The organism is Enterococcus ratti (assembly GCF_001886195.1).
Taxonomy (GTDB): Bacteria; Bacillota; Bacilli; order Lactobacillales; family Enterococcaceae; genus Enterococcus_B; species Enterococcus_B ratti.
In genome coordinates, this window is record NZ_JXLB01000011.1 from 1 (window position 1) to 57671 (window position 57671).

Here is a 57671-nt window from a genome sequence, read left to right on the forward strand (position 1 = left end):
CCAAAAGATAAGATTTTCAGTTGATTTAAAGGTTTTGTTGGTTAGGAATGAAAGAAAATAAGTAGTAATAATTATTAAAAGCGATAGTTAAAAAATAAGAAAATAGGCTGGTGTGAATAGAAATGGATACACAAATTAAAGTAGAGTCATTCAAAGAATTTATCAAAAAAAATAAAAAAGTATATTTTTTATCAGGCGTGATTGCGCTATTACTCCTTGTTTTACTCATAGGATACAATTGGAAAACCAGTCAAGCAAAACAAGAAGCAACAGGAGAAGAAATTACTTTTCTTTTAGAAAATAAAGAAGGGAATCCCTATCAAAATGCAGAGGATATCCGTAAAATTTTATTATTGGAATTAAATGAAGATAGTACTATACCAAAAACTATCAAAAAAGAATTAAGTGAAAATCTAACAGTTACAAGAGATGCAAGTAATTTTTTTATTGTAACGGTGGATCAATATACGAGCAAAGAAAATATATTTGTGAAAGATAAAGTACTTTCTTATTTGAAACAAGGAACCATACCGTTTTTTAAAGATAAAACAATCGTTGATCTTAGTGAAAATACGAAAGAAATTTTTAAACCCGTTCAAGCAAACAAACTTTCACCAAAAAAATTAATTATTTACTTTGTAGGTGGATTGATTCTTTTTGTTATTTTAGGCACAATTTTATCGGTTATTTTTAGACGAAAATACACGTTAATCTCCGATGATTTTTCTTTTTTGACAAATCAACGTGTTGTAAACATCAGCCATTTTTCAACACTTGATAAGCAAAAATGTATCGAAAATACGTTAATGAATATCATTACTCCGACAATTGTTGTTACACAATTGCACAACTTAACTTTTAAAAATAATAATGTCGTTGTTACTGATGACTTAGGTAATGCCTTTTTACCACCTTTTGAAGTCCATAAAATTCTAATGATTTGTGAAAAAGAAAAAACAACCAAAGATTGGTATCACTTACAAATGGAACTATCGAAAATTTATTCAGAAGATACAGACATTATATTAATTTAGTTAGGCTGTGAAACTATGGAGATTTATTTATTATTCTTTTTATTACTGCTTGTAAGTTCTTTTTTTGAGCTTCTCAAAAAGAAACCCTATTTTTTTTGGGGGGCAGTTATTTGCTTAATTTTATTTGCAGGTCTTAGGTATAAAACAGGGTATGATTTTGATTCCTATTCACGTATCTATGATTCTGTTACTTCACTAGGATCAATTTTTTCCAAAAATATTCCAGCAGAACCCGGCTTCTTGTTTTTGAATTATCTCTTTAAAAGTTTAGGGTTTGATTTTAGTACGTTTGTTCTCTTCTTTTCGATGATTAGTATGCTTTTATTGGCGAATTTTACGTTTTGCTTTTCAAAATTTCCAAGTTTTATTTTGCTGTATTATTATTCTCGCTTTTTCTTAGTAAGAGACATGGGACAAATAAGATCAGCATTTGTAGTAATCATTTGCTTGTATGCTTTACCTTATATCCAAAAACGAGAATTTTTTAAAGTATGTATGATTTCTATTTTTGCTAGTTTGTTCCATGTTGTAGGAATCTTTTTAATTCCTGCTTACTTGTTTAGTCTCCTAATTGGTGAGTTGAATTTAAAGAAAGTGATTGCAACCGTCTCACTTTCTGCCATAGTTGGCATAATCTTTTTTAACCCGCAATTATTTTTATGGATGATTCCTAGCCGATATGCTGGTTACTTCGCAGGAAATTATGTAAATGGTAAATGGATTTTTAATCCAGTATTTGTTATGCAGTTGATGATTTTAGTAGTTTCAGTTATTTTACTTCAAAATGAAAATGAAAAATATAAAAAGATGATGAATACAATTTTACAATGGTATTTGATATCGACTTGTTTGTTGATTTTATTTGGACCGTTAGCAACAGTAGGGGGAAGAATCAGTACAATCTTTGCTACAAGTGAAATTTTGGTGGTACCCTATTTATTTTCAAGACTATTTAAACATAAGGCGTTATCCGTTAGCTTATTTTATCTGTTTTGTTTTTGTATTTTCGTATTAATCTTTATTATTTCTGGAGCCTACAATTCGTATATTCCCTATTTGATACTATTTTGATATAAAGGATGGATGATATGACTAAGCGTGTGTTGCATTTTCAAGGGAGAATGGGTAGAGGCGGTGCTGAATCTTTCATGATGAATATGTATCGAAAGATTGACCGTGAAAAAATCCAATTTGATTTCTTAATTTATGATGATTATCAAGATGTTCAAGATTATCATGCTGAAATAGAAAAATTGGGAGGAAGGATTTTTGTCGTGACAAATCCTAAAAAAAACATCCTAAAATACTTGCATGAAGTGAATAAACTATTAAAAAAAGAACAATTTGATATCGCTCATAATGAGGTCTACTTTGGAGGCGGCATTAATTTATGGCTTGCTAAGAGAAATAACATACCCATCAGAATTGCGCACAGCCACGCTACGGAAGACGGCAAAGGAAATTCTGCTGTATTAGGGCTTCTTCGTAAATATTTACACCATTTGTTAATAAAAAATGCCACTGATTTGGTTGCTGTAAGTAAAGAAGCGGGTGAAAGTCTGTTTGGAGATCAAAAGTATGTGATTGTAAACAATGGAGTAGATTTTACGCAATATCAATTTTCTGAAGAAGAAAAAGCAGCTAAAAAAAGAGAATTAGGTCTCAGTGATAAAAACTTGATTATTGGTAACATTGGTCGAATGGAAGAGCAAAAAAACCAAATGTTCTTGTTAGATATATTCGAGGCGGTTCACCAAAAAAATCAACAGGCGAAACTTCTTTTAATTGGCAACGGCAGTTTAAAAAATCAACTATTAAATAAAATAGACCAATTAAAATTAGCAGATGCTGTTTTATATTTAGGAGAGCGTGAAGATATCCCTGCGCTTCTTTCAATCATGGATGTCTTTTTGCTGCCTTCTTTGTATGAAGGACTTCCGATGGTAGGCATTGAGGCGCAAGTCAGTGGGAAAAAAATGGTTTTTGCTGATACCATTTCTCGAGATATTAATTTGACGCCCAATACCCATTTTGTCAGTTTAAATGCTCCTGTAACAAAATGGGCAGAGATTCTATTAGAAAAACCATATACGAATGAACAAACAAGCAAATTAGCTGAATTTGATGTAAGTAATACAGTGAAACAAATGGAAAAAATATATTTGAGGTGATACGTGTGAAAACTGGTGTAATTTTTATAGGAGATATCATTTTCTGCCCGTTTATGAAATTATATACGGATATTTTAGAGGCGCATTCCGAGGATTATGATATTCTTTTTTGGAAAAGAACAAATGAGAAGGCTAATTATCCAGATAACTATCTTTTTTATGAACATACCTCAAAATTAAATAAAAATAAATTGTTAAAAATTCCTGACTTTTTTAGGTATCAACAATGGCTGAAAAAAACTGTTAAAGAGAAAAAATATGACAAATTAATTATATTAACGACAGTACCCGGGTTACTTTTAAGTAAAGAATTGATCACGAAATATCAAGGAAAATATATTTATGATATTCGCGATTATACGTATGAGAATTTTTCTTTTTATAAAAATTTAGAAAACAAAGTCATTGATAATTCTTATTTTACATGTATTTCTTCGCTTGGTTTCAAGAATTTTTTACCACAAAATGATTATATATTAGCTCACAATATGCAGATGGAAGAATTAGCGAATCAATCCAATTTTATCAAGAAAAAAGAAGCACCTTTAAATTTAGTCTGGATTGGAGCCGTACGCTATTACGACCAGCAAATTGATATTATCGATAACTTAAAAAATTCAAAGAAAATTAATCTTATCTACCATGGAATTGGAGAAGATTATGAGCGGTTAATGGACTATGTTAGCAAAAATCAAATTCACAATGTGAAATTTACGGGTAAATATGTCAATAAAGAAAAAAGTAAACTTTTAAAAGACGCGGATCTTTTATTAAATGCCTATAAATTAGCAAATCAACACAAAGTTAAGCACCTTATCTCTAATAAATATTATGATGGTTTGATATATGGGATTCCACAATTAGTAGAAAATGATTCGTACAAACAAGAAGAAGTAGAAAAAAGGAATTTAGGGGTAACTGTTGACCCGAAAGATCCTCAATTAGAAGAAAAACTACTAGATTATTATTTTGCAATTGATGAAGAACTGTTTAATAAAAACAAAAAAGCAGCGCTAAGTGAGATTGAAAAAGATCAGTTGTATTATATTAAAAAAATTAATGACTTCGTAGAAATGCCAATAGATTAGGAGAAGATAACATGAGAAAGAAATTCATTTTTTGCAGTGTTCCTGACTTTTCAGATAATGCACGAGCCATGTTTGAATTTATGATGGACTATCCAATTGAAGGGGAATATATTTGGCTTTTCAACGATCAGAAACATGCAGAAGATCATTTTTTTGATAAATATAAGGAAAAAAACGTGAAATTTCTTCAAAAAAATTCCTTTATAGGCATGTATCATTATCTTACTGCTACGATTTCTTTTTCAGACCATGGCATATTTAATAATATTCCTCGCATGATTTCTCCAAAAAAAATTGAATTATGGCATGGAATGCCTTTAAAACAAATTGGAAATTATAATGAGAAAAATACGATTTTTTTTGATAAAACGATCTCTACATCGCCTATTTTTGACAAAGTTTTATGTAAAGCATTTGGCGTAACTGACAAACAATTAATAGCTACCGGACTTCCTAGAAACGACAAGCTTTTTTTGAAAAGCTCCTACAATATCAGTCAATTATTCTTCATGAATGATTTTCCAGTTGTCGCATGGCTACCTACTTTTAGAAAACATATATCAGGAGATTATAATGACGGTGAATTTGAAAATAATAAACTAGCTTTTTTTGATTTTAATGAATTAAAAATAGTAGATAAACAACTCAAAAAAGCTAAAAAGAATCTTTTTGTGAAATTACATCCATTAGATATCTTGAACAAAGAAAAAAGTTTAGATGCCTCTTTTGAACAAATCCGTATTTTAACAACGGATCAATTTGAAAATCAACATTTTGATCTATACAAAATCTTATCCGAGGTAGAAAGTCTGATTACTGATTATTCTTCTGTATACTTTGACTTTTTATTAACTAAAAAGCCAATTGGGTTAGTACAAACGGATGTGCAAGAATATAAAAATACCCGAGGTGTAATCAGTGAAATTGAACAACAAATGATAGGAACAGAAATTAAATCAAAAGAAAATTTTATCCAGTTTATTACGGAAAAAAACAAGAGTCATTTGGATTATGATAACTTAATTGATGTTTTTCAAAAGCGTGATACACACGGCAATAACGCAAAAGCGATATGTACCTATCTTCAACTGATAAAAGAAGATAAGAAAAGTCAATAAAGAAGTTGAGTGAATAATGAAGAAAATTTTAAGTAACATATTTTACAACGCAACCTACCAAATATTTATTATTATTATTCCAATTTTAACGGTTCCTTATGTCTCAAGAATTTTAGGCGCACAGCAGTTAGGCATCAATTCATTTTTACTTTCCATCAATACCTTTTTAGGTGTAGTAATCTTAATGGGGTTGGGCCAATTGGGTGTAAGAATGATCTCTAAATCAGATGCACTAGAACTTAAAGAAAACTTTTTTAACTTATGGAAATTACAATTAATCTCAGGATTATTGGTGGTCTTATTATTTGCTGGTGGAACTTTTTTATTTGTAGAAGATAGAATTTATTACTGGCTACAACTGCCAATGCTGTTATCTTATATCCTAGATATTTCATGGTTTTTCATAGGAATTGGGGAGATTAAGACTGTTATTACAAGAAACACGGCAGTAAAAATTACTATGTTGATTTTAATTTTTGCTTTAGTAAAAGATCAAAATGATTTAGGCTTATATATGTTAATCAACAGTGTTGGTTCTTTACTTGCTAATCTTTTCTTTTGGCTTTCTCTTAGAAAGTATATTTTTAATTCCAAACAAAAAAAGGAAAATTTTTCTTTAAAATCTGTTAGCAGTTCTAAAAGTTTATTATTACAATCATTAACTTTATTAGTACCACAAATTGCCGTTCAAGTTTACACGAGTTTGGATAAAACCGTCGTTGGCTGGATCGCTGGTTCTACTCAGCTTTCTTACTACGATCAATCGCAAAAGATTGCGCGGATCGTTCTTTCGATTGTTACATCCATTAGTGTTGTGTTAATGCCTGCAATGGCAAGGATTGATGGCAGTGAAGAAGGAGAAAAAAAATTAAATCAAATTTTAAAAGTGTCTTATGATTATACGTTGATTATTTCCTTATTTTTTGCTGCTTTTTTATTTTCAATTTCTAGTATCTTTGTTCCATTTTTCTTTGGAAATCATTTTGTTTCAATGATTCCTAATATGAAGTATGTGAGTATTATCATCATTCCGATTGCTATCGGTGGAGTGTTTGCGAATCAATTTACTTTAGCAAAGGGAATGTATAAAGAATATTCCATTCCTTATGTAGTTGGTGCTGTTTTGAATGTTGTGTTAAATCTAAGTTTAGTTCCGGTATTTAAAGCAAACGGAGGAACTGCCAGTTTAATTATAACAGAAAGCATTGTTTGTTTTTTACGTATTTTCCTGATTAGAAAACAAGTAGATTTAAAAATTATTTTTAAAGGGCAAACAAAATTTATACTAGCAACGTTTATTACCTTAATTGTAGGCAATTTTTTAGTTATAACGAATGTCAATGCATTTTTAGATATTTGTTTGAACGGCATGATTTTGTTAAGTGTTTTTATAGGCTGTCTTGTTTTATTTAAGACAAGAATTTTAAATGATCTTTTACTAGTCAAAAATAAAGTTATGAAAGGAGAAAAAAAATGAAAAAAGTAATCACGTATGGTACGTTCGATTTACTACATTATGGACATATCAATTTATTAAGAAGAGCAAAAGAGCAAGGAGATTATTTGATTGTTGCTCTTTCTACGGATGAGTTTAATTGGAATGAGAAACAGAAAAAATGTTATTTTGAATTTGAAAAAAGAAAACAGCTTCTTGAAGCAATTCGCTATGTTGATTTAGTAATTCCGGAAGAATCGTGGGAACAAAAAGTAAGTGATATTAAAGAATATAAGGTGGATAAATTTGTTATAGGAGATGATTGGGCAGGAAAATTTGATTTTATTGAAGAAGAAACGACAGCTGAAGTAATCTATCTTCCAAGAACTCCAGAAGTTTCAACAACACAAATAAAAAATGATTTGGTCGGGAAAAAGTTTTAATATCATTCCCGTTTATCTATATTTTTCCATCGAATAAGTCAGGATTTTTTAGTTGAGAAGATACGTGAGTTTGCACGAGTGGTGTAATTGCTGTTCTCAATAATAAAAATTCTTGTCTTATTTTTTTATGCATAAAAAGCTTTATTTAATGGAAAAAGAAAAATAAATATTCATAGCTAGCAGAAAAAAACAAGGGATGGCAGTTATGTTCAATCAAAGAAACTCTCTTAAAAATAAGGGAGCTACTTAAGATGAAAAGAGAGTTTAGAAAAAGAAAGGATAAATTGAATTAGAATACTAAGTAAAGTATACTATTGAAAGGATGAACAAAAAACAGGAAGTTAAAAAATTTTTCTTTAATGAAATATGGATGAGAAAGAAAAAACAGGTAGGATTGTTAAAAAAGTAAGTAGCGAAGAGTATACTTAGAAGATAGAATGATGGGAGTGAAAACTATGGAAAAAATATTGATTACTGGAGGAGCGGGATTTATTGGTTCTACTTTAGCCAATTATTTAGGAAAAGAAAATAAAATTATTACAATTGATGATTTATCAATGGGAAAAGTAGAAAACCTAGATCAAAATAAAAACATTACTTTGATTAAAGGAAATGTGGCAGATCCAAAACTAATGGAAGAAATAATGCGTACCTATCAATTTGATTATATCTTTCATTTGGCTGCCGTAGCAAGTGTCGCTGATTCAGTCGCACGTCCCTTAGAAACACATCAAGTCAATTTTGAAAGTGTTTTGCTGTTATTAGAATTGGTTCGTCAGTATCAACCAGCTATTAAACGAATTGTTTTTAGCTCTTCGGCAGCTGTTTATGGAGATGAACCAACGTTACCTAAAAAAGAAGAATCAGTTATTCGTCCGCTGACGCCGTATGCAATTGATAAATTTGCTGCAGAACAATATGTTTTGGATTATTGTCATTTGTACCAAGTTCCGGGAAGTGCTGTACGCTTTTTTAATGTTTATGGTCCCAATCAAAATCCCAATTCACCGTATAGTGGCGTGATTTCAATTTTAGTAGATCGTTATAAAAAACATTTGGCTGGAGAAAAAACTTCATTTACCTTATATGGTGATGGAAGCCAATCAAGAGATTTTGTATTTGTAGATGATGTGATTCAAGCGTTGTTGCTTGTGGCAAAAAAAGAAAAAGCGTTAGGCAAACAATTTAACGTTGGTACTGGTAAGTCCACTACATTGCTTGCGTTGATTCATACTATTAATCAAATTTTAGGAACAGAGTTATCTTTAGACTATCAACCGGAACGTTCAGGGGATATTCATGATTCTTTAGCAGATATCTCTAAAATTCAGTCCATTGGGTATCAACCAAAGTTTGACGTGTTGAGTGGCATGAAAACTTATTTAGAAACAGAACTATAAAAAAGGTTGTGTCAGATGAATCGACTTTCAAAAGTTAGAGCTAAAATTCTAACTTTTGAAGATCGCTACAGAAACTATTTTGGCGCAACTTTTTTTCATGTTTAGAAATAGTTTTGTTTTTCACACTTTTATAAAAAAGAGAGTAAATTTTCAAGCACCTGTGCTTGTGTTTTGAATGACTTCTTTATAAGATTGCTGAGTCTTCGATTAAATTATAAATTTGGTTTCTTAAATCAGTGACAGTACGTTTTATTTTTTTATCGGCTTGGATATTACTTTCCATTACTACCGCATCTTTTAAATCTCTTTTGAAGGCAGCTGCACAATGGAAACGATTGATGTTTCCCTGTGCCAAAACATAATTGTTTCCACAGTAAACACCGCCGCGATAAGGATGATTTTGTGAACTTTCTTTCCATAATGAACAAAGTAGCTTTTTAGGAAGAAATTTTCCAGCTAATACTTTTGTAAAAAATGTGTTTAAATCATATACCGACATACTGATATTACCAGTACCTAGTTCATTTCGAATTGTTGTGGGGGATTCGGTTAATGTTTTGCAGTAGTTATTGTAAGCTGACATTTTATAAGAACAAGCGTGATCCACTGAATGCTTCACTTGAGCATAAAAATTAGTATGTTTTAATCCAAGTGGTCGAATGAGTTCATTTTTTAATAACGTTTCATAAGATTGATGTGTTAATTGAACCAAAATGCCAGCTAATAGGGTAAAATTGACTGGTTCGTAATGGTACGTATGATAATCTATTAATTTTAGATGCTTGATGGAAAATTGAATCACTTGTTCGTCTGTTAGCGGAATACTTGGCGTAGCTGTGCGTTTTAATCCAGATTTCATGTAAAGCAAGTCTTTAATAGAAATGAACTGACTGCTAGGGATTTGAGGATAAAATACAGCTAATTTGGTATCTAAAGAAAGACGGCCAAGTGCTATTTGTTTTAAGATCAAAAGAGCAGTCATTGCTTTTTGAATAGAACCGATTTGATAATAAAGGGAAGGATCATTTGGCTTTTTTATTTGTTCATTTGCGTAACCGTAGCCGCATTCAAGAATGGTACGGTTATTTTTTTTTACGTAAATAGAGCCGATATAATCATTTTTCTTTAAGAGTTGATGAATTTTTTCTGCTATTTTTTTTTCATCAGGTGAAAGCTTCAGATGTTTTTTTACTATTGTTTGAGAAGACTTGTTTTTGTCAGAAGTTTCAGGTTGATACTGCCATAAAATAATGCCTGTTGAAATAAGACTGATGCTTAGAAGAAGGAGGGAGAACGTAAAAAAAGAATGAGTTCTTTTTTTTGCATGTTTACCTTTTTTCATCATGGTTCCAAAAAATTCCTTTCAATTTAGTTACTATAGTTACTATTTTTTTCGCACTGTTTATTTTAATAGGACGGTACTTGTTTTTCTACTTACAATTTTGATAGAATAATTAAATAAAGGAATTCACGTTAGCTCAATTATCATGTATAATGAATAGAGTTACGAAGTCGATAGTAAGGAGGAGTTGTTTTGTCAGAAAACAAACAACGCCCAGAAGCGAAAAAAAGTAAGCAGCGTCATTCTTCAAAAAAAGATGAAGTAATGAATCAAAGAAAAAACTTACGCAAAAAAGAAGAAAAAATTGTTGGAAAAATCATATTAGTGATTGTCCTCATGTTAGTGATCGTTGGAGGAATTCTTGGTTTTACAGTTTATCGTTATGTTGATAGCGGATTGAAGCCACTTGATCCAACAAATAGCCAACTTGTTCAAATTGAAATACCAAGTGGATCCTCAAACAAGCAAATTGGCGAGATCTTAGAAAAAGACCAAGTGATCAAAAGCGGCATAGTCTTTAACTATTATACAAAATTCAAAAACTTGACTGGATTTCAAGCTGGTTATTATCAAATGGCGCCGAATATGACACTCGATGAGATTGGCAAGCAACTGCAAGCAGGCGGTACTTCAGAGCCAAAAAAAGTTGCAGATGGAAAAATTGTGATTCCTGAAGGATATGATATTGATCAAATTGCTTCAAGAGTAGCTAAAGTGACTGGCAAAGAAAAACAAGCATTTTTAGATTTAATGAAAAACAATTCATTTTTTAAAGAACTTCAAAAAAAATTTCCAGAATTATTGGAGAGTGCGAGTCAAGCAAAAAATGTAAAATATCCTTTAGAAGGTTACCTGTTCCCAGCTACCTATGATTACTACAAAGAGATGTCACTAAAAGATTTGGTCGTTCAAATGGTTAATAAGACAAATACCGTTTTACAACCTTATTTTTCAACAATCAAACAGCAACATCTTACGATCCAACAAGTATTAACATTAGCTTCTTTAGTTGAAAAAGAAGGAGTAAAAGAAAATGATCGTAAAAACATTGCACAAGTCTTTTTCAATCGTATTAAAGCAAATATGCCATTGCAGTCAGATATCTCTGTGCTGTATGCATTAGGCAAGCATAAGGAAAATGTCTCTTATCAAGATACGGCAGTGGATTCTCCTTACAATTTGTATACAAATACAGGCTATGGACCGGGGCCGTTTGATAATCCTAGTGAAGCTTCGATTCAGGCAGTATTAGAACCGATTAAAAATGATTACTATTATTTTGTAGCAGATATTAAAAACGGTAATGTTTATTTTGCAAAAACTTATGAGGAACATTTAAAATTAGTTGATAAATATGTCAATAATTCGTAGAATAGTAATTGTGTACTAACTATTTATTTTTAAAATAGAAAATCATTTACATTTTAAGAAAAGCGTGGTAATCTTTTTTGGACTATGTTCCTTAAAAGATTACTTTTTAGGTACCCCACAGAATAAGAAGGAGACGTTATATATGGTTGAGAAAGTTTACCCCATGACTCTAGAAGGCAAAGCCAAGCTAGAAGAAGAATTAGAACAGTTAAAAACAGTAAAACGCGGAGAAATCATTGAACGCATTAAGATTGCTCGTGGATTTGGCGATTTGTCTGAAAACTCAGAGTATGAGTCTGCTAAAGATGAGCAAGCCTTTGTCGAAGGTCGTATTACAACGCTTGAAAACATGATTCGTTTTGCTCAAATTATTGATAATGACGGCGTAGATGCCGATGAAGTGTCCATTGGTAAAACAGTTACTTTTATTGAATTACCAGATGGTGAAGAAGAAGCGTATACGATTGTAGGAAGTGCAGAAGCAGATCCGTTTTCTGGTAAAATTTCAAATGATTCTCCTATTGCACAAGCATTAATTGGAAAGTTCGTCAATGATGAAGTAACAATTGCTACTCCTGGCGGCGATATGTTCGTTAAAATTGTCAAAGTAGAACAAGCATAAACAAAAGTAAGTTTAATGTAAAGAGATCATAATGGGTATCGCCTCAAGAAATAAGTCGGAATTTACGAAAATTGTTCGTCAGATTTTTGTGAATTTCGGCTTATTTTTGAAGAAGCAAACCTTGTTTTTACTGTTGTGAAGAAGCAGGCAGATTTTTTTGTCTCGTGCGGTAGTTAAATATTTACATCTTAAGTCCTATAGTATAGGTGTATAAAAATAGGTATGATGAAATGAGAAAGTTCATGAAAGGAGAAAAAGAATGAATAGTTCTTGGCGTTTTTTTATTGTTGTCGAGGCCTTATTGTTATTATTTGTATTTTGGCAAATTATGAATAATATTGGGCTGCTTCTTTTAGTGCTATTTGGCATTTTAAATATATATTTAGCATTAAGAAAATCTCCTCGCTCAGGTTTTCAAAATTTTCAGTTAATCATGGGAAGCATGATCATTTTTTTTGGGTTAGTCAATAGCCCCGCCTTATGGTTGATGTTACTATTTGCCATTCTTTTTATCGGTCTTAAAGGCGTAGAAGTTTCTGGAATTAAATTAACTAAAAATGTTTTTTGGCGAAAAAAACAAATGATTATGGTTCAGACGGATCAATTAAAAAAGCATAATAATGAACGAAAAAAACAGCAATTATTTGGAAACAAACGTATTGGCAATGATATCTATGAATGGGATGACATTAATATAGCTCTTATTTCAGGCGACACCATTATTGATTTAGGTAATACACTCTTACCTAAAGATGATAACATTATCATTGTTCGAAAAGGAATCGGTCGAACGCGAATTTTAGTCCCTTTAGGAATTGCGATAAGCTTAGAACACGCGACATTAGTCGGCAATGTTTTATTTGAAAATGAACAATATTCTTTAAAAAACGAATCAATTAAGATTTATAGCAGTGATTATGATGAGAATCCTCGGCGTTTAAAAATTATTACGAATACACTTCTTGGCGATGTTGAGGTGATTCGCGTATGATTAGCAAATTATCTAAAACTATGATTGCAAGCTATGCCTCAGTCGCTGCTTTTTTAATCATTGTTTTTTCCTTTTGTACTTATTTTTATGCAAATAATCAATCAGATTGGCGAACACTTTTAAGTGTACGGTTATTCTACGTTCCAATTATCTTTCATTTATTTCTGATTGCTTTGGGAGTCGGGTTCGTAGTTTTTTTACTGATATCAATTATCCAAAAAACAAAGTATGGAAAAATTGAAGAAAAATTAAGAGCCTTATCTTCTGGAAACTATGAATCCTATCATTTAGATAAGCCTCTTCCAAGTGCTCCTGATGAGAATTATATTCAAGACATTGATAAAGAAATTACAAAAATTAAAGAAAAAATGATTGAAGTATCTAGTGAATTGCAAATAGTTACAAGTCGCCCGCAATATGTAGATGGACAAACAAAAGAAGAAATTTTAGAATTAGAAAGGCATCGCTTGGCTCGTGAACTCCATGATTCGGTTTCACAGCAATTATTTGCAGCTATGATGATGATGTCGGCTTTAACAGAACAAGCCGAAAAAACAGAGAGTTCAGAAATGTTTCGAAAACAGCTGCGTCTAGTAGCTGACATTATTAACGCTTCTCAGTCTGAAATGCGAGCACTTTTGTTGCACCTGCGTCCCGTAAACTTAGAAGAAAAAAGCTTGAAGCAAGGAATCGAACAATTATTAAAAGAATTACAAAATAAAATTCAAATTTCTTTAAAGTGGGAAATTGAAGACGTCAAATTATCCAACTCAATTGAAGATCATCTTTTTCGCATCGTACAAGAATTACTTTCAAATACATTACGACATGCTAAAGCGAATGAATTAGAAGTTTATTTACACAAAATCAATAATAATTTATTACTACGAGTGATCGATGATGGTACAGGATTTAACATGAACGAAACAAAAACAGGTAGTTATGGATTGAATAATATCAAAGAGCGGGTAGCCGGTATTGGTGGAACGGTTAAAATTATTAGCTTTAAAGGACAAGGTACAAGTATTGAAATTAAGGTTCCTTTAATTAAGGAGGTATAATAAAAGATGATCAAAGTATTACTCGTAGATGATCACGAGATGGTTCGATTAGGTGTTTCTTCGTATTTGTCGATTCAAGAAGACATTGAAGTTATCGGTGAAGCAGAAAATGGTCGAGAAGGCTATAAAAAAGCAATGGAATTACGTCCAGATATTATCTTGATGGATCTAGTCATGGAAGAAATGGATGGAATTGAATCAACGAAGGCTATTTTAAAAGAATGGCCTCAAGCAAAAATTATTATTGTGACTAGCTTTATTGATGATGAAAAAGTCTATCCGGCTATTGAAGCTGGTGCTGCTGGTTATTTGCTAAAGACTTCTACAGCTCATGAAATAGCAAATGCAATAAGAGCTACTCAAAGAGGAGAACGTGTTTTAGAACCGGAAGTAACAACAAAAATGATGGAACAAATGAGTAAGCGCAGCAAACCGATTCTTCATGAAGAATTGACCAATCGAGAAAATGAAATTTTGATGTTAATATCTGAAGGAAAAAGCAATCAAGAAATTGCTGATGAACTATTTATCACATTGAAAACAGTTAAAACACATGTTTCAAATATATTGGCAAAACTGGAAGTAGAGGATCGTACACAAGCAGCAATCTATGCTTTTAAACATGGATTAGTAAAATAACACGATAGTTTTTATGAATTATTTTATGTAATCCATAAAATACAAAAAACGAAGATTGATTTCGAGATACTAATTCTTGTTTCTAGAAAATAAACGAATCAATTCAAAAATATTTTAAGTTTTTGAGAGGTTTTTGCTTATTTTTTGTATACATGTTTATCTTTTTTAATGGTAAATGAAACAGCTAACAGTTCGCTTTTTACTAGAAAAAGTTCATTCTTAAGTTTCTAATAAATTTTTCTACTTAAACTATATCTAAATAAGAAAGCTTACTTTTGTTTTTAGAAAGCCTTTGCTATACTTAAATAAATAAGTAAAGGAGGAAACAAGTGAAACAAAATTTTGCAATTGTTGGACTTGGTCGTTTTGGCGGCAGTGTCTGTCGGACGCTGGTTGAATCAGGCCAAGAAGTGCTAGCTATTGATAGCAACGAAGATCGAGTCAATGAATATATGAATATTGCTACTCATGCCGTGGTAGCCAATGCACAAGATGAGATGACGTTACGCTCGCTTGGAATCAGAAACTTTGATCATGTGATTATTGCGATCGGAGAAGACATCCAAGCAAGTATTTTAGTGACGTTGATGGTGAAGGAAATGGGTGTTCCCAATATTTTGGCAAAAGCACAAAACGAATACCATGCTCGAGTGTTAGAAAAAATTGGTGCTGATCGGGTCGTTCATCCAGAACGAGACATGGGTAGCCGAATCGCTCATCATTTAGTATCTAAAAATATATTGGATTACTTAGAATTGTCCGATCAGTTTTCTCTTGCTGAGATTCGCGTGTCTAATCCAAAATTCTTCAATAAAACATTAGCGGAATTGAACTTTAGACAACGATATGATTTAACGGTAGTAGCAATTCGCCGTTTTGATCGAACAATCGTCGTGTCGCCGTCTGCAGATGAGTATGTGCGGGAAAACGATAACTTATTGGTGATTGGTGAAACAGAAGATGTTGATATTTTAGATGATAAAATGAATCAATAAGGAGATGCTAAAATGGAACTATCAGTCACAGAAAACGCGCGAAAATGGTTTGAAGAAGAACTAAGCATACCTGAGCATTATGGGATTCGTTTTTTTGGAAAAGTATATGGAAAAACAGAAGTACATGACGGCTTTTCGATAGGCATGTCTGTAGAGCAGCCAGAACAGCCAATAAAAACAAAAATAATCGATGGTCTGTTGTTTTTCATTGAAGGAGCAGATGAATGGTTTTTCAAGGGTTATGATCTTATTGTTGATTACGATGCCACTTTAAATGAACCTATGTATCATTTTAAAGAACGATAAAAAAAAGGAGCGTTTCTTCAGCTAGTTTAGCGTGGAAAACTCCTTTTTTAGCTTGTTAAAAAAAGCTGGTCATTCAGTTGAAGGAGTTTAACAAATCTAAAACAAGTAGTCTCTAAAATGGATATTGATTGTAAATATATTGCCTTTAACAGAACAAACGAGAGGTCTTTTTGATGAAAAATTATTTAAATAATTTGCTACTCATGCCATCTTTATTAACGTCGACCATGGAGATTCCTTAAAAATAAAAGATTTAATTCAAATCTTAAATGAAAAAAATTGGCGTTTGTTGCCTTAGATGTATTTGAAGAAGAACCACTGCTTGTTGAAAGCCTACTGTAGGAAATGGTCAATTGCTTACTTCTCATGTTACTGGGTTAACTTAAGGCTTTCAGAAGAAGTTAGTGGCTATTTTTTGGAAAACCTAACAGATTATAAGTTCGCTGAAAGATCAAATCTTAAACTCAACGAGGTTGAATTAACAAAAGGCTATTAGTGGAGGGAATGGCCAAAGTTTATATGATAAATAGCAACGACTTTCCAAAGTTTATTGAATTCTTCATTGGAAAGTCGTTTTAGATTTTTTTAGAAAATTATCTTATTTGGATTTTTGGCCAACCTTTTACAGCTTGAGCGAAAATAAAAAGTCCGGCAATAGCAATAAATGCGCTGGAATCAAAAGAAGGCAAAAAAGTCATTAAAATTGTTGCGAGTATTACTGGTAAAGAAACAGAATAGACCATTGTTTTTAAACAATCTAGAAAAGTAACTTTCGCTAGCCGCAAACGAGCATAAATGTAAGCTGCAATGTTTGTGAGCAGCAAAGTAAAAACCAAATTTAAAAAGCTAGGATAAATTGAAATCAAGAATGTGATTGCCTTGAACCAAAAGGGAAGAGAAGCTTCGCTTAATGTCGTGCGCAATCGTTTACCCGTCAAATTCTTCAAGGCATCATTTTTATAATCAAGATCGAATTGATTACTCTTTAACAAAGTGGTAGACGTTCCCGTGTTCGGAAAGGCAACGACAAGTTTATGTTTAAGTAGTCCTACACTGAGAAAGTTACCGACTAAATCAGAAGAAATGTCTTTTTCAGAACGTTTACCTTCTGGATCAAAAGTGAAAATAATTGAATCCGTTTGGTAAATAAAACCACTACGTTCTTTGGTATTAATTTTGCCATCTTTTATAGAAAAGTCTGGAATTTTTGTTGCAATTTTTTGTCCATCGTGTTTGATATTTTCTAAAACTTGAAAAATCTGGTAGGATATAGGTAATGCCATGATAACACTAAGGGCCAAAAGGTAAAAAACTGATTTGGCAAATGAGGTATTTTTGGCATTTTTTAGTTCTTTGAAGTGTGTGAATGAGCTAATAATTAATTGTTTTATTGTCATGGTTACTCCTTTTACAATTGTCATCACTAGCAATTCTAGCGAAGTATTAAGAGAAATACAAGGAAAAAATCAAATATCAATTGACCAAGAAGTTAAAAGAGAAGAGTATATAGTTTTGTTAAATAAAATTTAAAAAGTTAACTTCAATAGCCAAAAAAACTTAATTTTAAAAAAGAAAGATGAAACCCAAGTGTAAATAAGGTATGATATTTAGGAATGACTTATAAGGTAGGATGAAGAATGAAGTTTTATAATCAAATGAAACAGTTTTTAGAAATGAAAGGCTATTGGGAAATTTTTATTTATCTTTTTTTTGGTGGATTGGCTACCGTTGTAAATATTGTTAGCTTTGGCATTGCATTACAATTTTTTGATCTAAGTATGCCGGTTTCAAATACAATTTCTTGGATTTGTTCCGTTTTATTTGCATTTGTAACGAATAAGTTATGGGTATTTCATTCTAAATCGCCCAATCTGCTGCATTTAGTAGTTGAATTTAGTAAATTTGTGTTTTATCGTATCCTTTCTTACGGAATGGATATGGGATGTATGCTTTTATTGATTCAAGTGATGGATACGAATGAATACTTTGCTAAGATTATCACGCAAATTATTGTAGTAATTGCAAACTACGTTTTTAGTAAATTATTTATTTTTAAAGAAACAACAATTATTAAAGAAGAAATTTCTGAAGAAACAAAAGAATAGTAGGCAGAACTATTGAAGAAATCCTCTTACTTTGTTACTCTTTGTAGTGTAAAAAAAATACATTGAGGAGGATTTTTTATGACTTACACATTACCTGATTTACCTTACGCATATAATGCGTTAGAACCTTATATTGATGAAGAAACCATGCATTTGCACCACGACAAACATCATCATACGTATGTAGCTAATCTAAATGCAGCCATTGAGAAATACCCAGAATTAGGAGAAAAAACTATCGAAGAATTGATGTCTGACATGAATGCGATTCCTAATGATATTAAAACAGCTGTGCGCAACAATGGTGGCGGACACGTGAACCATTCATTCTTTTGGAAAATTATGGCTCCAAATGCTGGAGGAGAGCCAACTGGTGCAATCAAAGATGCAATTGATGAAGCTTTTGGCGATTTTGAAACATTTAAAGAAGAGTTCAATAAAGCAGCGGCTAGTCGATTTGGTTCTGGATGGGCTTGGCTAGTGATTGAAGATGGCAAATTAGCTATTACTTCTACAGCCAATCAAGACTCTCCTTTGATGGAAGGGAAAACTCCTGTTTTAGGACTTGATGTTTGGGAACATTCTTATTATTTAAAGTATAAAAATGTTCGTCCGGAATATATTAAAGCATTTTGGCATGTTGTTAATTGGGAAGAAGTAAACAAACGATTTTCAGCTATAAAATAGTTCTTTTGACGTCTTCAAAAAAGAATTAAAAACAAGTATTCCAATGCTTGCGAGCGTTTTCTAAATTCGGTATAATAGTTCTTGCAAGGTTTCTTGCAAGAACTTTTTTGGAGGCTATACATTTATGGAACATGGAACAGTAAAATGGTTCAACAATGAAAAAGGATTTGGGTTTATTACAGTAGACGGCGGAGATGATGTATTCGTACATTTTTCGGCAATTCAAGGAGACGGCTTCAAGAGTTTAGAAGAAGGCCAAGAAGTTGAATTTACAATTGTTGAAGGTGCTCGTGGTCCTCAAGCTGCTGAAGTGACTAAATTATAATAATTTGTTGAAAAAAAGTCCGCCGATGCGGTCTAATTAAAGCAATAAAAAAGCTAAAATAGGAGCATTCAATTACGAATAACAAAAAATTAGTAAGATTTTTAATCTTTTGAAGAGGTTGTTTCTACTTTTGCTATTTATTTGTTTTTAAGATGTAAGACAAAAGGAAACTTTTGCCTTACATCTTTTTTATGGCATCTTTTTCATATATACCATAAAAAAATTATCGGCTCTTCAAAAAATAAATGTGCAGTAAAAACCTTGATTTGTCCTTTTTTCTTAATTGTAGCTGTGGTATGATAGTTGAGAATTTTGATTGATTCAGAAAAAGAGCCTATCCTATTTAATGTATTTGTGTTATAAGTAATCTACACAAGAAATGTGCGGATAGAATAATGAAATTAGCTTAATCATTCATTTCTTACTTTATTTACAATATATCAAAACAAGTGTTGAGTGACGAAATATCTGATTAGCTAAAGATATTTTTGAGAGAATTTCAAAATCATATCTACATGACGTTAGTTAAGTGGCGCCATGATAAAGTTCCTGTTCTTCTTCTATACAAAGTCCAACTTAAAACAGAATGAATAATTCATTCACGCTTATCAAGGTATCAGTTCACGTGTGATTAAACGTGACTTTCCAAGAATCAAACCGTTACTTTCTAATGAAAGTTTTTTGTCTTTTGGCAACTTTTGTCTTCTTCATTGAAGGAGAAATAGGTCAAAATCAAGGGAAGGATCATCAATAGAACGTGGCGAATCTTATGGAATGATTAACCGCCTGCAAATTTCAATATTAGTGAAGAAATACACTATAAAGTATGCTCTTTTTCCAAGAAGATCTCATTTCGATTGTTAAGAATTGATGCTTAGCTAAGTGATGAGGAGTTCACAAAAATTACATATAAAACATCATTTGTTTCTATTTATTTTTTTAAAGTTTTATTATAATTCATTTGGTAATTTGCTGATTTATTTATTGTATGAGAAAATATTTTAAGAAAATGTAAGTAAGATAGAGGTGCATTATGAAGCGGTGGCAAAAAGTTGTAATAGCATTATTAGGAATTCTCGTTATTTTTATCGGTATAATTTCAGCTTATGGAATTAAACTTATGAGTGAAGCCAATAAAACAGTGAATCAAATATCCAAAGAATCTAATCGATTATCATCAAAGCGTAAGGGAAAAGTAAGTATTGATGATAAAGAACCATTTTCAGTCTTATTATTAGGGTTAGATACTGGTGGCTTAGGAAGGACAGAACAAGGAAGATCCGATACCATGATGGTTGTAACTGTCAATCCAAAACAAAAAAAATCCACAATCATCAGCTTAGATCGTGATATTTATACAAATATTGTTGGTTACGGCACAGTCGATAAATTAAACCATGCTTATGCTTTTGGTGGTGTAGACATGGCGATGGACTCTATCGAACAGCTTTTAGATATTCCTATTGACCATTATGTAACAATTAATTTGGATGGTATGAAAGATTTAATTAATGCAGTAGATGGAATTGAGGTCAATAACAAGATTGATTTTACCCTTGACGGTATTCATGTTCCTGTGGGGAAGCAAGTATTAGATGGAAAAAAAGGGTTAGCTTATTCTCGAATGCGGCATGAAGATCCTTTAGGAGATATCGGCCGTCAAGCTCGGCAACGTGAAGTTGTAACTAAAATTGTCAATAAAGTGTTGAGTTTAGATGGCGTAAGTAATTATCGTAAAATTTTAAAAGCCGTTGAAAAAAATGTAACAACTGATTTGAATTGGGATGACATGCTAGACGTTGCGACTAACTATACGCCTGCCTTTGATACCATCAAACAAGACCAATTACAAGGAAAAGATGCAACTATTGACAATATTTATTATCAGATTTTAGGCAAGAATGATTTATTAGCAATTCAAAATGAGTTGAAAAAACAATTAGGAATTAAGACAAGTAAAACATTACCTAATTTAAATAATGCAAACGCCTCTATCATGTTTTACGATGATTCAGAATCTAATGAAGGCTTATCGCCAGAAACTGCTGTAAACAGCAACGATTCAACTTATTCTAATTCCTCACAATCGTCTAATCCGTATGATTATACACCAAATGATAATCAAGGGTATAATCAGGGATATGATCAAACTTATAATCAAAACAGCGCCCCGTATTATAATCAAATATCTCCACAAGAAACATATAATCAAGAATATAATGATGCAAACGGCTATTAATCATGAGTGCTTGCAACAGTTTTACAATAAAGCTCTCCCAAACTAAAATTTTAGTTTGGGAGAGCTTTATAAACTGAGCAAGTGCTTTTTGTATTTAATTAAAAACACAAATGGAATAATTGAGAGCAGTGGCAAACAATACCCAAAGATAATATGGAACCATTAACCACATTACCAAGCGGTAATGATACCATAAATGGTAAAGAAGCACTGATAAAACAAGAACTAATAAGGTAATGTCTATTGCAGCGATAAAATTATTTTTCAAGTTGAAAAATAAAGCAGTCCAAAGAAAATTGCAAATAAATTGGACAATAAATAATGTTAGCAATTTTTGTTTGATTCTTTTGTTTTCCATTTTCGACAATAGATACAAAGAGATTCCCATTAAAATATACAAAATGCTCCACATTGGACCAAATAACCAACTCGGTGGTGCAAAAGAAGGTAATTTAAGTGAATAGTAATAACTACCCGGATTTCCACTAGTTATCCCCGACAAAAACCCCAAAATAACTAAACCAACCGTACAAAACCAAAAACGATAATCTTTCATTATAGTCATATTTATCGAACTCCTTTTTCTTTTTAGTGTATCATGATTTGCTAAAACTGCCTTGTATTTACTCTTTACTTTTTAATTTTGTTATTTTAATAAATTGTTGAACGTTGATAATAATTCTTTCTTTAACAGATTTTCTTTTATTTTTCTCTTTAAAACCTTATGTTGCAATACCGAACATTATTGCAAAAAGATTTTAAAATAATTAAAAAATATTAATTATTTTAAAAAAATGTTATTTTTATTTTGACTATTTGATAATATAATAAGTGTAATCGATTACGAAATAATTAAATGAATAAAGCGACGGGTTAAGAGAGGAGAAAAACAGATGATGAATAAAAAAAGAATCAAAAAAATGTTAGAAGGGGCAGCTTTATGCAGCTTGATGATTGCACCAGCGGTATTAAATATGGAAGAAGTGTTTGCTACCCAACAAATGAGTATCAAAAAAGCTGATTTTGGTGTAGGACAAGGAATTAAATGGACAGATCAAGTAGTTGCGCCATTTGTAGATATGACAGCGTATGTTTCTCAAGACAATCTATCAAATAACGGTGCCCTTAATCTTGCGGCAGTAGCAAAAAGTACTGGACAAAAATTCTTTAATTTAGGATTTATGCAATCACGTGGACTAAAGAATGGCAAAATTGATTGGGCGTGGGGTGGTTATAACGGATTAAGTGAAAGTGATAACGACCAATGGCAATATGAAGGAATCAAAAAATCAATTCGTGAATTGAGAGAAGTTGGTGGAGACGTTGCTGTATCTTTTGGTGGATTAAATGCAGGAGCTTTCTGGGAAACGACTCAAGATTCAGAGATTTTAGCAAATGCTTATAAAGAAGTCATTGAAGGATATGGGTTAACTCGTGTTGACTTTGACGTTGAAGCCGGTGCAATGAATTATGCAAATAATTTAGCTAATGCCAAAGCGGTTAAAAAAGTTCAAGATCAAACAGGTGTTAGTGTGACATTAACTTTACCAGTTATGGATACTGGATTGATTTCAACAGGATTATCAGTATTACAAGCGTATCTTGAAGCTGGTGTCGAATTAACAACGGTTAATTTAATGACAATGTGTTATGGAAGTGTCGTACCAGATTATGCTCAAGGTTCTTTAGATGCAGTTGATAATACTAAGAAACAATTGCAAGACTATTACAAACGTTATGCCAATACTACATTAACGGATGAGCAAGCTTATGCAAAATTAGGGACAACCCCATCTATTGGATTTGAAAGTGAAGCGCATCCTTACTTCACGACTGACATGTTTAATCAAATTATTCAACACGCAAAATCTAAAAAATTAGGTATGGTTTCTTATTGGTCAATGAACCGAGATGCGATTGTTGACGGGGGACAAGGACAAGTAAAAAATCAATATGAGTTTTTAACTGTAGCACAACAATTCACAGATGAATCTGATGAGCCAATTGATCAATTAGATCGACCTTCTATTCCAGCTGGTTTAAACGCTAGTTCTATAACAAAAAATTCTGTTGTTTTAAACTGGTCAAATAACGATTCAAAAGAAAAAGTCACGCATTATGAAATTTATCGAGATAATGTGAAAATAGGCACAAGCAAAACAAATACATTTGAAGACCAAAATCTTAAAGCGAATACTACTTATACTTATAAAATAAAAGCAGTAAATGCTACCGGTACTTCTGATTTTAGCCAAGACCTATCAGTCAAAACATCAACTGATAATACCCAAGGGGATACTTGGACTTTAGGACATTCTTATAAAGTTGGAGATATCGTTACTTATAAAGGAGTTCAATATCGTTGCCTTCAATCCCATACGGCTTACGCAGGTTGGGAACCAGATATTTCACCAACTTTATGGGCAAGAGTGTATTAAAAATTATAAAAGCATAATGTTTGATGGAAGGGTAAAAAACGTTTACAATAAACCTATCAATTAAAAGGAGGTTTATTATGAAAAAGGTTAACATGTTGTTGTTTGTTGGAATGGTTATGTTAGGGTTGTTTGGATTTGGCGTTTCTGGATTTGCACATGGCTACATTACGTCACCTGGCAGTCGCGCTTATTTAGGGACAGAAGAAGCAGGGAAACTAAATCAAAATGTTGGACGCGCACAGTGGGAGCCTCAAAGCATTGAAGCAGCTAAAAATACTTTTATTGATGGGAAACTAGCAAGTGCTGGAGTAAGTGGATTTGAACCATTAGATGAGCAAACATCCACAAGATGGTATAAAAATAATATTAATGTAGGAAAATTACCTATTACATGGAATTTAACTGCACAACATCGAACTAGCACGTGGGACTACTATATGACTAAGCCGGATTGGAATCCAAATGCACCATTAAAAATTAGTGATTTTGAATTGATTGCAAAAATTGATGACAAGGCAACAGTACCGCCAAAAATAGTGAATCAAACAATTACGATTCCTCAAAATCGTAAAGGCTATCATGTTATTTTAGCTGTGTGGAATATCAGTGATACAACTAATGCTTTTTACCAAGCGATTGATGTGAATGTACAATAAAATAGAAAACAAAACTGCTGGATTGAAAAAGGTCCAGCAGTTTTTTGCGACGATTCAATGATTTTGGTTAAAAAGCTACTTGCTGTATGATAAAAGTATCGAATCATTTCTTCACTAAGCTATTTATTAGCTATTTAGATAGGAGGAACGAATAAATGAGTGGATTAAAAAGAAAAAAGAAGATTAAAAAAAGACCAAGCGATTTTTTATCTGAAGAAGAATTGGTCTCGCAAGAATTTGTTTCTTTTTTTTCTGAAGTATTAAAAAGAATGCCTCAAAAAACAGCAAGAGTTGTTCTTAATACGTATAATCAATCAAAAAAAGTCGCAAAAAGGATCGTTGAAAAAAATCGAGTTAAAATAAATCAAGAAATTGAAGATTTTTTAAAAGGAATCACTAAAGAGACTCGCAAAAATTGTCATCAAATCATTCATGCTGCTTCATTAACAGCAGCTATCGTTGGATGTTCACCCATTCCTTTTTCGGATGCTTTTTTGTTAGTTCCAGTTCAGTTGACAATGATGGCACGTTTGCATAAATTATTTGGACAAACGTGGTCAGAAGGGTTAGGCAAAAGTGTTTCAAAAGAATTAATGGCTGTCAGTCTAGGCAAAAGTACGGTAGGAAATATCGTAAAACTTGTTCCAGCTGTAGGAACAGTATCAGGAGCTGCTATTAACGCAGCAGTAGCTAGCGTCATTACTGAATCATTAGGCTGGACAACAGTAAAAATGTTAAATGATGGAGAAGATATTTTTGAACAAATAATATCATTTAAAGGACAATTTCAAACGTTGTATCGTGCACTAAAAACGATAAAAAGTAAATAAAAGTGCTAAAAGAATACAACCTAATAATCATTACCAAAACAATATTATTGGAATGATAAAAGCAACATTGAATCATCCGTGCTACTTTTTACTTAGAAAAAAACGAATATAATCGGTTAAATTTCTGGTTAAGCATAAGTAGCACAGATTGCTTTTTATTCAGTGTTAAGGTTGTTTAGGCTGTCATTCTCACTTTGTTCGTTCTTATTTTTTAGTCAGTTTTGCGACAACTTCGCAGCGTGCAGTTTGTGGAAACATATCGATAGACTGCAAATAATCAACCTTGAATTTCTTGCTTAATTGAACAAGATCACGAGCCAATGTTGAAACGTTACAAGAAATATACACCAATTTGGTTGGTGGGTTGTTGAGAAGAGTTTGAATTAATTGTGAATCAAGTCCAGTTCTGGGTGGATCGACAATGATTCCATCTGGCTTGAATCCTTTCCTTAACCATCTTGGTAATAATTCTTCGGCTGTCCCTACTTCATAATGGCTGTTAGTATAACCTAAGCGACGAGCATTTTTTTTTGCATCTTCTATGGCTTGCGGGATAATATCCATTCCGCGGATTTCTTTTGCTTGTTTTGCAACACTTAATCCGATGGTTCCTACACCGCAATAAGCATCTACGATTGTTTCATTTGGCTGCACAGCTAAAGCTTTGATTCCTTCGTTGTAAAGAATTGCCGTTTGCCGTGGGTTCAACTGGAAAAATGCTCGAGGTGAAAGATCAAAAGTGACTTCATTAAGTCGTTCCTCAATAGCTTCTTTCCCCAAAAGATGAAAGGTTTCATCTCCCATTACTAAAGGCGTTTTATTTGGTTGAACATTTTGCATAATTGAAACAACTTCTGGTAATTTTTGGTTAATTTCACGTATAATCGCATTTTTTTGTGGAAATTTTTGGCTTCGAGTAATAAAGACGACTTGTAATTCCCCTGTTTTTATTCCCACTCTAACCATAATTGTACGAAAAATCCCACTGTTTTTTTGTTCATCGTAAATAGGTAAATCGTATGTGTTTAAAAGTTTTACTACAGTATTCATCACTTTTTGTGTTTGTGGCTCTTGCACGAGACAATCAGTTAAAGGAACCAATTGATGTGAATTTGCTTGGTAAAGTCCAGCTTCAATTTTTTGTTTTTGTCTGTTTTTTCTCAATTGAAATTGGGCTTTATTTCGATAATGCCAAGGATTAGCCATACCAATTGTAGGACGTAGCTGGTAAGAACGAAACCCCATGGGCTTAAACTTTTCAAGAGCTTGCATAAGCAAATCTTTTTTAAAATCTAATTGTGCTTGATAAGCAAGATGTTGAAGTTGACAACCACCACATTCATAATAAACAGGACACGGTGCCACTACGCGATTGTTGCTTGTTTTTTTGATTTTAATTAACTGGCCTTGTGCATAACGAGAAGTAGTTTTAGTAATTTTAACGAGGACTTCTTCTTTTGGAAGTGCATAAGGAACAAAAATGGTCAAGCGTTTAAAATACCCAATGCCTTCGCCGTTAATACCGAGTCGCTTGATTTTTAAAGAGATCGTTTGTCCATTTTTGACAATCGTTTCAGTCATAGATACCTTCCTTTTTTCTAATAGTGTGGTTTTATTCTATCATATAATTGCTAACGGGAGGAATTTTCTGTGGTATGATAGGAATATACGTTCGAGGAGGGAACTTAATGGTAACAGTTACTAGGATCAGTAAAGATAAAGGCACTTTTTATAAAGTTGACTTATCAGAAGGAACATCTTTGAAAGTTTCAGAAGACATATTAGTTCGTTATCGTTTATTAAAAGACCAAGAATTAACAAACGAGACGATTGAAGAAATAAAAAGAAACAGCGGTTTTGATTTTGGGTTTCAACAAGCCCTTAACTATCTAAGTTATCAATTGCGTTCTGAAAAAGAAATTAGAACCTACCTAAAGGAAAAAGAAGTTCTTCTTGAAGACCGTAATAAAGTGATTGCTCGGCTTAAAGAATTAAATTTAGTGAATGACGTAGTTTACGGTAAAAGTTTTGTTCGGACTAATGTACGTTTAAATAACAAGGGACCAAAAAAATTAGCTCAGCAATTGCAGCAAAAAGGATTAAAGTCAGAAATCATTCAACAGGCTTTATTGCAATATTCAAAAGAGGATCAAGTAGACACTGCCTGCCAAGTAGCAGAAAAATTGTTTGATAAAAATCACGGCAAAAGTCGTAAAGAACTTTTAAAAAAAATTCAACAAAATCTGATGAATAAAGGATTCACACAAGAAACGATCCAACAAGCCTTAGCAAGTTTACCACAAGAAGTAGATCAAGAATTAGAATATCAATCTTTAGTCGTTCAAGGCGAAAAATTATGGCATAAAAACTCTCGCTTTGAACCTAAAAAAAGAAATTTAAAAATTCAACAGCATTTATATCAAAAGGGATTTGATTTAGAGATGATTCGACGATTTATCACAGAAAAGGAAGAAGAATTAAGTGAATAAAGAATGGGAAAATTGGAACAAAAACGAATTAATAATGTTTCAAAAACGATTTATTGAATGGTATGAAAAAGAAAAAAGAAATTTGCCTTGGCGATATGATCACAATCCTTATCGCATCTGGATTTCGGAAATCATGCTTCAACAAACACGTGTTGATACAGTCATTGCTTATTTTTATCGTTTTATGGAATGGTTTCCTACGATTGAAGATTTAGCCAACGCGCCTGAAGAGAAACTATTAAAAGCTTGGGAAGGATTAGGATACTATTCGAGAGTACGCAACATACAAGCAGCAGCAAAACAGATCGTGACAGATTTTGACGGTAAATTTCCGCAAACACCAAAGGAAATTTGTTCTTTAAAGGGAATCGGTCCGTATACAACTGGTGCAATTTCAAGTATTGCGTTTGGATTACCTGAACCTGCAATTGATGGTAATGTGATGCGTGTCGTTAGTCGTTTGTTTTGTATTGAAGCAGACATTGCTAAAGCATCTAGCAGAAAAATTTTTGATGAGGCAATGCGCAAAATTATTGATGAAAAATATCCAGGGGAATTTAATCAGGCTTTAATGGATTTAGGTTCAGCCATTTGTACGCCGACTTCCCCTTCTTGTGAGCAATGTCCTATTCAGTCATTTTGTTTAGCATATAAAAAGGAAAAACAAGCGTGTTATCCCGTAAAAACTAAAAAAGCAAAACCTAAAGACTGTTATTATGTTTGTGCAGCAATTCAAAATCAGGAAGGCGCTTATTATTTTGAAGAACGGCATCATCAAAAACTATTAGCAAATATGTGGATGTTTCCTATGATTGAAGTGACAAAGGAAAAATATGAGCGATTGAAATTGGAATGGGCACAGGCCTATGAACCAAGTTTATTTGCTCAAACCAAAGTTGCAGAAGAAGAAATAATGTTACCTTTTGAATTTAAAGAGCAATTGATTTGGCAAAAGCGTCATTTAGGAGAAGTCACACATATTTTTAGCCACTTAAAATGGCACGTTTTGCTTTTTTATGGACGTATGCCTTCTCTAGTAAGCGAAAGCTTCCAAGAGACAATAACAAAGCGGTGGCTCTCACCGGACGCTTTTAACAACGTGGTATTTCCCAAAGTGCAAGTGAAATTAATTGAACAGTTAGAGAAAAATCGAAACAATAGTAATCCTTTCTAGGCAAAGCTCTTTTTTATTGATATAATAAAAATGATATTGGTGTGATGAACACCTAAACACAAAGCATGAGATGCTGCGTAAGGAAGGATCGCTATGGGAGTTCCAAAAGAAGGTGAGTTTGTAACGATTCAAAGTTACAAGCATGACGGCAAGTTGCATCGAACGTGGCGTGATACCATGGTATTAAAGACAAGTGAGCATTCAATGATTGGTGTAAATGATCATACGCTGGTCACAGAGTCTGATGGGCGTCGTTGGGTGACTCGAGAACCAGCAATTGTGTATTTTCATAAAAAATACTGGTTCAATGTAATAGCAATGATTAGAGAAAAGGGGGTTTCCTATTATTGTAATCTAGCTTCACCTTTTTTGCTAGACGATGAGGCATTGAAGTATATTGATTATGATTTAGATATCAAAGTGTTTCCTGATGGTGAGAAACGATTACTAGACGTTGATGAGTATGAGATGCATAGCCAAATGATGAACTATCCAAATGATATCGACTTCATTTTAAAAGAAAACGTGAAGATTTTGGTTGACTGGATCAATAATGGTGAAGGCCCTTTTTCCGAAGGCTATATTGATATTTGGTATAACCGTTACAAGCAATTGTCGCGCAAATAAAAAAGTAGTAAGCCAAAATTATTTTTTGCGCTTACTGCTTTTTTATGAGTCTAAATGATAGCGATCTAAGGATTAAAACTCTTTTTTCATAGAAATATGAGGTAGTCCAGCTTCTTCAAAAATATCCCCGCAAACGCCAAACCCTAATTTTTCATAGAAAGTTTTTGCTGTAGTTTGAGCTCCTAGTAATACAGTATTATAGCCTTGCTGTTTAGCGAAAACTTCAGCTTCAGCTACTAAGATTTTACCCAATCCTTGATGACGATATTTTGGTAATATTGCCATGCGTTGGAGCTTTATTTTTCCATTTTCTAATGGAAGAAGTCGAACCGTTCCGCACGGTTGTTTTTTCTCTGAATAAAGAACAAAATGGATGCATTGTGCTTCATCTCGATCAATTTCTCTTGTTCGTGAAACTCCTTGTTCAACCACAAAAACCTGATTTCTAATTCGAACAGCGTCAAGGTAGATGTCACTTAACGTATCTTTTGTGTGTACAATTTTCACCCTAAGACCACCTTTCTCTTGTTCTAGTATACTGTAAAGAAAAATTTATGAAAACAAATATAAAATAAATAAGTGCAAGAATAAAAGCATTTTTTGTTTAAATAATATATACTAGTAAAAAAGACGAAAGGAGGAAAATCATTGTTTGAAAAGTTAAAACAATCAAAATTGATGTTTTGGTCTTGCGAATTACTTATTTTGGCAACTTTAGTTTTTGTTTCTTCAAAGATTAATTTTATTTTTCAGCCAATAGGAACATTTTTTTCCACATTGTTTGCACCAGTTTTGATTGCTGGATTTTTATATTATTTGTTAAATCCTTTAGTGAAACTATTAATGAAAATCAAAATTAAGCGTATCTGGGCAGTTGCGATTGTCCTGCTTTTACTTGTTGCAGCAATTATATGGATTTTGCTTAGCGTTATTCCAAGTTTGATTCAGCAAATTTCTTCATTAGCTTCTAGCATGCCTGATTTTATCAAGCAAGTGGAAAGCTGGTTAAAAGAAATGGCTACGTTACCGATTTTTAAAGAAGTGAATATCACTAAATATTTTGAACAATTAGATATTTCCTATGGAGCAATCATCCAGCAATTTTTAAGTGGAATATCAAATAGTTTAGGTTCAATCGTAGGAACAATCGCTTCAGCTACGATCGTTCTTTTAACAGCACCGTTTATTTTGTTTTATATGTTAAAAGACGGGGAAAAAATGGTTCCTGCGATCAAAAAATTCTTTCCTGAAAAAAGAAGAGAACAAATCGTTGAATTGCTCGGACAATTGAATAAGACGTTAGCAAACTATATTAGCGGTCAAGCGATTGAATGTCTTTTTGTTGGAACATTTACCTTTTTAGGCTATTTGATTTTAGGTGTGGATTATGCATTTTTATTTGGTGTTATCGCTGGATTAACCAATTTGATACCTTATTTAGGACCGTATCTAGGTTTAGCACCTGCATTTTTTGTCACAATTTTTAACGATCCTTTCAAAGCCTTGCTTTGTTGTGTCGTAGTATTAGTAGTGCAGCAGCTAGACGGAAATATTATTTATCCAAATGTAATTGGAAAAACACTGAAAATCCATCCATTAACGATTATTATTGTTTTATTAGTAGCAGGAAATATTGCTGGGTTGATAGGAATCTTCTTAGGAGTGCCATTTTATGCTATTTGCAAAACGATTGTTTCTTACATCATCAAAATCGTTAAAGAAGATCAACAAAATGAAAATAAGAAAAAAATTGCAACTCCTTTGTAAGAAAATATACCAAACAGTTGTTTCTATTGCAAAGAAAAATTCTTTGTGATAACATTTTGGCGTGGCTATCTTTATAGTCACGCTTTTTTTCTATCGTAAACTAAAAAATTAAAAAATATAAGGAGAGAATGCGATTATGAATGCTGACCCTGAGAGTCAGTCGCTGTTAGCGCAAGTTTTATTATTGATCATTTTAACTTTGATCAATGCTTTTTTAGCTGCTTCTGAGATTGCTGTAGTTTCGATCAACAAAAATCGAATCGAGCAAAAAGCAGAAGAAGGAGATGTAAAGTCTCAAAAGCTGTTAAAAATATTGCAGAACCCAAACAACTTTCTGTCTACGATCCAAGTAGGAATTACGTTAGTTAATATCTTATCCGGTGCTTCGTTAGCCAATACACTATCAGAAAAATTAGCTCCATTATTAGGCGGTGGTGCGGCAGCAAAAAATATCGCTAATGTTATTGTTTTAGCTATTCTGACGTACGTATCGATTGTTTTTGGTGAGTTATATCCTAAACGAATCGCTTTGAATAAATCAGAAGAAGTAGCAAACTTTACTTCTGGGCTCATCCGTTTGATTGGCGTGGTGGCGAAACCTTTTGTCTGGTTGTTGTCTGCTTCAACTAGTTTATTGGCGCGAATTACGCCAATGACCTTTGATGATGAAGATTCAAAGATGACAAGAGATGAAATGCGATATATGTTAGAAACTGAAGGTGTACTTGATAATGAAGAGTTGGAAATGTTGCAAGGCGTTTTTTCTTTAGATACTAAGGTCGCACGGGAGGTCATGGTTCCTCGAACAGATGCTTTTATGATCGATATCAATGACTCCGTTGAAGAAAATGTCAATGAAGTATTATCAGAAAGCTATTCAAGAATCCCTGTATATAATGAAGAAAAAGATAAAGTAATCGGAATTCTTCATACTAAAAATCTATTAAAAGCCGCTCATAAATTTGGCTTTGAACATTTAGATATTCAAAAAATTATGCAAGAACCTTTGTTTGTTCCAGAAACAATTTTTATTGATGACTTATTATATGAAATGAAGAAAACGCAAAATCAAATGGCTATTTTACTTGATGAATACGGTGGAGTAGTTGGTTTAGTCACGTTGGAAGATTTACTTGAAGAAATTGTTGGTGAAATTGATGATGAATCAGATGAAGTTGAAAAATTATATGAAAAAGTAGCGGAACATGAATATATTATTCAAGGACGCATGCTGATTGATGAATTTAATGAAGCGTTTGATAGTAGCCTGCATATGAGTGATGTGGATACAATGGCAGGTTATCTAATTACAGCTTTAGGGATGATTCCTGATGAAGGTGAAAAATTATCTTTTGATGTGGATAATGTTACGCTGATTTCTGAAGAAATGGAAGGGTCAAGAATTTTAAAAATCCGAGTGATTTTCCATGATCCAGAAGAAATTGAAGCTGAACCTGACGAAGATAGACGTTATTTTAAAAAAGAATTTGAAGCTGACGAACCAAGAAGATAATAAAAAAGAGGTGTGTTGTTTGTAATCTAAGCAGCACCTCTCTTTTTTTGAAAATATAAGATTGAAATCGAAGAGAAATCTTGTTTAGGTGGCTTTTTTGATTGGTTAATCCGTGCTATACTGATTTAGTTGTGGTAAAGATAGAAGTATAAACAAATATTTAAGTATTGTTTTCTCATAATAGATATGTAAGAACAAAACAAGTAAAGAATGGAGTTAATTTATGAGTAACCCAGATTTAAAACAACAAGTAGATAATCGACGGACGTTTGCTATTATTTCTCATCCGGATGCTGGTAAAACAACAATAACAGAGCAATTGCTTTTATTTGGTGGTGCTATTCGTCAAGCTGGAACTGTCAAAGGAAAAAAAACTGGTAATTTTGCAAAATCAGATTGGATGGAAATTGAGAAGCAGCGCGGAATTTCTGTTACAAGTTCCGTTATGCAGTTTGACTATCATGGAAAACGTGTTAATATTTTAGATACACCCGGACATGAAGACTTCTCAGAAGATACGTATCGTACGTTGATGGCTGTAGATAGTGCCGTCATGGTGATTGATAGTGCAAAAGGAATTGAAGCTCAGACAAAGAAACTATTTAAAGTAGTTAAAAAAAGAGGCATCCCAATTTTTACTTTTATCAATAAATTAGATCGCGATGGGCGAGAACCGTTAGAGCTTTTAGAAGAGCTTGAAGAATTGCTAGAGATTGAATCTTACCCGATGAATTGGCCGATTGGTATGGGCAAAGGTTTAGAAGGGCTATATGATATCTATCACAATCGAATTGAGTTTTATCGTCCAGAAAATTATAATGCGAAACGTTTAATCACATTAGATGAGGACGGACTGCTTCCAAATGGACATCTGTTGACGAAAAACTCATTGTATGAACAGGTGCTTGAAGAAGTTGAATTAATTAAGGAAGCAGGAGATTCGTTTAATAAAGAAAAAATTACTCGTGGTGATCAAACACCAGTTTTCTTTGGTTCGGCGTTAACGAATTTTGGAGTCCAAACTTTCTTAGAAACTTTTGTTGAATTAGCTCCATCGCCTTATGGACATCAAACGCAAGAAAAACAAATTGTCAGTCCTTATGAAGAGGAGTTTTCAGGATTTGTTTTTAAGATACAAGCCAATATGAATCCGGCTCATCGTGATCGAATTGCATTTGTGCGTATTTGTTCTGGTACATTTGAGCGCGGAATGGATGTTTTTCTTGAAAGAGCAGGGAAAAAAATGAAGCTAAGCAATGTTACCCAATTTATGGCTGATTCAAGAGAAAATGTGGAAAAAGCTGTAGCGGGTGACATCATTGGTGTTTATGACACTGGAAACTATCAAATTGGCGACACCTTATATGAAGGAAAACTAAAAGTGGCTTACGAAGAACTTCCATCATTTACCCCTGAGTTATTTATGAAAGTGACGGCTAAAAATGTGATGAAGCAAAAATCTTTTCATAAAGGAATCTACCAGCTTGTACAAGAAGGTGCGATTCAATTATATAAAACGTATTTGACAGATGAATATATTATTGGAGCAGTCGGCCAACTGCAATTTGAAGTGTTTCAATATCGAATGATGAATGAATACAATGCAGAAGTAATCATGTCTCCAATGGGGCATAAAATTGCTCGTTGGATCGACCCTAAAGATTTAGATGAAAAGATGAGCTCAAGTCGTAACATTTTAGCAAAAGATCGTTTCGACCAACCACTGTTTTTATTTGAAAACCAATTTGCGATGCGTTGGTTTGCGGATAAATACCCTGACGTTAAGTTAAAGAGTTTGCTGTAAAAATTATGAAAGTCTTTTAAAAATGATTTTCTAAAGTGCGTCGGTTTTTATTTTGAAAGAGACATTTGACTGATCGGAAGGAATTGAAAATTGAAATTTTAAAGCCTGTTGGAGTGAATGAAGAAATAGTATACAACAACGAGACAAAAAATATTAACAGCTATCGTCTTATGAGCAGATGACACAAGCGACGATCTATGTGGAGATGCAAGCACAACTTATTTCCAATAGATTCGAGTATAAATTAGTAAGAAAACCAAATGTATCTTAAAAATTAAGTCGTCAATTACAAAGATTATTGTGATTGACGGCTATTTTTGTAAAATTACTTTTTGATAAAATGCTTATCAAATCCATAAAAAAAAAGATATCTGCAATGAGTAATCACAAGAACTGTAAGAAGAAAATCTTTTATTCTGTCAAATGGTGATGATGTAAAAATAGAAAGAGTTGTTGTTGGTTCAACCAATTTTTTATTTTAAAGAAAAAAGAGATAAAATAATTTTAATGAAGTAAATTAAAATTATTTTGCATACATATATATAAAAGAAGAAAGAGAGGTTTTTGTATGGAAACAGAAGAACAAAGAAAAATGAGAAAAGAACGAAAAAAACATGAAATGCAACGATTATGTCGAATGTTGGATATTGAAGGATGGGATAAAAATGAAGCCATTGTGAAAGAGGTAAAAGCCATCGTACATGTAGGAAATACGCAAAAAAAAGAAACCAAATAATTATAACAGAATTCAAGTCTTTAATATTGAATTCTTATAAAATGGTCTCTTTTTCGGGTTTAATATATTATACTGCCGCTTCAGGATGTGGTTGATGTTTAGGAATTGAGACTTCCACTAAGTCGGTTAATTCGATCACTTGGATTTCATTTTCTTCGTATCGGGCGTCATGGATTTTATTCAAAAAATATTTTTTTACTTCTTCAATTTCTTTTGGTTGTATTTTCCGTTTTTCATTAATCAATAAAATCTCATTATGCTGGGGTGCCTCTGTATAGATGATCATCATATTTCCTGCTGTATAAACTTTTACCATATGAGCATCTGTATTTTCTAACTGATTTAAAACTAAACGTGAATGACTATTTGTTACATTAACGAATTTCATGGCGCTCACCTCTTTTATGTAGATTTTTTAAATACAACCTAAAATAATTATAATTCTTTTTTAATGAAAAGAACAGTATTTTGCATTTAAAAAAAATGTAAAACACACATATTGTCCCAGCTTTTTTGGAGGCAATATGTGTGTTTTTAGTCATTGGCTATTCGTTTATTTAGTTTCAGTTGGTGCTTTTTTTTTCCAAAGGCTCCGAGTTGGAAGTAATTACGATTTTTCCTTCTTTATTCAAGATGGCTTTTAGTTCATGAATAGAAGGATGATCTAAATAAAACTCGGCAACGCCATCTTCGATTTGTTCTTGAATTGTACGACGAAGGGGTCGTGCACCCATTGATGGATCATAACCTAAGTCAACAAGTTTTTCTTTTACGTTTGTTGGCACATCAACATGTAATTGTTGTGATGCTAACATATGGTTGACGTCATTTAACATTAAGCTAACGATCTTCATTAAGTTTTCTTTTGACAAAGCCTTAAATTCAATGATGCCATCAAAACGATTTAAAAATTCAGGGGTAAAGTAATTATTTAATTGATTTAAGACAGAACGAGTTATTCCTTCACGAGCCGCCCCAAAGCCAACATTTGCTTCCACTTTACCTGTTCCGGCATTACTTGTCATGATAATAATCGTATCTTTAAAACTTACTGTTCGACCTTGAGCATCTGTCAAACGACCATCATCTAAAATTTGCAAGAACATATGCAATACATCCGGATGGGCTTTTTCAACTTCATCCAGTAAGACTAAACTATAAGGGTTGCGACGTACTTTTTCGGTTAATTGTCCAGCTTCTTCATAACCAACATAACCAGGAGGAGAACCAATGAGTTTAGACACACTATGTTTTTCCATGTATTCAGACATGTCAAATCGAATCATAGAATCTTTCGATCCGAATAACTCAAAAGCTAACTGTTTAGCTAATTCAGTTTTACCTACACCAGTTGGACCAACAAATAAGAATGAACCGATTGGACGGTTTTTCTTATTTAGACCAACGCGGTTACGACGAATTGCCTTAGCCACTCGGTCAACCGCGTTATCTTGTCCAATTACGTGTGCTTTTAAATCGGCTGCAAGATTCTTCAATTGTGTTTGTTCTTTTTCTTTTAACTCACCCACTGGAATACCTGTGCGTTCCTCTACGATTTTTTCCATGTCTTTTTCTGTAATTACAGGGGTTTCTTTGTCTGTTAATTGGCGCTCTTTCATTTGTTGTAGCTTATTAATTTGGTCACGATAATAAGCTGCTTTTTCAAAATCTTCTTCTTTAGAAGCCTGAATTTTTTGTTCTTGTGCATCTTGTAGTTTTTTATCAATCGTTTTAGGATCAATGATTTGAATGGTTAAATTTTTCTTTGAACCTGTTTCATCCAGCAGATCAATAGCTTTGTCTGGCAAAAATCGGTCTTGAACGTAACGATTGGATAAAGTTGCTGCAGCCTCGATCGCTTCATCGGTATATTTTACATGATGATAATCTTCATAGCGTTTTTGCAATCCTTTTAAGATACTGATTGTTTCTTCTACAGATGGTTCAACTACTCGGACAGGCTGCATGCGGCGTTCTAAAGCAGCGTCTTTTTCAATAATTCGATACTCACTTAAAGTAGTTGCGCCGACCATTTGTAATTCCCCGCGAGCCAGAGCAGGTTTTAAAATATTTCCTGCATCCATGTTGCCATCACCTGCAGAACCAGCACCGACGAGTTCATGAACTTCATCAATGAATAAGATGACATTTTCAGCTCGTTTGATTTCTTCAATCAACTTTTGCATGCGTTCTTCAAATTGACCACGAATACCTGTTCCTTGAACTAAAGAAACGACGTCTAGACGAATCACTTCTTTGTCCATTAATTTTTGAGGAACATCTCCGTCCACGATTTTTTGGGCAAGTCCTTCTACTACTGCTGTTTTACCAACACCAGGTTCACCGATCAATACAGGATTGTTTTTGGTTCTACGATTTAAAATTTCTATCACTCGTTTAATTTCTTCGTCTCGACCAATTACAGGATCAATATCTCCTTGACGTGCTTGCTCGGTAATATTGATTCCGTATTCTCCTAGTAGACCTTCAGAATTTCCTTGTGGGGGTTGCCCACCGTTGAAATTATTGTTTCCACCGAATTGAGTCGGAGGCGTCTGTTCATAGTTTCCTTGTTGTTGCATTTGACGAGACATGGAGCGAAACAAGTCATCCAAACTGCTAAAGCCAAAAGGATCATTTTGAGCCATACTTGCCAGACCTCCATTTTGTTGATTTTTGATTTTTTGATAGCAACTTTGGCAATAATCAAGTTGAGTTCGCTGTCCGTTTATTGTCGCATATAAATGGATCGTTGCTTCATTTTTACCACAATTTTGACAAAGCATAAATGATTCACGTCCTTTCGCATGATTCACATGTACCTTTATATTTTACAACTGGTTGTGTTGGAGGTAAATGAATAACCCTCATTAATTAGGAAAAGAAAGGTAAAAAAAGTTGTTGACCATTTTTGACCTTTTCTTTTAATTATACTAAATTTTATAGTCCATGCAAGTATTTAGTTTGTCAAAAGGAAAAAGAAAAATACAAAGAATAATTGGCTGGTTATGCAACAAGGAGGAAATCTATTGGGTCAGTCATAATTTATTTTAGCTTCAATTTTTTTATTCATTAACATTTTTCTTTTTATTTTAAAAAATAGTATTTTTATTTTAAATAAAGAAAATATTTAACTGAAACTAAGTGTTATTATTAATAATATATATTTAAAAAATAGATGAAAATATTTTTTTCACTTTTGTTTGAATTTAAATGAAAACAGTTGTATCTATCGGGAAAAAATGTTAATCTTTACAAATGAAAGGGTGCGACTTATTAGTGTTCTTATGTAAACTGCTAAAAAAGAAAACCCTCACATAAAAACAACACTCACTTAAAAGGAGACCGATTAATATGGAAAAGAAAGAATTTCACGTAGTAGCAGAAACTGGGATTCATGCACGTCCAGCTACATTGTTAGTACAAACAGCAAGTAAATTTAACTCTGATGTAAACTTAGAGTATAAAGGAAAATCAGTAAACTTGAAATCTATTATGGGCGTTATGTCTTTAGGTGTGGGCCAAGGTTCTGATGTTACAATTACGGCTGAAGGTGCGGATGAAGCAGACGCAATGGCGGCAATTGTCGATACAATGAAGAAAGAAGGATTATCTGAATAATGGTTGAAATGCTAAAAGGGATTGCCGCTAGTGACGGCGTAGCCGTTGCCAAAGCTTACCTGCTAGTTCAACCGGATTTAACATTCAGTAAGACAACAGTAGAAGATACTGCAGCTGAAGCATCTCGTTTAGATGATGCTTTAGCAAAATCTACTGAAGAATTGCAACTAATTCGTGAAAAAGCAGCGCAAAGCTTAGGTGAAGCAGAAGCGCAAGTATTTGACGCACACTTGATGGTTCTGTCTGATCCAGAAATGGTTGGTCAAATTAAACAAAATATTAAAGATAATAGCGTAAATGCTGAAGCAGCATTAAAAGAAGTAACAGATATGTATATCGGTATGTTTGAAGCAATGGAAGACAATGCATATATGCAAGAACGTGCGGCTGATATTCGTGATGTTGCAAAACGTATTTTGGCTCATTTATTAGGGGTTACGTTGCCGAATCCGTCCATGATTAACGAAGAAGTTGTGGTTGTTGCCCACGATTTGACACCGAGTGATACAGCTCAACTAGATCGCAATTTTGTGAAGGCATTTGTTACTGATATTGGTGGACGTACTTCACATTCTGCCATTATGGCTCGTTCTTTAGAAATTCCGGCGATTGTGGGAACTAAAGAAATTACAGCTAAGGTCAAAGAAGGCGATATCCTAGCTGTTAATGGATTGCAGGGGGATGTGATTGTTGATCCTACAAATGAACAAAAAGCTGAATTTGAAAAAATTGGTGCCGAGTATGCTGCTCAAAAAGCCGAATGGGAAAAATTAAAGCATGCGGAAACGATAACTGCTGATGGAAAACATTTTGAATTAGCAGCTAATATAGGGACACCAAAAGATTTAGTTGGTGTTCATAATAACGGAGCAGAAGCAGTAGGGCTATATCGTACAGAATTCTTATATATGGATTCTCCTGATTTTCCAACTGAAGAAGATCAATATGAAGCATATAAAGCTGTTCTTGAAGGAATGAAAGGAAAACCGGTTGTTGTACGTACCATGGATATCGGTGGTGACAAAGAGTTGCCTTATTTGCAATTGCCACATGAAATGAATCCATTTTTAGGCTATCGTGCATTGCGTATCAGTTTATCTGAACAAGGGGATGAAATGTTCCGCACACAAATGCGTGCATTGTTGCGTGCATCTGTACATGGAAACTTACGCATTATGTTCCCAATGGTTGCTACGCTAAAGGAATTTCGTGGAGCAAAAGCGATTTTTGAAGAAGAAAAACAAAAATTATTGAGTGAAGGCGTGGAAGTATCTGAAACAATCCAAGTCGGCATCATGATTGAAATTCCTGCAGCAGCTGTTTTAGCTGATAAATTTGCAAAGGAAGTAGATTTCTTCTCAGTGGGTACGAATGATTTAATACAATATACTATGGCTGCTGATCGTATGAATGAACGTGTTTCATACTTGTACCAACCTTATAACCCATCTATCTTGCGGTTAATTAAACATGTAATTGATTCGGCGCATGCTGAAGGAAAATGGGCTGGTATGTGTGGAGAAATGGCTGGGGATCAAACAGCTGTTCCATTGCTTGTAGGGATGGGATTAGATGAGTTCTCTATGAGTGCGACATCTATCTTAAAAACGCGTAGTTTGATGAAACGTTTAGATATGACAAAAATGGCTGAACTTGCTGATCGGGCATTAAAAGAGTGCGATACGATGGAAGAGGTCATTGAACTTGTTAACGAATATGTAAAATAAAAAAGCTGATGCAGCTCGGGTTATAAGCTGCATTGGTTTTTTTGCTTTTCAAAAGGTGATAAGTGATGTTTATGAACATTGAAGCGAAACATTTTGCTTCGGTGTTTTTTTGTCTAATTTAGAGCAAAACTAAATGAAGGAGTAAGCGATTTATATTTAATGAGTACTGAGGTAAATTAACAGCAGTTATTGCACTTAATTAAGTGCAATAAAATTGTGTTGTTCAAACGCTTTCATAAACGTATAGTAAAGGATGTAAGGAGAATAAGTGAAATGATGCAGTTATCAAAAAGAGAGATTAAAATTTTGTTGAGTTTATTGGATAGTGAAATTTGTTTAACAACGAAAGAACTTGCGAAACAGTTAGAAGTGAGTATCCGTACGATTAAATATGATTTAGATAATATTCGTTTATGGTTAAAGCAACGTGAAGTTGAGTTGCTTTCTCAAAGAAACAAAGGTTTTTGGTTTGAATTAACGGATAGGCAAAGATTAGCTTTAAAAAATGAATTACAAGAAGTCGCACGTTTTGAAACTTTTTTGGATCAAAAATCACGTGTTGTAAAAATTGTGATGTCTTTGCTGTTGGAAGAAAAGACAGTCACAGTGAATCAACTGGCAGAACAATTGAAAGTTTCCAGTAATACAATTATTGCAGATTTAGAAAAAGTCACTGAATTTGTATCTTCCTTTCAAGTTACGTTAAAAAAGAAAGCAGGACAGGGGATCTTTTTAATTGGTGATGAAGATAAATTGCGTTTTTTAATGGAATATTTATTGAATCGTAAATTAACGGAGTATGATATTTATCAAATTATGAATCAGTTAATTCATTCCAGACAAAAAAAGCAGCATCCTATTTATTTAGAAAAAGATTCAAGGTTTTACGGGATTTATCAAGTGGTTTTGAATGAAATGTCCGAGATACTTTCTAATGCTTCTCTTGATCAATTTGATTACTCTGAATTACTTTCGATTACTTTTCGTGTCGCCATTGCAACGTGTCGCCTGCAAATAGGTCGGGCAATTGGTTCTTTTAAATTGGTTCAAACATTTGATCAACAAGATGTTGCTTTAAGGGTGATGTATCATGTTTTTAAAAAATTTGATCTTCCGCTTTTTGAAGCAGAATACCGTTATATCCAAAGTGACCTTGTGCAAAAAGAATACTCACAAAATACTTTAGAATTGTCTATTCGTTTAATTGATACTGTTTCAAAGGAGTTGAATCTATCTTTTAATAAAGATAACCAACTGCTTACCAATCTTTTCGCGCATTTATCCTTACGTTTAGGGAAAAAACATGTATTTATTAATGAATACAATCCCTTTGTAGATGAGATTAAGAAAAGATATCCGGTTTTGTTTCGAGCAATTACCAAAGCCTGTCAAAGAGAACTTACGGATAATGCTTATGCAGTGAATGACTCTTTTATTGCATATATTGCGTTGCATTTTCTTGTTTTTTTTGAAAAGGAGCGGCAAGAAACCTCTATCGTTCGTATTGTCTATGTTTGTTCGACTGGATTAGGAGTGACAAATCTCATTGAGCAAAAAGTAAAAGAAGAAATTCCCAATATAAATATTATTGGATTTACTTCAGTTTTAAATGCGTCAGAAGTAATTAGGGAGAAAGAGCCGGATCTAGTGATCAGTATTTTCCCAATTGAAGGAATTCACGTTCCTTTAATTAAAGTGAATGCGATTCCAACGAAAGAGGATATTCAAAATATCAAACAATTAATTCGTGGGTTGTTAGAAAAAAACATGTTGCAGCAACGTTCTAAAAAAGTTCAAGACGATTGTTCTTTTGCACAGGAAAATGTAGAGGCGTACAGTCAAGATGTGATTGTCAAAGGGTACGTTATTTACGAAGGGTTATGCGAACTATTTGGAAAAAACTTGAAGAAAGAGTACCAAAAGGCTTTTTTATTACATGTGTTGTTGATGGTTCATCGGATTATGTTTAAGAATCAATATGAATTAGATGGAACAGTTCAACAAGAAATATGGTTGCAGCAAAAAGAATTAATTATGCAAATTGAGCAACTTTTTTCGGAAAATGATCTTTCAGTGAATCAAGCAGAATTAACAGCTTTGTTCCAGTATATGGATACTTATCTTGGTATCAAAAAAGAAGTAGGTGAAACAAGTGAAATTAAGTGAAGAGGCAAAAAAAATCATTCAAGAAAGTCGTTATAAGGTAACGCTGATGGCTCTTATAGAATATACTGAAAAGGCTTTAGAAAAAGCAGGTGTTCAGCCTGTGGAATTGCAATGGACGATATTGATTAATCACTTAAATGAAATGATTGGTAGAGAAAAAGAAAAACGATTTATTGGAAAAGTTGATCCAGAAATGTTTAGTGAAGTATCAAAAGAGTCATTGGATATTGCAGATCGAATTACAAAAAAAATCGGGCAGCTGCCTAAAGATGAGATGTATGTTTTATCCATTCATTTTGAAAGTGCAAAACAGAATCAATAAAATAGAGGAGGAAGAAAAATGATAACAGTAGTGATTGCAGATCGTTTAGGAAAAGGACAAAATGTAGCTAAAGGTGTGGAAGCAGCAGGTGGCAGGGCAGTTGTAGTTCCGGGAATGGGAGCAGATATGCGTTTGGGTGAGGTGATGCAAAAAGAAGGTGCTGATTTAGGACTATCTTTTTGTGGAAGCGGAGGTGCAGGTGCGTTAACAGCTTCTACTAAATACGGATACCCGGAACGACATGGGATGCGTTCAATTGATGAAGGAGTGACAGCGATTGAAGAAGGAAAAATTGTCTTAGGTTTTGGTTTTATGGATCAAGAAGAGCTAGGAAAGAGGCTCGTAGCTGCTTATAGAAAGAAATATGGGGAAAAATAAGAAGAAAAATGTAAAAATGGGGGAAGAGATATGGGGGTAACTGTAAAAAGCAAACAAACAGTAACAGTGTCAGGAACAGGGGAAAGCAAAACAGCTGCTTTTTCAGCTGCACTAAATGATGTGCAAAAGAAGATTCTAAAAAAATCTTCAGATGTCATTTTAAGAATTGAACCGAATGACGTTACTGTCCTTTTGGCAAAAGAACAGACGTACATAGAACGTTTCATGTTTTTCTTTTTACCTAGAAAACGGAAAACTTATCAGGTCAAGTTGCAAGTACACGTGGATATAACAAGAATTGATTTACAAGCAGTTGAATTCATCAATCAAAAAAATCAAGTACAAAACACAATTAATGTACCATTTTTGACGAAAAAAGTGTGAATTTGATAAGGAGGAAAACAGAGTGGATTTTGTTGTTATTTTATTAAAATCAATCGTTATAGGAGGTTTGCTAGGATTTTCAGCTGGGGCGGGCGCAGCACGAATGTTTCACGCCCCCAGCACACAAGGCTTAGGAGCTTTTCGTACAATGGGAGAAATGAATGCTTGTGAAGGGGACCCAGCTTCACACTTTTCATTTGGGCTTGGCTTTTTTTTTAATGCATGGGCTTCTGCTGTAGGAGCTGGAGCTTTTACACAAGATGTTACACATCGTATTATACCTAATTGGGCAGCAGCAACGCTTTTAGCTAAAAATAAAAATATTGCTACTACAATGCATGATCCTAAAAAAATGGGGTTTGTTGGCGGTGTGATCGGAATGGTTGTGGTTGCTTTTTTGAATACTACAGCTGCTGCTATCCCAGAATCTCTGCAAATCACTGCTGTTGCTGTGTTGGTTCCAGCGGCAACCATTTTGATCAACACAGTCATGCCTGTTTTATTTTGGTTAGCTGCCATTGATGCAGGAAAACGTTCAGGTTTTTGGGGGACTTTATTTGGAGCTGTAGCACAAATGATTATGGGAAATGCTGTTCCCGGAGTAGTGTTGGGAATTTTGATTGGTAAAGGTGTTGACGATCAAGGATGGACGAAAATTACTAAAGTTATTTTAACAGCAGCTATTTTATTATTTATCTTAAGTGGATTTTTCCGCGGATTTGATCTTCAAATGCTTGAAAGTTTCAAATTGGAAAGTCCTAATTGGTTGAAGAATTTTCATGATATTTTTGCAGTGAAATAAGGAGGAAAATGATGGAACATACAGAACTAATGGAAAAACAGAAAAAGAAAAGTTTCTGGTTTAGCGACTGGTCATTTCCAATTATTGTAGGATTAATGGCTGCTGCGGTATTTAGTGGAACTCACATGTATGTTGAGTATGGGGTCGGTGCATTTAATGAAGTTTCAATTGTCGCTATGTTAAAAGCTGGCTTGGATGGTGGTTCTTATGGAGCAGCAGCAGCTTTTGGTGCAAGTTTTCTTTTTGCCCGAATTTTAGAAGGATCATTGGTTGGAATTCTTGATTTAGGCGGTTCAATTCTTACAGGGATCGGTATCGGGATTCCAGCAATTCTCTTAAGTATGAAGATTACTCAACCAATTACTAGTTTCCCGTTCGCTTTGTTGACGGGAGGAATTCTTGGTGTTGCAGTTGGAACGATCATCATATTGATTAGAAAATTTACCATTAATCAATCAAATTCTACTTTTGGAGCAGATATTATGATGGGAGCTGGAAATGCTTCCGGTCGCTTTTTAGGACCTTTAATTGTCCTTAGTGCAGCAAGTGCCTCTATTCCTATTGGTATTGGAGCGACAATCGGCGCTTTAATATTTTATAAATGGAAAAAGCCAATTGCTGGAGGTGCAATTTTAGGGGCGATGATTTTAGGAGCCTTTTTCCCAGTAGCGATAAAATAAATCAAGAAAAAGTGAGGCAAGCAGCATGTCAGAATTAATTCTAAAAAATGGCCGATTAATTACAGGCGAACCTTGTGAATTAACGTTGTGTGATGGAAAAATTATTCAAGTAGCTCGTTTCATTGAATCAAATGGTAGAAAAACGATCGATTTACAAGGAAAATATCTTTCTGCTGGTTGGATTGATGACCATGTCCATTGTTATGAAAAAATGAAGCTTTATTATGATTATCCAGATGAAATTGGTGTTTCAAAAGGTGTGACGTCAGTGATTGATGCAGGCACGACAGGAGCAGAAAATATTGATGATTTTTATCAAATTGCTCGCAAGAAAAAGACCAATGTTTTTGCGTTGTTAAATATCTCCAAATGTGGCATCGTAGCTCAAAATGAATTGGCTGATTTAAGTAAAATTCAAGAAGCAAAAATCACTCAAGCACTTAAAGATTATCCGGATTTTATTGTAGGAATCAAAGCTCGTATGAGCCAATCGGTAGTAGGAGAAAACGGTTTGACGCCTCTTGAATTAGCAAAGAAGATTCAAGCCGATAATGGGCAGCTGCCTCTTATGGTGCATATTGGATCAGCACCGCCGACATTATCTAAAGTTTTGGATACGATGAAAGCTGGCGATGTATTGACTCATTGTTTCAATGGAAAAGAAAATGGCATTTTAGATGCATCTACGGATCAACTCAAAGGATTTGTATGGAAAGCTTATCAAAAAGGAATTATTTTTGATATTGGTCATGGAACAGACAGTTTTAATTTTCGCGTAGCAGAAATTGCTTTAAAAGAAGGAATGAAAGCTTGTTCCATCAGTACAGATATTTATGTACGCAATCGCAGCAATGGACCAGTGTTTGATCTAGCAACCACCATGGAAAAACTACATGCTATCGGTTATTCTTGGAAAGAAATTCTGATGAAAGTAACGGCGGCACCTGCTAAAAATTTCCATTTAACGACTAAAGGGCAACTTCATCCCGGATTTGATGCAGATATTACAGTATTTGAATTGATCAATGAAGATAAAAAATTAACAGATTCCAACGGACTGACGCGTGTCACTCATCAACAGATTAAACCTATTAAAACGATTATTGGAGGCGTCGTTTATGACAATTAGTTATGAAAAATTCGGGTTAAAAGAGGTTATTAATGCTTCAGGACGTATGACAATTTTAGGTGTTTCAAAAGTATCAAAAAATGTATTTGCAGCACAGCGTTTCGGTGGAGAACATTTTTTTGAGATGGATGAACTAATAACGCAAACCGGTGCCTATTTGGCGAAACTCCTTCATGTAGAAGATACACAAATCGTTTCATCTGCTTCTGCGGGAATTGCACAGTCTGTGGCGGCTTTGATTGGTCAAGGAAATAGGTATCATTTGTATCATCCTTATTCATCAAGATTTCAAAAACGTGAAATCATTTTACCAAAAGGCCATAACGTTGATTATGGCACACCAGTGGAAGTAATGGTAAATCTCGGCGGTGGACAGATGATTGAGGCAGGCTATGCCAATCTTTGTACACCACAGCACATTGAACAGATGATTACCGAACGCACAGCAGCTATTTTATACATCAAGAGTCACCATACTGTCCAAAAAAGTATGCTAACTGTTGAAGAAGCCGCAAAAATTGCTAAAAAATATCAACTACCGTTAATTGTAGATGCAGCAGCAGAAGAAGATTTGTTTTACTATATTCAAGCTGGTGCTCAGTTGGTTATTTATTCAGGCGCTAAAGCAATTGAAGGACCAAGTGCAGGATTAGTTGTTGGAAAGAAAGAATACGTTAACTGGGTTCGCCTGCAAAGCAAAGGAATTGGCCGAGCAATGAAGATTGGCAAGGAAAATATTCTTGGACTGACACAAGCAGTAGAAGATTATTTAAAGCATGGCAGTGAAGATGGCGAGTCGATGAAGAGGCGTTTGACACCCTTTGTTGCTGAACTAAATGAAATTACTGGACTTTTTGCGACAATTGTTCAAGATGCAGCAGGAAGAGAAATCTATCGGGCAAAGGTTGAAGTAACGGGAGAAAAAAACGCCAAGGATGTTGTTTGTGAATTAAAGGCTAAAGAGCCAGCAATTTATACTCGAGAATATCAAGTAAATAATGGAGTGATCGAATTTGATATACGAGCGGTTAATCAAGAAGAAATGAAAAAAATCACGCAACGATTGAAAGAAATTATGTAAAGGAGTAAAAAAATGAAATTGACACCTAATTATTTAAAAGATCGGATTTGTTTGAATGTATTAGCTCATTCTATAGAAAATGCAAAAGCATGTTATGAGGCAGCACAAGGACACATAGTATTAGGGGTATTATCTAAAAACTATGACAGTGATGAAGCAGCAATTAACGAGATGAAAAAGTATCAAGCAGTAACCAACAACGCATTATCTGTAGGTTTAGGCGCGGGTGATCCTAATCAAAGCCACATGGTTTCTCGCATTTCTTGCATATTGCAACCACAACATGTGAATCAAGTATTCACTGGCGTGGGTACTTCACGGGCAATGTTAGGACAATCCGAAACTATTGTCAATGGCTTGGTTTCACCTACAGGTAAAGTTGGTTACGTTAATATTGCAACAGGTCCATTGAGTGCTAAAGCACCGGAAGCTATTGTGCCTATTGAAACAGCGATTAAATTATTAAAAGATATGGGTGGCAGTTCGATTAAATATTTTCCAATGAAAGGATTGGCGCATAAAGAAGAATACCAAGAAGTTGCAAAAGCTTGCGGAAAATATGATTTTTATTTAGAACCAACAGGTGGAATTGATTTGTTGAATTTTGAAGAGATTCTGAAGATCGCAATTGATGCGGGAGTGAAAAAAATCATTCCTCATGTATATAGTTCGATCATTGATAAACAGACAGGAAATACCAAAACAGAAGATGTCAGAATCTTATTGCAAATGATGGAAAATGTTTTGAAATAAAAAAGTTGTAAATAACAAGATAGTGAATAGTTGGAGTAGGTAATAAATAGGAGATTGCTTTATTCATTTTTACGATGATGAAGACCTAAAAAGTGATGCGCTATTATTCGTTGAAGTACTAGTCAAAAAAGACAAATCATTCATTTATATTTATTCTCTATTTGTGATTTAAGAGGTTCATGGTTTGTTTTTGTGAATAGGGTTTAAAAATTTAAATTATTAAAAGGCGTTTCCAATGAATTTTCTTTATTTATTAAGAAAGAGATTTTATAAATGATCATTTGTCGTAAACGATAGATAAGCACAATTTTGATAAAAAACAAGTCAGAATATCTGAAATTTGATACAAATTTTCAGGATATTCTGACTTGTTTTTTTATGAAGCACATTTTTTCAATTATATCCCTGTTTAACTGCATCAATAAGGTCCTTTGTAGCTGTTTTTCTTTAAAAATACATTTTTTTTTAAAGAGCAATAAAATTAAGGCTTAAGTTTGAGTGACAGTTTTAAGGCTATGTTATACTATATAGGTGGAGGGGGACGTAGAGTGAAGGTTTTATTATATTTTGAAAGTGAAAAAATGCTTGCAAAATCTGGCATTGGACGTGCACTCGACCATCAAAAGCGTGCTTTAAAAGATGTAGGTGTATCTTATACATTGAATAGTAAAGAAGACTATGATATTTTACATATCAATACATATGGTATCAATAGTCATAATATGATCAATAAAGCAAGAAAAGATGGAAAAAAAATTGTCTATCATGCCCATTCTACTGAAGAAGATTTTAGAGATTCATTTATCGGGTCGAATCAATTAGCGCCATTTGTAAAAAAATATTTAGTGAGACTCTATCAAAAGGCAGATTATCTAATTACGCCAACGCCGTATTCTAAAAAGCTGCTTGAAAGCTATGGGATTAACTTACCAATTCAATCGATATCAAATGGAATTGATATCGAAAAATACCGACCAGATCCAATCAAAGAACAAAAATTTCGAGAGTATTTTCATCTTTCAGTAGATCAAAAAGTAATTATCTGTGTGGGTCTTTTTTTTGCTCGTAAAGGGATTATCGATTTTGTTGAAATAGCAAAAAAAATGCCAGATTATACATTTATTTGGTTTGGTCATGTTCCAATGTATTCGATTCCTAAAAATATCCGAAAAATCGTCAAAGAAGATCATCCTAAGAATGTCATTTTTCCAGGGTATATTCGTGGAGAAATCCTTGAAGGTGCTTACTCCGGTGCAGATTTATTTTTCTTTCCCTCTTATGAAGAAACAGAAGGAATTGTGGTATTGGAAGCTTTAGCAAGTAAGCAAAATGTTCTTGTTCGAGATATTCCGGTCTATCATGGGTGGCTAGAAGATAAAAAAAATTGTTATATGGGTAGATCAAACGATGAATTTATCGTATTAATCAAAAAAATTATGGAAGAAGAAGTTCCTAGTTTAATCGAATTTGGCTATCAGACAGCACAAGAACGGAGTATTGAAAAAATTGGTGAGCAGCTTCAAGATGTATACAAAAAAGTATTAAATGAACATTTTCAATAAGTAAACAATAAAATAATAAAAGGTAGTTTGGAGGCAAAAAATCATGAAAATTGGCTTTTTTACCGATACCTATTTTCCGCAGGTAAGTGGAGTTGCTACATCAATCAAAACATTAAAAGAAGAATTAGAAAAAAATGGACATGAAGTCTATATTTTTACGACAACTGATCCTAATGCAGATAAGATGGAAAAAGATGTTATTCGTATGCCGAGTGTCCCATTTGTTTCTTTTAAAGATCGTAGAATAGTTGTGAGAGGAATGTGGTACGCCTATTTAGTGGCTAAAGAATTAGAATTGGAACTGATTCACACTCATACAGAGTTTGGTGCTGGAATTTTAGGAAAAATGGTAGCTAAAAAGTTAAAAATTCCCTTGATTCATACGTACCATACAATGTATGAAGATTATTTACACTATATTGCAAAAGGAAAAGTTATTCGTCAATCCCATGTAAAGTATTTGTCGCGCTTATTTGTCAACCATACGACTGGTGTGGTCTGTCCTAGTGAACGAGTCATAGATACTTTACGAGGATATGGTGTTGTTGCACCTTTACGGGTAATTCCGACAGGGATTAATATTGAGAAATTTAAAAGGAAGGAGATCACTGAAGAAGCTATTGAAAAAATAAGACGATCCTTAAATATTAAAAAAGAGGAGATCATGCTTCTTTCTTTAAGTCGAATTTCTTACGAAAAAAACATTCAAGCGTTAATTTATGGGTTACCAGAAATTATTAAAGAGTATCCAAACGTACGGATGGTAATTGTTGGAAAAGGACCATATCTTGAAGAATTACAAGCGCTGATTGAAAAATTAAATTTACAAGCGTTTGTTCGTTTTACCGGAGAAATAGAAAATGATAAGGTAGCTTTTTATTACAAGGCAGCGGATTATTTTGTAAGTGCATCAACTTCTGAAACACAGGGACTAACTTATACAGAAGCGATGGCTGCTGGGACTCCTTGTGTAATTGAAGGCAATGCTTATTTGAATCGACTGTTTGATCATCCCTCTTTAGGAAGAACATTTGAAACAGATGTTGATTTTGCAAAAGCGTTGATTGGCTATATAAAAGAGGCAGTACCTCGTGATCCCCAAATATTGCAATCAAAATTATATGAGATTTCTTCTACACATTTTGGTAAGGAAATGTTGAAATTTTATGAAGAAATGATCATCTATCATGCAAAAGAGTTGAAAAAAAAAGAGGAAGAAGCATCAATCGAAAAAATAAAAATCAAATTAAATTCATTTAAACGATAATTTTAAGTATTTATTCTAAAAAAATCTTTGTTTCTAGCGTATACTGTCATAGAAATAAGGATTTTTTTATTTTTAGGAGGTAAAAGGAATGAAGATCGGATTTATTGGAACAGGGGTTATGGGCAGCGCAATTGTTCATCATCTTATGGAGGCAGGTCATGAAGTAACCGTCTATAATCGAACAAAAGCTAAAACAAATGAACTCGTAAAAAAAGGTGCTCGTTGGGCAGATACTCCCAAAGAAGTGACGAAAGTAAGTGAAATTATCTTTTCAATGGTCGGCTATCCTAAGGACGTAGAAGAGATCTATTATGGAGAAAATGGTATTTTTACGACGGAAGTTAAAAACCGTATTTTAATTGATTTAACAACTAGCACACCAACATTTGCAGAAAAAATTGCAAAAACTGCAAAAAAAAAGGGAGCCGACGCATTAGATGCGCCAGTTTCTGGCGGTGACTTAGGGGCAAAAAATGCGACATTAACGATTATGGTTGGTGGAGAAGAAAGTGTGTATGCAAAAGTTTTACCTTTATTTCGTGTATTTGGAAAAACATTTGCTTTGCACGGATCTGCCGGAAAAGGTCAACATACAAAAATGGCCAATCAAATTATGATTGCTGGCACGATGACTGGAATGACTGAGATGCTCGCATACGCTTTCAAAGCAAATCTTACAATGGAAAAAGTGATCAAAACATTATCTGGCGGCAGTGCAGCAAATTGGTCGTTGACTAATTATTCTTCACGAATTTTAAGAGAAGATTATACGCCGGGTTTTTTTGTTAAACACTTTATTAAAGATTTAAAAATCGTTTTAGATGAGGCAGACAAGATGTCTTTGAATTTACCTGCCACGCTACAAGCGTTAAAATTATATCAAAAATTAGCCGATCAAGGATTTGAAAACGATGGAACTCAAGCGTTAATTAAACTTTGGTGGCCCGATGGGAAGAAACAAGAAAAAAATTCTTAAAAAACTAGTATTTTTTTTAGAAAATCAATGCAAGTCGGCTGTGCTTTTGTTACAATATAACAGAAATAAGAAAAGGAGGACCTCCGATGGCACATTCACAACTAGTTGCAATCATTAAACGACTGGAGGCAATGGTCGAATCAGCAGATAATGAACTGCAAGTTCGTCGTTTTGAAAAAGAAGGCGTTGAAAAATGTACAGTCACTTATGATAAGACGACTGAAACATTCGAATTAACAGAAACAGATTCACACCAACAATATGAATTTGACAATATCGATATCGTAGCAATGGAAATTTATGATTTGATCCAATAAGCGATTTTTAAGTATTTGTCAATATGCTGTAAGCGATAAGGAGCTGTTTCTTTTAGTTGAGAAAAGGTTGCGTACTTTGCTACGTCCTGTAATATAATTAGTAGTAGCTAGTTTTGTTAATCAATGGAAAGTAATCAGTAGAAATTAACCTCTGATTGGTAAGACAATGAAGTGTTTTATCGTTCAGAGGTCTTTTTGTATCTTGCGAGCAGCCAAAAAATGAAAAATTCTTTCGTAAAAAAGAAACAGTGTTTTTTCACCTATATTTTTTGGCGATCTATCCTTTCCACTTTACTTAAGCTTGAACAAGTACTTTTTTATGATAGCTCATCAAAATCAAAACAGGATCAATTTCTTCTTTTAATAACTGTCGCTTTAACGACAAGTTTTTTCCTTTTTTTTCATAATTAAAATGAGGAGTTTCATCGTTAGCAGTAACAGTCGTTTCTACAAGTTGCCCGTAACAAATTAGATAATGTTTTTTCTTTGTTTTATCTATTGCCATCGGTAGTTGAAAAGTTATTTTAGTCGTTCTTAAAAATTTTTTTTGTTCTTGGATTCTTTGAATAAATATGGAAATCAATTCAATTTCTTGCTGAATAAGTGCGGCTTTTTCAAAATCCCATTGTTGAATAAAATGAGCTTGTCTTTTTTTCAAATAGGTCATTACTTTTTTATTTCGTCCTTGTAAAAGTCCTTGGATTTCTTTTTTCTTTTGTTCAAATGAAAGCAGCGCCATCTCTGGTAGTTGGAATTGCAAAGCTAAAAGACTAATGTCTGAAAGCCATGGCATCTGATAAGTTTCTTCTAAGATACGAAGAATAAGCGGCATTTTTTTATAAAAACGAAAGGGACCGTAAGTCCGAGTAAGTGGACGATTGGAAAGAGAAAAACCATTTGCTGTGACATGTAAATAATTGTAATTACTAAAATAATTCATTTGGCGATTATAAAATGGTCGGTAGTGTTGAATCAATTGACATTCTAATAGCAGAGCATCCAGCTCAGTATCTACTACAACAAAATCAAAATCAGCGATATGATGGATTAAGCGGCGTACTTTTTTTGAATGCTGCTTACTTTGATGAAAGTAGCTGCTGACACGATTCTTCAATTTTTTTGCTTTACCTACATAAATCACAGATCCTGCCTGATTCTTCATTAAATACACCCCAGGCAGCATGGGAAGATTTTTTACTTTTTTATTCAATGTTTCTTCTCCTTTTTTAATATTAGATACTATAACAAATTTATGTGAAAGGAACAATTTTTTCATTTAGAAAAGAAATACAAACAATAGTTTGATTATCAAAGTATTTTCTTTTGATTTTTTTAATGTTTTTGATAAAAATTACTGATTTATAGGTGTTTCAAAATGAGGTTTTTCTTAAAAAAATATCATAAATTAAAAAAATAGGATTTTAAGGTTGCATTTTGAAAAAAGTTAAGATATAGTTTGAACATCAAATGATTTGATAATCAAACTAATTAGTGGACGGTGGAGCATGGAACCAGATTTAAAAACAGTAAATGATTATCTTGTAAGTGTGTTCAATGATATTTTGACAATCGAAGAATCTGAATTAAAAAAGTCTCAGTTCAAAGATTTATCGATTACAGAGATGCATACGATCGAAGCTATCGGTATGTACAAGAAAAAAACGACTTCAGAAGTAGCCAAAGAATTGTCAATTACTGTTGGAACCTTGACCACTGCTATCAACAAGTTAGTAAAAAAAGGCTATGTTGAACGGATTCGAAGTGAAGATGATCGACGTGTGGTGAAATTAGGATTGACGAAAAAAGGGAAACTTTTGTATCGTGTGCATCAACACTTTCATCGTGAAATGGTCAAAATATTTTAGATGGTATGGCTATCGAAGAACAACATGTTTTACTAGCTGCGTTGAAAAACTTGCATGATTTTTTGCGAGACTACAAGTGAGGATGTTTAATGAAACAATTTGGAATAATCACAGCAACGGCCAGTGTCCTTCCCGAAAAAATCATTACCAATGATGACCTTTCCAAAGTAATGGACACTTCAGATGAATGGATTTCATCTCGCACAGGGATTAGAGAAAGACGATGCGTCACAGTTCAAGAAACTTCTGATCTTTGTTGTTTAGTAGCAGAAAAATTGATTAAAAAGAAGAACCTCCGCCCAAACGAACTTGATTTTATTATTGTCGCCACTATGTCGCCGGATTTTACAACGCCTTCTGTGGCTGCTCAAGTTCAAGGAAAACTGGGTGCAACTAAAGCAATTGCGTTTGATATTAGTGCAGCTTGTTCAGGTTTTGTTTATGCGCTCAGTTTGGCGGAAAAAATGATTCGGTGTTCTTCAAAGAAAGGTTTAGTTATTGGCGGCGAAACATTGTCTAAAATGATTGATTGGTCTGATCGTTCGACGGCGGTGTTGTTTGGTGATGGTGCCGGTGGCGTGTTATTGGAAGCAAGTATTGAACAAAAATTACTGGCAGAGCTTCTTGCAGCAGATGGAACGCGAAGTACCTCGTTAACAGCGGGTTATTTTTCAAATAAATCACCAGTATATTTAAATGTTTCAGAAGATTCTTTTTATTTAAAAATGAATGGAAGAGATATTTTTGACTTTGCTGTAAGAGATGTGGCAAAAAATATTAAAGAAATTACCCAAAATGTGTCGGTTGATTATTTGCTTTTGCATCAAGCAAATCTTCGGATTATTGAAAAAATTGCTCGAAAAGTAAAAATACCGCAAGAAAAATTTTTAACGAACATGGAGAAATATGGAAATACTTCTGCCGCAAGTATTCCAATTCTTTTAGATGAAGCGGTAGCTAGTGGAAAAATCACTTTAGGAAAAAAACAGAAAGTAGTATTTACAGGTTATGGTGGAGGACTAACTTGGGGAAGCATCCTGATGGAACTGTAAGCTGATAAAACATAAAATTGTCAAAAATATTGGAGGAAAAGATTATGGTATTCGAAAAAATTCAAGAAATTATTGCAGAAGAGTTAGGAAAAGAAACAGAAGAAATTCAATTAACTACAAACATCCAAGAAGACTTAGAAGCCGACAGCTTGGATTTATTTCAAATTATCAATGAAATTGAGGACGAATTTGATGTGAAAATTGAAACAGAAGATGGTATCAAAACAGTTCAAGATTTAGTTACTTATGTTGAAAAACAAATTGCATAATCATTAAGATTAGGCTGGGGGCTGGGACATTTTCCTTAAATAGGAATGTCTTGGTCTTTTTTAATAAATGATTATATGACATATATCTTAAGAATAATGGAGAGAATATATGAAAATAGCATTTTTATTTAGCGGACAAGGCGCTCAGTATCAAGGAATGGGTCAAGAACTATACCAAGAAGCGATTGTCAAAAAAACGTTTGATGAGGCAAGTACTGTTTTAGGTTATGATGTGGCAGACTTATGCTTTTCAGAAAATGAGCGATTAGACCAAACAAAATATACACAACCAGCGATCTTAACCGTAAGTATTGCTTTTTACCGTTTGCTAAAAGAACGAGGTATTGTGCCTTACGCAGCGTTAGGTTTGAGTTTAGGAGAATATTCGGCTTTAGTTGCTAGTGAGGCTTTGACGTTTGCTGAAGCAGTGGCTTTAGTGGCAAAGCGAGGCGCGTACATGACTGAAGCTGCTCCATCTGGCAGTGGGAAGATGGTAGCGATTATGAATGCGCCGATAGAGGTGATTGAAGAAAGTTGCTTAAAAGCACAGTGCTTTGGAATTGTCTCTCCAGCAAATTACAATACACCACAACAAATTGTAATTGGTGGTGAAAAAAAAGCGGTAGATGAAGCAGTAAGCATTCTAAAAGAAAAAGAAATCAAACGGATGATGCCGTTAAATGTGAGTGGTCCTTTTCATACAGCTCTTTTAGCACCAGCCGCTAAAAAGCTTGCTCAAGAATTAAAAACGATCATGTTTAATGAACCAAACATTCCAGTGATTAGTAATACAACAACTGAAATAATGAAAAAAGAACGAATCCCTATTTTACTTGAACAGCAAGTGATGAAGCCCGTGCATTTTTATGAAAGTGTTCAAAAATTAAAAGAATTAGGGATTGAGCAAGTAGTTGAAGTGGGACCCGGTAAAGTTTTAAGTGGATTTATGAAAAAAATTGATCCAACGATTCCAGTTTTAAGAGTAGAAAATGAAAAAACATTTGAAAAAACAATCAAAAGTATTGGAGGTATGACATGGAGCTGAAAGGGAAAAACGTATTTATTACAGGTAGTACGAGAGGAATTGGCGCGGCAATTGCGATGGCTTTTGCAAAATCAGGGGCAAACATCGTTTTAAATGGTCGAAAAGAAATCCCTATAGAAAAAATAGAAGAAATAAAAGCACAAGGTGCAAAATGCATTGGTATTTCTGGTGATATTTCAGATTATGAAAAAGCGGGTTTGATGATTGAAGAAGCCGAAAAACAGCTAGGTGCAATTAATATATTAATCAATAATGCTGGAATTACCAATGATAAGTTAATTATGCGTATGTCACCAGAAGATTTCAAAACATGTTTGGACATTAATTTAATCGGAACTTTTAACATGACGCAACATGTTTTAAAGAAAATGATGAAAAAACGAGAAGGTGCAATCATCAATTTATCAAGTGTTTCCGGGTTGATTGGAAATGTTGGACAAGCCAACTATGCGGCAAGTAAAGCCGGCGTTGTTGGGTTTACAAAATCTGTTGCTCGAGAAGCAGCAGCTAGAGGAGTGACATGTAATGCGATTGCTCCGGGTTTTATTGCCACAGATATGACAGAAGTATTGTCAGATAAAGTGAAAGAACAAGTAGTAAAACAGATCCCGCTACAACGTTTTGGTAAGGTAGAAGACATAGCAAATGCTGTAATTTTTTTAGCAAAGAATCCCTATATTACAGGCCAAGTGATCAATGTGGATGGCGGTCTGGTTATGCATGGATAAAAAGGAGGAAATCAATTAATGAATCGAGTAGTAATTACTGGGTACGGTGTCACTTCACCTATTGGCAATGATGCTAAAAGTTTTTTAGAAAGCTTGCGAAAAGGAACAAATGGAATTGCTCCTATTACAAAATTTGATGCC

Annotated in this window: 57 protein-coding genes and 1 pseudogene (1 of these 58 running past the window's edge); 50 read left to right on the forward strand and 8 right to left on the reverse strand. The window is 33.6% G+C overall.

The features are described 5' to 3' along the window. Positions 1-122 precede the first annotated feature (122 nt). The 8 genes from RV14_RS06445 (at position 123) to RV14_RS06480 (ending at position 8689) form a co-directional block, all read left to right on the forward strand. The gene (locus RV14_RS06445) at positions 123-1034 is read left to right on the forward strand and encodes a hypothetical protein (RefSeq protein ID WP_071855478.1); all 912 of its coding nucleotides are present in this window, start codon (positions 123-125) and stop codon (positions 1032-1034) included. A 15-nt stretch (positions 1035-1049) separates the two neighbouring features. After that, positions 1050-2105, forward strand: a complete 1056-nt coding sequence (locus RV14_RS06450) for an EpsG family protein (RefSeq protein ID WP_071855479.1) — start codon at positions 1050-1052, stop codon at positions 2103-2105. A 17-nt stretch (positions 2106-2122) separates the two neighbouring features. Continuing rightward, positions 2123-3205, forward strand: coding sequence for a glycosyltransferase family 1 protein (locus tag RV14_RS06455; protein ID WP_071855480.1), 1083 nt, complete (start codon positions 2123-2125; stop codon positions 3203-3205). 5 nt (positions 3206-3210) lie between these two features. After that, positions 3211-4293, forward strand: coding sequence for a glycosyltransferase family protein (locus RV14_RS06460; protein ID WP_174544641.1), 1083 nt, complete (start codon positions 3211-3213; stop codon positions 4291-4293). 11 nt (positions 4294-4304) lie between these two features. Further along, on the forward strand, positions 4305-5411 hold the full coding sequence (locus RV14_RS06465) for a CDP-glycerol glycerophosphotransferase family protein (RefSeq protein ID WP_071855482.1): 1107 nt from the start codon (positions 4305-4307) through the stop codon (positions 5409-5411). A 16-nt stretch (positions 5412-5427) separates the two neighbouring features. Beyond that, a complete protein-coding gene (locus tag RV14_RS06470; protein WP_071855483.1) occupies positions 5428-6888 on the forward strand; it encodes an oligosaccharide flippase family protein in 1461 nt (486 codons plus the stop codon). Continuing rightward, positions 6885-7289 carry a glycerol-3-phosphate cytidylyltransferase gene (tagD, locus tag RV14_RS06475; RefSeq protein WP_071855484.1) on the forward strand — a complete coding sequence of 135 codons (405 nt, stop codon included), beginning with the start codon at positions 6885-6887 and terminating at the stop codon, positions 7287-7289. Before RV14_RS06470 ends, tagD begins: the two co-directional genes overlap by 4 nt. A gap of 455 nt (positions 7290-7744) precedes the next feature. Next, positions 7745-8689, forward strand: coding sequence for an NAD-dependent epimerase/dehydratase family protein (locus RV14_RS06480; RefSeq protein WP_071855559.1), 945 nt, complete (start codon positions 7745-7747; stop codon positions 8687-8689). Positions 8690-8873: 184 nt separating this feature from the next. Here RV14_RS06480 and RV14_RS06485 read toward each other — a convergent pair whose 3' ends face one another. Then, the gene (locus RV14_RS06485; protein ID WP_071855560.1) at positions 8874-10031 is read right to left on the reverse strand and encodes a serine hydrolase domain-containing protein; all 1158 of its coding nucleotides are present in this window, start codon (positions 10029-10031) and stop codon (positions 8874-8876) included. A gap of 192 nt (positions 10032-10223) precedes the next feature. On the opposite strand from RV14_RS06485, the gene mltG reads away from it, so the two are divergent. From mltG to RV14_RS06520, 7 genes are all read left to right on the forward strand, one after another. After that, positions 10224-11402: an endolytic transglycosylase MltG gene (gene mltG / locus RV14_RS06490; protein WP_071855485.1), complete on the forward strand. Its 1179-nt coding sequence runs from the start codon at positions 10224-10226 to the stop codon at positions 11400-11402. A 142-nt stretch (positions 11403-11544) separates the two neighbouring features. Then, complete coding sequence (gene greA, locus RV14_RS06495; RefSeq protein ID WP_071855486.1) at positions 11545-12024, forward strand: transcription elongation factor GreA; 480 nt, start codon at positions 11545-11547, stop codon at positions 12022-12024. 259 nt (positions 12025-12283) lie between these two features. Further along, the gene (liaF, locus tag RV14_RS06500) at positions 12284-13015 is read left to right on the forward strand and encodes a cell wall-active antibiotics response protein LiaF (RefSeq protein WP_071855487.1); all 732 of its coding nucleotides are present in this window, start codon (positions 12284-12286) and stop codon (positions 13013-13015) included. Continuing rightward, on the forward strand, positions 13012-14076 hold the full coding sequence (gene liaS / locus RV14_RS06505) for a two-component system sensor histidine kinase LiaS (RefSeq protein WP_071855488.1): 1065 nt from the start codon (positions 13012-13014) through the stop codon (positions 14074-14076). The genes liaF and liaS overlap by 4 nt, the downstream gene beginning before the upstream one ends. Positions 14077-14082: 6 nt before the next feature. Further along, positions 14083-14715: a response regulator transcription factor gene (locus tag RV14_RS06510; RefSeq protein WP_071855489.1), complete on the forward strand. Its 633-nt coding sequence runs from the start codon at positions 14083-14085 to the stop codon at positions 14713-14715. A 329-nt stretch (positions 14716-15044) separates the two neighbouring features. Further along, positions 15045-15710, forward strand: coding sequence for a potassium channel family protein (locus RV14_RS06515; RefSeq protein WP_071855490.1), 666 nt, complete (start codon positions 15045-15047; stop codon positions 15708-15710). Between the two features lie 12 nt (positions 15711-15722). Then, positions 15723-16016 (forward strand): HesB/YadR/YfhF family protein, encoded by a 294-nt coding sequence (locus RV14_RS06520; protein WP_071855491.1) that lies wholly within the window; start codon positions 15723-15725, stop codon positions 16014-16016. Between the two features lie 593 nt (positions 16017-16609). On the opposite strand, the gene RV14_RS06525 is transcribed toward RV14_RS06520, so the two are convergent. After that, the gene (locus RV14_RS06525; RefSeq protein ID WP_071855492.1) at positions 16610-17413 is read right to left on the reverse strand and encodes a DUF1189 domain-containing protein; all 804 of its coding nucleotides are present in this window, start codon (positions 17411-17413) and stop codon (positions 16610-16612) included. 240 nt (positions 17414-17653) lie between these two features. On the opposite strand from RV14_RS06525, the gene RV14_RS06530 reads away from it, so the two are divergent. The 4 genes from RV14_RS06530 to RV14_RS06550 all read left to right on the forward strand — a co-directional run bounded on the left by RV14_RS06530 (position 17654) and on the right by RV14_RS06550 (position 21372). Further along, positions 17654-18121, forward strand: a complete 468-nt coding sequence (locus RV14_RS06530) for a GtrA family protein (RefSeq protein WP_071855493.1) — start codon at positions 17654-17656, stop codon at positions 18119-18121. Between the two features lie 78 nt (positions 18122-18199). Beyond that, positions 18200-18808, forward strand: a complete 609-nt coding sequence (locus RV14_RS06535; protein ID WP_071855494.1) for a superoxide dismutase — start codon at positions 18200-18202, stop codon at positions 18806-18808. A 124-nt stretch (positions 18809-18932) separates the two neighbouring features. Then, entirely contained in the window at positions 18933-19133 is a 201-nt protein-coding gene (locus RV14_RS06540; RefSeq protein WP_002292860.1) for a cold-shock protein, read from the forward strand. 1033 nt (positions 19134-20166) lie between these two features. Further along, complete coding sequence (locus tag RV14_RS06550) at positions 20167-21372, forward strand: LCP family glycopolymer transferase (RefSeq protein ID WP_071855495.1); 1206 nt, start codon at positions 20167-20169, stop codon at positions 21370-21372. A gap of 94 nt (positions 21373-21466) precedes the next feature. On the opposite strand, the gene RV14_RS06555 is transcribed toward RV14_RS06550, so the two are convergent. Continuing rightward, positions 21467-21937: a TspO/MBR family protein gene (locus RV14_RS06555; protein WP_071855496.1), complete on the reverse strand. Its 471-nt coding sequence runs from the start codon at positions 21935-21937 to the stop codon at positions 21467-21469. Between the two features lie 331 nt (positions 21938-22268). Between RV14_RS06555 and RV14_RS06560 the strand changes: the two genes are divergently transcribed. The 3 genes from RV14_RS06560 to RV14_RS06570 all read left to right on the forward strand — a co-directional run bounded on the left by RV14_RS06560 (position 22269) and on the right by RV14_RS06570 (position 25296). Next, positions 22269-23810: a carbohydrate-binding protein gene (locus tag RV14_RS06560; RefSeq protein ID WP_071855561.1), complete on the forward strand. Its 1542-nt coding sequence runs from the start codon at positions 22269-22271 to the stop codon at positions 23808-23810. 77 nt (positions 23811-23887) lie between these two features. After that, positions 23888-24466 (forward strand): lytic polysaccharide monooxygenase auxiliary activity family 9 protein, encoded by a 579-nt coding sequence (locus RV14_RS06565; protein WP_071855497.1) that lies wholly within the window; start codon positions 23888-23890, stop codon positions 24464-24466. A 155-nt stretch (positions 24467-24621) separates the two neighbouring features. Next, complete coding sequence (locus tag RV14_RS06570; RefSeq protein ID WP_071855498.1) at positions 24622-25296, forward strand: YcjF family protein; 675 nt, start codon at positions 24622-24624, stop codon at positions 25294-25296. Between the two features lie 204 nt (positions 25297-25500). Here RV14_RS06570 and rlmD read toward each other — a convergent pair whose 3' ends face one another. Next, complete coding sequence (gene rlmD, locus RV14_RS06575) at positions 25501-26877, reverse strand: 23S rRNA (uracil(1939)-C(5))-methyltransferase RlmD (RefSeq protein WP_071855499.1); 1377 nt, start codon at positions 26875-26877, stop codon at positions 25501-25503. 107 nt (positions 26878-26984) lie between these two features. On the opposite strand from rlmD, the gene recX reads away from it, so the two are divergent. From recX to ntdP, 3 genes are all read left to right on the forward strand, one after another. After that, on the forward strand, positions 26985-27785 hold the full coding sequence (recX, locus tag RV14_RS06580; protein WP_071855500.1) for a recombination regulator RecX: 801 nt from the start codon (positions 26985-26987) through the stop codon (positions 27783-27785). Next, positions 27778-28959, forward strand: coding sequence for an A/G-specific adenine glycosylase (mutY, locus tag RV14_RS06585; RefSeq protein ID WP_071855501.1), 1182 nt, complete (start codon positions 27778-27780; stop codon positions 28957-28959). The genes recX and mutY overlap by 8 nt, the downstream gene beginning before the upstream one ends. Before the next feature lie 93 nt (positions 28960-29052). Continuing rightward, positions 29053-29586 carry a nucleoside tri-diphosphate phosphatase gene (gene ntdP / locus RV14_RS06590; protein WP_010719696.1) on the forward strand — a complete coding sequence of 178 codons (534 nt, stop codon included), beginning with the start codon at positions 29053-29055 and terminating at the stop codon, positions 29584-29586. Between the two features lie 72 nt (positions 29587-29658). On the opposite strand, the gene RV14_RS06595 is transcribed toward ntdP, so the two are convergent. Further along, entirely contained in the window at positions 29659-30093 is a 435-nt protein-coding gene (locus RV14_RS06595) for a GNAT family N-acetyltransferase (RefSeq protein WP_071855502.1), read from the reverse strand. A 141-nt stretch (positions 30094-30234) separates the two neighbouring features. Between RV14_RS06595 and RV14_RS06600 the strand changes: the two genes are divergently transcribed. The 4 genes from RV14_RS06600 to RV14_RS12235 all read left to right on the forward strand — a co-directional run bounded on the left by RV14_RS06600 (position 30235) and on the right by RV14_RS12235 (position 35406). Beyond that, complete coding sequence (locus RV14_RS06600) at positions 30235-31353, forward strand: AI-2E family transporter (protein WP_071855503.1); 1119 nt, start codon at positions 30235-30237, stop codon at positions 31351-31353. Between the two features lie 136 nt (positions 31354-31489). After that, the gene (locus RV14_RS06605) at positions 31490-32866 is read left to right on the forward strand and encodes a hemolysin family protein (protein WP_071855504.1); all 1377 of its coding nucleotides are present in this window, start codon (positions 31490-31492) and stop codon (positions 32864-32866) included. A gap of 223 nt (positions 32867-33089) precedes the next feature. Further along, positions 33090-34670, forward strand: a complete 1581-nt coding sequence (locus RV14_RS06610) for a peptide chain release factor 3 (protein WP_071855505.1) — start codon at positions 33090-33092, stop codon at positions 34668-34670. Between the two features lie 568 nt (positions 34671-35238). Beyond that, the gene (locus tag RV14_RS12235; RefSeq protein WP_167359844.1) at positions 35239-35406 is read left to right on the forward strand and encodes a hypothetical protein; all 168 of its coding nucleotides are present in this window, start codon (positions 35239-35241) and stop codon (positions 35404-35406) included. Positions 35407-35473: 67 nt separating this feature from the next. On the opposite strand, the gene RV14_RS06615 is transcribed toward RV14_RS12235, so the two are convergent. Continuing rightward, complete coding sequence (locus RV14_RS06615; protein ID WP_071855506.1) at positions 35474-35794, reverse strand: DUF1827 family protein; 321 nt, start codon at positions 35792-35794, stop codon at positions 35474-35476. A gap of 175 nt (positions 35795-35969) precedes the next feature. Continuing rightward, positions 35970-38192, reverse strand: a complete 2223-nt coding sequence (locus tag RV14_RS06620) for an ATP-dependent Clp protease ATP-binding subunit (RefSeq protein WP_071855507.1) — start codon at positions 38190-38192, stop codon at positions 35970-35972. Between the two features lie 568 nt (positions 38193-38760). On the opposite strand from RV14_RS06620, the gene RV14_RS06625 reads away from it, so the two are divergent. From RV14_RS06625 to RV14_RS06695, 15 genes are all read left to right on the forward strand, one after another. Further along, positions 38761-39027, forward strand: coding sequence for a phosphocarrier protein HPr (locus RV14_RS06625; RefSeq protein WP_010719685.1), 267 nt, complete (start codon positions 38761-38763; stop codon positions 39025-39027). Continuing rightward, positions 39027-40754, forward strand: coding sequence for a phosphoenolpyruvate--protein phosphotransferase (gene ptsP / locus RV14_RS06630; RefSeq protein WP_071855508.1), 1728 nt, complete (start codon positions 39027-39029; stop codon positions 40752-40754). The genes RV14_RS06625 and ptsP overlap by 1 nt, the downstream gene beginning before the upstream one ends. A gap of 273 nt (positions 40755-41027) precedes the next feature. Then, complete coding sequence (locus RV14_RS06635; RefSeq protein WP_071855509.1) at positions 41028-42920, forward strand: BglG family transcription antiterminator; 1893 nt, start codon at positions 41028-41030, stop codon at positions 42918-42920. Next, the gene (locus RV14_RS06640) at positions 42907-43242 is read left to right on the forward strand and encodes a PRD domain-containing protein (protein ID WP_071855510.1); all 336 of its coding nucleotides are present in this window, start codon (positions 42907-42909) and stop codon (positions 43240-43242) included. Before RV14_RS06635 ends, RV14_RS06640 begins: the two co-directional genes overlap by 14 nt. 18 nt (positions 43243-43260) lie before the next feature. Beyond that, complete coding sequence (locus tag RV14_RS06645; protein WP_071855511.1) at positions 43261-43620, forward strand: SFCGS family glycine-rich protein; 360 nt, start codon at positions 43261-43263, stop codon at positions 43618-43620. Positions 43621-43650: 30 nt separating this feature from the next. Next, on the forward strand, positions 43651-44004 hold the full coding sequence (locus tag RV14_RS06650; protein ID WP_071855512.1) for a DUF4312 family protein: 354 nt from the start codon (positions 43651-43653) through the stop codon (positions 44002-44004). 22 nt (positions 44005-44026) lie between these two features. Further along, complete coding sequence (locus RV14_RS06655) at positions 44027-44806, forward strand: DUF4311 domain-containing protein (protein ID WP_071855513.1); 780 nt, start codon at positions 44027-44029, stop codon at positions 44804-44806. Between the two features lie 11 nt (positions 44807-44817). Continuing rightward, positions 44818-45486, forward strand: a complete 669-nt coding sequence (locus RV14_RS06660; RefSeq protein ID WP_071855514.1) for a DUF4310 family protein — start codon at positions 44818-44820, stop codon at positions 45484-45486. Between the two features lie 25 nt (positions 45487-45511). Continuing rightward, positions 45512-46615, forward strand: coding sequence for an amidohydrolase/deacetylase family metallohydrolase (locus tag RV14_RS06665; protein ID WP_071855515.1), 1104 nt, complete (start codon positions 45512-45514; stop codon positions 46613-46615). Next, positions 46605-47696 carry a DgaE family pyridoxal phosphate-dependent ammonia lyase gene (locus RV14_RS06670; RefSeq protein ID WP_071855516.1) on the forward strand — a complete coding sequence of 364 codons (1092 nt, stop codon included), beginning with the start codon at positions 46605-46607 and terminating at the stop codon, positions 47694-47696. The genes RV14_RS06665 and RV14_RS06670 overlap by 11 nt, the downstream gene beginning before the upstream one ends. Before the next feature lie 12 nt (positions 47697-47708). Beyond that, a complete protein-coding gene (gene dagF, locus RV14_RS06675) occupies positions 47709-48449 on the forward strand; it encodes a 2-dehydro-3-deoxy-phosphogluconate aldolase (protein WP_071855517.1) in 741 nt (246 codons plus the stop codon). Between the two features lie 548 nt (positions 48450-48997). Further along, positions 48998-50011, forward strand: coding sequence for an LTA glycolipid anchor biosynthesis glycosyltransferase, IagA/BgsA family (locus tag RV14_RS06680; protein ID WP_084650322.1), 1014 nt, complete (start codon positions 48998-49000; stop codon positions 50009-50011). 43 nt (positions 50012-50054) lie between these two features. After that, positions 50055-51278, forward strand: coding sequence for a glycosyltransferase family 4 protein (locus tag RV14_RS06685; protein WP_071855519.1), 1224 nt, complete (start codon positions 50055-50057; stop codon positions 51276-51278). An 88-nt stretch (positions 51279-51366) separates the two neighbouring features. Continuing rightward, entirely contained in the window at positions 51367-52254 is an 888-nt protein-coding gene (locus tag RV14_RS06690; RefSeq protein WP_071855520.1) for an NAD(P)-dependent oxidoreductase, read from the forward strand. An 86-nt stretch (positions 52255-52340) separates the two neighbouring features. Then, complete coding sequence (locus RV14_RS06695; protein WP_071855521.1) at positions 52341-52571, forward strand: YkuJ family protein; 231 nt, start codon at positions 52341-52343, stop codon at positions 52569-52571. Between the two features lie 295 nt (positions 52572-52866). Here the strand turns inward: RV14_RS06695 and RV14_RS06700 are convergent, their stop codons facing one another. Then, a complete protein-coding gene (locus RV14_RS06700; protein WP_245785482.1) occupies positions 52867-53754 on the reverse strand; it encodes a GIY-YIG nuclease family protein in 888 nt (295 codons plus the stop codon). Positions 53755-54076: 322 nt separating this feature from the next. Between RV14_RS06700 and fabT the strand changes: the two are divergent. The 6 genes and pseudogenes from fabT to fabF all read left to right on the forward strand — a co-directional run. After that, positions 54077-54516 (forward strand): annotated as a pseudogene (fabT, locus tag RV14_RS06705) (fatty acid biosynthesis transcriptional regulator FabT). Positions 54517-54525: 9 nt separating this feature from the next. Next, positions 54526-55488 (forward strand): beta-ketoacyl-ACP synthase III, encoded by a 963-nt coding sequence (locus RV14_RS06710; protein ID WP_071855523.1) that lies wholly within the window; start codon positions 54526-54528, stop codon positions 55486-55488. 44 nt (positions 55489-55532) lie between these two features. After that, positions 55533-55757 carry an acyl carrier protein gene (locus RV14_RS06715; protein ID WP_071855524.1) on the forward strand — a complete coding sequence of 75 codons (225 nt, stop codon included), beginning with the start codon at positions 55533-55535 and terminating at the stop codon, positions 55755-55757. A gap of 109 nt (positions 55758-55866) precedes the next feature. Next, on the forward strand, positions 55867-56802 hold the full coding sequence (gene fabD / locus RV14_RS06720; RefSeq protein ID WP_071855525.1) for an ACP S-malonyltransferase: 936 nt from the start codon (positions 55867-55869) through the stop codon (positions 56800-56802). Then, positions 56793-57530: a 3-oxoacyl-[acyl-carrier-protein] reductase gene (fabG, locus tag RV14_RS06725; RefSeq protein WP_071855526.1), complete on the forward strand. Its 738-nt coding sequence runs from the start codon at positions 56793-56795 to the stop codon at positions 57528-57530. The genes fabD and fabG overlap by 10 nt, the downstream gene beginning before the upstream one ends. Positions 57531-57548: 18 nt before the next feature. Next, positions 57549-57671: the 5' portion of a beta-ketoacyl-ACP synthase II gene (gene fabF / locus RV14_RS06730; RefSeq protein WP_071855527.1), read on the forward strand. It continues 1113 nt past the right edge of the window; 123 of the gene's 1236 nt are visible here — the first part of the coding sequence; the start codon lies at positions 57549-57551; its stop codon lies beyond the right edge, outside the window.

Excerpts from the sequence above, each read along its gene's own strand:
- RV14_RS06520 (WP_071855491.1), top strand. The coding sequence starts at position 15,723 with ATGGAACTATCAGTCACAGAAAACGCGCGAAAATGGTTTGAAGAAGAA.
- RV14_RS06470 (WP_071855483.1), top strand. The coding sequence starts at position 5,428 with ATGAAGAAAATTTTAAGTAACATATTTTACAACGCAACCTACCAAATA.
- RV14_RS06650 (WP_071855512.1), top strand. The coding sequence starts at position 43,651 with ATGGGGGTAACTGTAAAAAGCAAACAAACAGTAACAGTGTCAGGAACA.
- dagF (WP_071855517.1), top strand. The coding sequence starts at position 47,709 with ATGAAATTGACACCTAATTATTTAAAAGATCGGATTTGTTTGAATGTA.
- RV14_RS06510 (WP_071855489.1), top strand. The coding sequence starts at position 14,083 with ATGATCAAAGTATTACTCGTAGATGATCACGAGATGGTTCGATTAGGT.
- RV14_RS06665 (WP_071855515.1), top strand. The coding sequence starts at position 45,512 with ATGTCAGAATTAATTCTAAAAAATGGCCGATTAATTACAGGCGAACCT.
- RV14_RS06690 (WP_071855520.1), top strand. The coding sequence starts at position 51,367 with ATGAAGATCGGATTTATTGGAACAGGGGTTATGGGCAGCGCAATTGTT.
- RV14_RS06485 (WP_071855560.1), bottom strand. The coding sequence starts at position 10,031 with ATGAAAAAAGGTAAACATGCAAAAAAAAGAACTCATTCTTTTTTTACG.
- RV14_RS06710 (WP_071855523.1), top strand. The coding sequence starts at position 54,526 with ATGAAACAATTTGGAATAATCACAGCAACGGCCAGTGTCCTTCCCGAA.
- greA (WP_071855486.1), top strand. The coding sequence starts at position 11,545 with ATGGTTGAGAAAGTTTACCCCATGACTCTAGAAGGCAAAGCCAAGCTA.
- RV14_RS06695 (WP_071855521.1), top strand. The coding sequence starts at position 52,341 with ATGGCACATTCACAACTAGTTGCAATCATTAAACGACTGGAGGCAATG.
- fabG (WP_071855526.1), top strand. The coding sequence starts at position 56,793 with ATGGAGCTGAAAGGGAAAAACGTATTTATTACAGGTAGTACGAGAGGA.
- RV14_RS06465 (WP_071855482.1), top strand. The coding sequence starts at position 4,305 with ATGAGAAAGAAATTCATTTTTTGCAGTGTTCCTGACTTTTCAGATAAT.
- rlmD (WP_071855499.1), bottom strand. The coding sequence starts at position 26,877 with ATGACTGAAACGATTGTCAAAAATGGACAAACGATCTCTTTAAAAATC.
- recX (WP_071855500.1), top strand. The coding sequence starts at position 26,985 with ATGGTAACAGTTACTAGGATCAGTAAAGATAAAGGCACTTTTTATAAA.
- RV14_RS12235 (WP_167359844.1), top strand. The coding sequence starts at position 35,239 with ATGGAAACAGAAGAACAAAGAAAAATGAGAAAAGAACGAAAAAAACAT.
- tagD (WP_071855484.1), top strand. The coding sequence starts at position 6,885 with ATGAAAAAAGTAATCACGTATGGTACGTTCGATTTACTACATTATGGA.
- RV14_RS06715 (WP_071855524.1), top strand. The coding sequence starts at position 55,533 with ATGGTATTCGAAAAAATTCAAGAAATTATTGCAGAAGAGTTAGGAAAA.
- RV14_RS06635 (WP_071855509.1), top strand. The coding sequence starts at position 41,028 with ATGATGCAGTTATCAAAAAGAGAGATTAAAATTTTGTTGAGTTTATTG.
- RV14_RS06560 (WP_071855561.1), top strand. The coding sequence starts at position 22,269 with ATGAATAAAAAAAGAATCAAAAAAATGTTAGAAGGGGCAGCTTTATGC.
- RV14_RS06625 (WP_010719685.1), top strand. The coding sequence starts at position 38,761 with ATGGAAAAGAAAGAATTTCACGTAGTAGCAGAAACTGGGATTCATGCA.
- RV14_RS06700 (WP_245785482.1), bottom strand. The coding sequence starts at position 53,754 with ATGCTGCCTGGGGTGTATTTAATGAAGAATCAGGCAGGATCTGTGATT.
- RV14_RS06660 (WP_071855514.1), top strand. The coding sequence starts at position 44,818 with ATGGAACATACAGAACTAATGGAAAAACAGAAAAAGAAAAGTTTCTGG.
- RV14_RS06555 (WP_071855496.1), bottom strand. The coding sequence starts at position 21,937 with ATGACTATAATGAAAGATTATCGTTTTTGGTTTTGTACGGTTGGTTTA.
- RV14_RS06565 (WP_071855497.1), top strand. The coding sequence starts at position 23,888 with ATGAAAAAGGTTAACATGTTGTTGTTTGTTGGAATGGTTATGTTAGGG.
- liaS (WP_071855488.1), top strand. The coding sequence starts at position 13,012 with ATGATTAGCAAATTATCTAAAACTATGATTGCAAGCTATGCCTCAGTC.
- RV14_RS06540 (WP_002292860.1), top strand. The coding sequence starts at position 18,933 with ATGGAACATGGAACAGTAAAATGGTTCAACAATGAAAAAGGATTTGGG.
- RV14_RS06645 (WP_071855511.1), top strand. The coding sequence starts at position 43,261 with ATGATAACAGTAGTGATTGCAGATCGTTTAGGAAAAGGACAAAATGTA.
- RV14_RS06570 (WP_071855498.1), top strand. The coding sequence starts at position 24,622 with ATGAGTGGATTAAAAAGAAAAAAGAAGATTAAAAAAAGACCAAGCGAT.
- RV14_RS06535 (WP_071855494.1), top strand. The coding sequence starts at position 18,200 with ATGACTTACACATTACCTGATTTACCTTACGCATATAATGCGTTAGAA.
- liaF (WP_071855487.1), top strand. The coding sequence starts at position 12,284 with ATGAATAGTTCTTGGCGTTTTTTTATTGTTGTCGAGGCCTTATTGTTA.
- RV14_RS06455 (WP_071855480.1), top strand. The coding sequence starts at position 2,123 with ATGACTAAGCGTGTGTTGCATTTTCAAGGGAGAATGGGTAGAGGCGGT.
- RV14_RS06525 (WP_071855492.1), bottom strand. The coding sequence starts at position 17,413 with ATGACAATAAAACAATTAATTATTAGCTCATTCACACACTTCAAAGAA.
- RV14_RS06530 (WP_071855493.1), top strand. The coding sequence starts at position 17,654 with ATGAAGTTTTATAATCAAATGAAACAGTTTTTAGAAATGAAAGGCTAT.
- RV14_RS06615 (WP_071855506.1), bottom strand. The coding sequence starts at position 35,794 with ATGAAATTCGTTAATGTAACAAATAGTCATTCACGTTTAGTTTTAAAT.
- RV14_RS06445 (WP_071855478.1), top strand. The coding sequence starts at position 123 with ATGGATACACAAATTAAAGTAGAGTCATTCAAAGAATTTATCAAAAAA.
- RV14_RS06685 (WP_071855519.1), top strand. The coding sequence starts at position 50,055 with ATGAAAATTGGCTTTTTTACCGATACCTATTTTCCGCAGGTAAGTGGA.
- RV14_RS06605 (WP_071855504.1), top strand. The coding sequence starts at position 31,490 with ATGAATGCTGACCCTGAGAGTCAGTCGCTGTTAGCGCAAGTTTTATTA.
- RV14_RS06550 (WP_071855495.1), top strand. The coding sequence starts at position 20,167 with ATGAAGCGGTGGCAAAAAGTTGTAATAGCATTATTAGGAATTCTCGTT.
- RV14_RS06480 (WP_071855559.1), top strand. The coding sequence starts at position 7,745 with ATGGAAAAAATATTGATTACTGGAGGAGCGGGATTTATTGGTTCTACT.
- ptsP (WP_071855508.1), top strand. The coding sequence starts at position 39,027 with ATGGTTGAAATGCTAAAAGGGATTGCCGCTAGTGACGGCGTAGCCGTT.
- RV14_RS06620 (WP_071855507.1), bottom strand. The coding sequence starts at position 38,192 with ATGCTTTGTCAAAATTGTGGTAAAAATGAAGCAACGATCCATTTATAT.
- fabD (WP_071855525.1), top strand. The coding sequence starts at position 55,867 with ATGAAAATAGCATTTTTATTTAGCGGACAAGGCGCTCAGTATCAAGGA.
- RV14_RS06610 (WP_071855505.1), top strand. The coding sequence starts at position 33,090 with ATGAGTAACCCAGATTTAAAACAACAAGTAGATAATCGACGGACGTTT.
- RV14_RS06670 (WP_071855516.1), top strand. The coding sequence starts at position 46,605 with ATGACAATTAGTTATGAAAAATTCGGGTTAAAAGAGGTTATTAATGCT.
- RV14_RS06450 (WP_071855479.1), top strand. The coding sequence starts at position 1,050 with ATGGAGATTTATTTATTATTCTTTTTATTACTGCTTGTAAGTTCTTTT.
- ntdP (WP_010719696.1), top strand. The coding sequence starts at position 29,053 with ATGGGAGTTCCAAAAGAAGGTGAGTTTGTAACGATTCAAAGTTACAAG.